We start from the raw sequence: 52,569 nt of genomic DNA, 5'->3' as shown, positions 1-52,569 counted from the left end.
AAGGAACCGATGTGTCCCGGCCCGGGACACCCCGGGACACCGCCTTCCGGTCCGCCTTTTCGGGCGGCGCCGGGGGCCAGTTTAGTGGACCGTGACGGGCGCCAGGTCGTTCTGCCGGGCCAGCACGAAGGCCATCGCCCGGTCCTTCACCAGCGCCAGCCGCTCGCCATCGGCGCGGTGCACGGCATAGAGCTCGTCCGCCCCGCCGATCTGCTCGCGCACCTCTTCCTGAACGTCCTCGGGCAGTTCCGCCGCCTTCACGGCCCGCACGTAGACGAGGCGCCCTTCGTCGAAGCCCTCGAAACGGGAAAGATCCTGTTTGGTATCCATCTGGCTTACCCCTTCCTGATATTGATCGTCTGAACCACCGTATCGGGCCGGCTCAGGGTGAGATCCACGTGCAGCAGGCCATTCTCGATGACCGCCTCTCCCACCTCAACGCCGTCGGCCAGCACAAAGCTCCGCTGAAACTGCCGCGCCGCGATCCCGCGGTGGAGAAAGATCCGCTCGCCCCCGTCATCCGCCTGCTTCCCGCGGATCATCAGCTGCCGGTCCTCGACCGTGATGCTGAGATCGCGCTCGGAAAACCCGGCGACGGCCAGCGTGATGCGATAGGAATTGTCCGAGGTCTGTTCGATGTTGAAGGGCGGATAGCCCTCCGCGCTCTTGGCCGTGCGTTCCAGCAGGCGCTCGAGCTGCTCGAAGCCCAGCATATGGGGGTACGAGCCCAATGTCAGTTTCGTCATCGACACGTCCTTTGAAAAGCGACCGTCATCGGCGGGCCCCGTTACGGCGACCCTTACAATTTGGAATATGGGAGCCCCGCGATGCCCCTGCAAGGTCTTTGCGAAAGCCCCCCTTGTTGCTATGTTCAGGAACACACTCGAGGACACTGCCGGCATGAATGCGCCCACCGACATTTCGATGAAGACCGAAGAGGTGCTTCGCTACGAGCTGGAGTTCTTCCGCAACGAGCATCGCGACCTCGACCAGGCCATCCGCGCCCTGCAGGAACGCGGCACCGCCGACGCCCTGACGATGCAGCGCCTGAAGAAGAAGAAGCTCTACCTCAAAGACCGGATCGCCCTGATCGAGGACCGTCTCACGCCCGACATCATCGCCTGAGGTTCAGGCGACAGGGCAGCCCGTCAGAGCCGGATTGTCGAGATGAGCCGCCCGTAGTCGGCCTCGCGTGCGTGGGTCGCACGCCGGAACGAATAGAAGCGTGTCGCATCTGAATAGGTGCAGTGCCGCGTCCATTCCGCCTCCACGCCAGCCTCACGTAACCGGTGCAACCCGTAGCCGGGCAGGTCGAAATGCAGGCGGTCCCCGTCGCCGTTCGCGAAGAACCGTGCATTGACCGGGTCGTCCGCGAGGAAGTCCTCGAAGAACTCCGGCCCGACCTCGTAGGCGCGCTGACTGATCGTGGGGCCGATCACGGCCTTGATGGTTGAGCGGCTCGCGCCCAGGCCTTCCATGGCGTCGATTGTCGCCTCCAGAACCCCGTCCCTCGCCCCGCGCCAGCCGGCATGGGCCGCGCCGATCACGCCGGCCTCTTCGTCCGCGAAGAGCACGGGCTGACAATCCGCCGTGAGCACGCCGATCACCTGACCGGGTGTCGCGGTCACCAGGGCGTCCGCCCGCGGCCGCGGCGGATGCAGCGGGCCCGTGACCGTGATGACGTCGGTCGAGTGCGTCTGGTGCGCTGTCGAGAGATGCTCGGCCCCGACGCCCATGGCATCGGCGACGCGGCCCCTGTTGATTGACACGATTTCGGACTGGTCGGAGCTGCCGGTGCCGCAATTGAGGCCGGCAAAAATGCCCGATGAGGCGCCCCCCTTGCGGGTGAAAAAGCCGTGGCGGACGGAGGACAGCAGGGTGGAGGTGATGATCTCCAGCGTCATGAAGAGACTCCGGGCGGCGGAGGTGCCGCGTGGGGATGAAGGGCAAGAATCTTGAACAGCGAACCCATTTCGTCCGGGTGCGTCAACCTGCGATGCGCGGCGATGTGACTTGCAAGCGCCTCACCTTGCAGGCCGCGGGCGAGCGCCTGGGCGCGCGCGGTGATGCCAAGGCGTTCGAGAAAAACGCCCTGCAGCGCCATCGGGGCATGCGCCGCGGGGGCGGCGGCCTCGGCGATCGCTTCGAAATCCACGTGCGCCGTCAGGTCCGCCACGCCGGGCTGGTCGAAGGGATCTGTCGTTTCGTGATCCCGGACGGCCTGGAAAGTATCACCCTTGCTGCGCCAGTCGCCGTAGTCGGCAATCAGTGCGGCCCCACCGAACTCGGCGATGCGCGCCCCGATGCTGGCGGCGACCGCCCTGGCCGGGGCGTTGGTCTCGACGATGTCGCCGTCGGCGGTATCGGGCAGGCGATGGGCAAGGGCCTGCAGGGGGATAGGCTCAGTCCGACCTGCGACGAGCTGGCCGTCGCGCACCCCGACCACGGTTTCGCGCCACCCGCGCCCCTCGCGCTGGAACTGGCGGATCGGAAGGGCGTCGAAGAATTCGTTGGCGACAAGGAAAAGCGGCGCATCGGGCAGGGTGTCAACCGTGTCGTGCCACTGTGGCTCAGCTTCGCCCAGCCGCCTCTCCTGCTCGGCTCGCAGCGCCGGAGAGCTCTCGACAAGATGCAGCGAGATCGCGTCGTGAAACTTGGGGATGGCGCGCGTGGCGCGCAGGACGTCCTGCATCAGGGTGCCACGCCCGGGGCCGAGTTCGGCCAGCGCGATACGGTTCGGCGCGCCCTGATCCAGCCAGGCCTGCGCGAGGGAGAGCCCGAGGAGTTCTCCGAACATCTGCGAGATCTCCGGCGCGGTGGTGAAGTCCCCGGCCGCGCCGAGGGGATCCTTTGTCACGTAGTAGCCGTGTTCGGGATGAGAGAGGCAGGCGGCCATGTAATCGGCCAGGGTGATCGGGCCGGTGGCCTCGATCTGCGCGATAAGAAGGCGGGCAAGCGGGGTCATGCGGGGCGATGGCCCGGCCGGCGCAGTGCCCAGAAGACCGCGATCAGCCCGGCAGCGATCATCGGCATGTTGAGAAGCTGGCCCATGGTCAGGCCGTAGCCGTCGACATGAATGGCCAGCCCGAGCGGGTTGCCGGGCGACTGGAACTGGGCGTCGGGTTGGCGGAAGAACTCGACGATGAAACGGCCGATCCCGTACCCGGCGAAGAAGGTGCCCGCCACGAGGGCCGGGTACTTCAGGGCGCCGCGCCGCACCAGAGCCAGCAGGACGAGCCCAAGCAACAACCCTTCCAGCCCGGCCTCGTAGAGCTGCGATGGGTGACGGGCGCAGAGGTCTCCGACCGGCTGGCCGCAGTCCTGGGCATAGGGCCCGGGAAAGATCACGCCCCAGGGCAGATCGGTGGGCCGGCCCCAAAGCTCGGCGTTGACGAAGTTCGCCAGCCGGCCGAGCAGCAGGCCCGGAGGCGTGGCCAGCGCCAGGAGATCGGCGGCGGAGGCGAGCGGAATGCGATTCCTGACGCAGAAGATCAGGCTGGCCACGATGACCCCGAGGAGGCCGCCGTGAAAGGACATGCCACCCTGCCAGACCATGGGAATCTGGAGCGGGTTCTGAAGGTAGTAGGCGGGCTGGTAGAAGAAGACGAAGCCGAGCCTGCCGCCGAGGATCACGCCGAGGATCACCCAGGTCAGCAGATCCTCGAGCTGTCGGGGGCTCATCGGCGGGGTCTGCGCCGGCCAGAGGGCAGGGCGCCGGAGGGCGGCGACGGCGAGCCGCCAGCCGATCAGGATCCCGGCGATATAGGCCAGCGCGTACCAGCGCAGGGCGATCTCGACCCCGAAAACGGAGAGGGAGAAGAGCTCGGGGGAAAGGTCGGGAAAGGGGATGGCGGCGCGCATGGCAATCTGGTGCCCTGTGTCCGGGCCGGGGTCAAGGTTGAGGCCGGGGGCCACGTGGCCCATATAGGTGGGTGAATGCAACGGCGGAGTGACCCATGCAGACACGCAACAAGGTTTTCGACGATCTATCGCAGCTCATGACCAACGCGATGGGTGTCGCGCAGGGGGCGCGGGGAGAGGCCGAGACGGCGATGAAATCGATGATCGACCGTTGGTTGGCCGACCGCGACTTCGTGACCCGCGAAGAATTCGACGCGGTTCGGGCCATGGCCCAGAAAGCGCGCGAGGAAAATGAGGCGCTGAAGGCGCGGCTCGACGCGCTGGAGAAGGGCGCCGAGTGAAGCCGCGCCGGCGGGGTGGATCCTGCCCCGCCCGCGCGAGAGTCCAGAGTGTCCCGGGCCGGGACATTTCTCCGTACCAATGAAATCAACGGGTTAAGCTCGCGCGTTAACCGGGACGTAACGCTTGTCCCTGCCAAGGCCGCCGCTGCCCCCGCTTCTTCTTGGCACAAATACTCCGGGGGAGTCGCGGCGTGCCGCGACGGGGGCAGCGCCCCCTGACCGCTCTGCCAGAGGTGCGCCTCAGCCGAGGCAGGTCTCCAGAATCTTGCCCTCGAAGACATCGACCAGCCCCACGTCGCTCAACCTCGGCCCCGGATTGCAGACGAGCGAGGCCCCGAAGAGCGCCTTGAAGACGAGGTAGGGGGGCTGCCAATCGACAAGCTCTTCCATCGCGGCACGGATCGCGGCGAAGCGCTGGGCGACCTCGGAAAGCGGCACATCGCTCACGAGCCCGGCGACGGGCAGGGCGAGCATTTCCGTCACTTCTCCGTTACGGGCGACGGCGAGCCCGCCTCCGGCCTCGCGCAGGGCATTGCCGGCGGCGGCCATGTCGGCGGGATCGCGCCCGAAGATCGTCAGGTTGTGACTGTCGTGCGAGACGGTGGTGGCGAAGGCGCCGCGCCAGGTGCTCCAGTTTTCCAGAAAGGCCACGCGCACGGGCGCGCCTGTGCCGTGCCGGTTCACGACCGCCATGCGGATCATGTCGTCGGGAAGCACCAGATTGCCGTCTGAGACCGCCACCTCGCGGCGGCCCCATTCCGGGAAGCGTGGTTTCGACAGGGTGGCGATGGTGGCGCGTGGGCCCTGCGCGGGCACCTCGAAATCAGCGGGCGCCAGCGGGGCGAGCTTCATGGTCTCGCGCAGGGCGGCGGGGGGCGGCGCGGACCAGGCCGGGGTCGTGAGCGTACCGCCCGAGGCGACAAGGCGGCCATTGGCGATGACATCTGCCGCGCGCACCTGCGCCATGTCCGAGAGCAGCACCAGATCGGCGCGGCGGCCGGGGGCAACAAGGCCAAGGTCAGGGCGCCCGATGCGCGTCGCTGCGTTCAGCGTCGCGGCGCGATAGGCCCAGAGCGGCGGCAGGCCGCAGTCCACCAGCATCCGGATCACCGCGTCGAGCCCGCCCTGGGCCAGAAGGTCATCGGGAAAGACGTCGTCGGTGCAGAGCGTCACGGTCTGCGGCAGTTCGCCGAGTGAGAGCAGCGCTTCGGCGAACTCGGGCAGCAGGTGCGCGTGCGAACCGCGCAACTCGATGGTGAAACCGGCCTCGAGCTTGGCCAGGAGGTCGCCGGCGCTTGTCAGCTCGTGATCGGTTTCGACCCCGGCAGCGGCAAAGGCGGCAAGGTCGCCGCCCGCAAGGCCGCGCCCGTGGCCGCAGACGCGCTTGCCGCTGGCAAGCCCCGCAGCGACGATTCCGGTGACGCGCGGATCGCCGTCGAGCAGCTGATGCATGGTCATGAGTTCGGCGGCGCCGTGGGTGTCGTCGCGGGCGAGCCAGCGCGCAACGGTCTCGGGGCCGAAATCGCCGCCCGAGACCTCGTAGCCGGGGGCCGAGGGCACGCAGGTCGGCACCAGCGGCAGCAGCCGCAGGGGCAGGTCGCGGGCGGCGGCGCAGGCGTGCTCAAGCCCGGCCTCGCCCGCGACATTGGCGAATTCATGCGGGTCCCAAAGCGCGGTTGTCACGCCGCGCGGCACCACGGCGCCCGCGTATTCGGCGGGCGTCACCATGGAGCTTTCCACGTGCATGTGCGTGTCGACGAAGCCAGGCACGATGGTCATGCCGCGGGCGTCGTGACGGGCGTGGGCGTCGCGCCGGGCGTCGCCGGGCGCGTGGACGCTGGCGATGAGCGGCCCGACAAGGCCGACATCGGCGCGGCGGGTGCGGCCTGTGACCATGTCCATGACCTCGCCGCCCTCGATCAGCAGATCGAAAGGGGCAAGGCCACGTGCGGCCTTCACGGCGCGGGCACGCAGCGCGGGGTCATTGAGATCACCGGGGAACGGCATGTCGGTCACCCCTCTTTCAGCGCGTCGAGGCAGAGACGCGCGGCAGTGTCGGAAACGCCGGTGGCAAGGCGCGTGGGCGTCTGCGGGTCGGCGGTGAAGCGAGTGGCGCCGTAGCTGTCGTCCGGGGTCGTTGAGACGGTCATGTGGTGCGGCGCGAAGGTCAGGGCACCGGGGTCTGCCACGGCCAGCGCGGCCAGCGGGTCGTAGATTGCCATGCCGGGGCGGCCACGCGACAGGCCGATGTCGAGGTAGCCGCCCAGAAGATCGGCGGTCAGCGGCTCGCATCTGGGCAGGTCGTCGGGGCCGAAGGTGACTTTCCGGCAGATCTCGAGGTCAACCACGTCGAGGGGCAGCCCGGATGCGGCGACGGCGGCCAGCGCCTCGGGGTCGGCGAGCGCGTTGAATTCGGCCTGCGCGGAGTGGTTGCCGCGCCCGGCGCTGCCGCCCATCCAGACCAGCCGGGTGATCCGTTGGGCAGCGCGCGGGGCACTCTCGATCAGCCGGGCGATGTTGGTCAGGGGCCCCAGGGCGAGGACGGTGCGTTCGCCTTCGTCCTGCAACCAGGCGGCGAGGGCTTCCACGGCATCGGTGGGGACCTCGGGGCCGACGACTTCGGGCAGGTAGGCGCCACGGCTTTGCATGCCACGGGGCCCGAGAATGCGTCCGGCGGTTTCCTGATCGCGCACGAGCGGGCGATCGGCGCCCGCGTGCAGGGGCGCCTCGAAGCCATAATATGCGGCGGCACCCTGTGCATTCGCCACGACGCGCGGCAGCGGCGCGTTGCCCGCGACGAGTGAAATGCCGTCGACCGAGACGCCCGCGTGACGCAGCAGAAGCAGCGCCCAGAGGTCGTCGAAGCCGTAGTCCGTGTCGACCCAGATGCTCATGCGGCAAGCGGGCGGGCGGTGGCTTCGGGCAGGTCGAAGGTCAGCGTCTCGCCGATCTCGACGCGGGGCAGGGCGATGTCGGCGTCGGCCTTGATCGGGCCGAGTGCGCTCTCGAGCACGTATTCCCGGTGCGCCCCGGCAAAGCTGGTGGCGACGACGCGGCCCTCGTGTGGGCCCGAGCCGACCGTCACGCCATCGGGCCGCCAGGCGAGAAGCGGGCTGGTCGTGGCAAAGCCCAGTGGCAGGGTGCCCTTGTCGCTGACCACCTTGCCGCCCTCGACGCGGAAGATGTTCTCGAAGCCCATGAATTCTGCCGCGAAGGCGGTCTCGGGACGGGCATAAAGATCAGCGGGCGTGCCGAGCTGTTCGATCCGGCCCTCCTTCATCAGGACGATGCGGTCGGCAAGCGCCAGCGCCTCGGCCTGATCGTGGGTGACGAAGACCATGGTGACGCCGGTTTCCTTCTGCACGCGCTGCAGCTCGGTCCGCATCTCGAGCCGCAGGCGCGCGTCGAGGTTCGACAGCGGCTCGTCCAGCAGCAGCACCTTGGGCTGCATGACAAGCGAGCGGGCCAGCGCGAGGCGCTGCTGCTGGCCGCCCGACATCTCGGCGGGCTTGCGCTTGTCGTAGCCGGTGAGGCCCACGGTGGCGAGGCCCTGCAGGGTGCGCTCGGTGATCTCGTTCGCCGAAAGCTTCTGCAGGCGCAGGCCGAAGGCCACGTTCTCGAAGGCGTTGAGATGGGGGAAGAGCGCGTAGCTCTGGAAGACGAGGCCGATGCCGCGCTTGTTGGCGGGCACGCGGGTCACGTCGCGCCCGTCGATGGTGATGCGGCCAGACGCGGGGGCAAGCAGCCCGGCGATGGCGCGCATGGTCGTGGTCTTGCCGCAGCCCGAGGGGCCGAGCAGGGCGATCAGTTCGCCCTCGCGAATGCCGAGGTTCAGCTCGGGGACGGCGACGCTCTGGCCGTAGGTCAGGGTCAGGTCTGTCAGTTGGACGTAGGTGTCAGACATAGCGAGAGAATCCCAGCAGACGTTCGGCGACGAAGACGATGGCAAGCGACATGAAGGCCAGCAGGGCCGAGAGCGCCGCGACGGAGGGATCGAAGGTGATCTCCATGTAGGCGAGCATGTCGATGGGCAGGGTGCGGACCCCGGGGCCCGACAGGAAGAGCGAGACCGGCACCTGGTTGAACGAGGTCACGAAGCCGAGGATGAAGGCGGCAAGCACGCCACCACGGATGTTCGGAAGCACGACCTTGGTGAAGGCCTGGAAGCGCGAGCAGCCCAGCAGGACGGCGGCCTCTTCCATGTCGCCGCGCAGGTTGTGCATGGAGGAAGAGACGACGCGCACGGCGTAGGGCAGCACCAGCGCCGTGTGCGCCATGAAAAGCGCCATGGTCACCGTCACGTCGAGCGGCACCACCACGTAGCGCAGCAGGGCAAGGCCCACGATGATGCCCGGCACGATGATCGGTGCCGCCACGATGGTGCGCACGGTTTCGGCGCCGGGCAGGTCGTAGCGGTTGAGCGCGTAGGCCGCCGGCACACCCAGTACCAGCGCCAGCAGCGTGCCGAAGATGGCGAGCCCCATGGACAGCATGAAGCTCGCGCGGAAGCTCTCGACGGTGAAGACCTTGGCGTACCAGCGCAGGGTCAGCCCCTGCGGCGGGAAGGCGAGGAACTCGGTATCCGAGGCGCCGGCCAGGATGATGATGAGGAATGGGCCGATCAGGAAGGTCAGCGTCAGCCCGAGGATGATCCAGTTCGCGGTGGTGCGCCCGATGGTGTTCATGGCTCAGCTCCGGGCCGTGGCGATCTTCTTCAGCAGAAGGTTCGCCGAGAAGGACATGACGATGAGGATCATGGCGATGACGCTGGCCGAGACGAAGTCGTTCGAGACGTTCACGCGCTGGTAGAGCAGCGTCTCCAGCATCAGCACCTTGGATCCGCCGAGGATCGCGGGGGTGATGTAGGCGGTGAGCGAGCCGGTGAAGACCAGCGTGCCGCCGATCACCAGGCCCTCTTTCGTGAGCGGCAGGATCACCTTGAAGAAGACCGAGATCCAGCTTGCCCCCAGCACGCGCGCCGCGGGGATCACGTCGCGGGGGATGTTCTCCATCGCCGAGACCAGCGAGATGATCATCAGCGGCAGGAACAGCTGCAACAGGCCGAGGTAGACGGCGGTTTCGGTGAAGAGCAGCCGCAGGGGCGACTCCGAAAGGCCAAGCCCGGTGATGGCGCCGTTGACGATACCGGTGCGGCCGAGGATCACGATCCAGGCGTAGGTCCGCGCCACGGGCGAGATCATCAGCGGCAGGACCACCATGCCGAAGATCGTCCCGCGGGCGCGTCCGCCGAGGTTCACGATGCAGAAGGCGGCGGCATAGCCGATCACCGCGGCGCTGCCCGCGACCAGCGCGCCGAGCTTGAGCGTCCGCAGGAAGACCGTGCGGTTCAGCGGCGCCGAGAAGAAATCGACGTAGCCCTGCAGCGAGAAGCCACCGCCGGTGCCGCGAAAGGCCTCGGACAGGAGGACCGCCACCGGGGCGAGAAAGAGCAGCGACGAGAAGATTGCCGCCGGAAGGGCCAGTGCCAGCCCTTCGCGCCTGTTGCGGAACATGAAAGCGATCCCCGCTTGAAAATCAGATGGTTGCACCCCCGGCGCGGCGAACCGCACCGGGGAAGACGGCGGGGGCACGCCGGACGGCCCCCGCACGCATGCTCGGAAGGGTTAGCGGATCACCTCGGCGTTCCACTGCTCGACCCAGGCCTCGCGGTTCTCGACGATCTCGGAGGCGGGCATGATGTTGAGCGAATTGATGACGTCGGCGCCGTAGGTCAGGTTGTCGGCGATCTCTTCGCTGACCTCGACCTCCTTGTTGGCGGGGCTGTCCACCAGCATCTCGGCGATCTTGGTCTGCACCTCGGTCGAGAGCCAGTAATCCATGAACTCGTAGGCGAGTTCCTCGTTGCCGTTGTCCTTGGTCATGACCATCACGTTCATGCCGCCGGCCTGGCCTTCCTCGGGCGTGGCCCAAGCGAAGGGCAGGCCCGCGTCCTTGAAGCTGCCCCAGGCGAACTTGCCCACGGGCGCCGCGATCACTTCCTGCTGGTTCATGAGCTGCACCAGCTCGGACGAGCGGGAATAGAAGGTGACGATGTCGTCGGAATGCTCGCCGATGGTCGAGATAACCTGGCCGTAGTCCTCGGTCTCGCCCATGGCCTTGCCCAGCATCATGAGCGTGAGCGGGCCTTGCGTGCCGGTGATGTTGGGCAGCGCCACCTGGCCGGCCAGCTCGTCACCCAGCAGGTCGCCCCAGCTGTCGATCTCGACAAGGTCCGAGCGGTAGACGATCGAGGAGGCATAGTAGGTGTAGCCCACCGCCATGCCGTCGCCGTTGGGGTCCTTGGCGCTGTCGTAGAGCTTGTCGAAGTTCGAGAGTTTCGAGCTGTCGATGGGGGCGAGCAGGTCCTTTTCGGCAAGGCTGAGCGCGTCCTGCGTCGAGATCACGGCCATGTCGATGACCGGGTCCGCGGCGTTGGCTTCGATCTTGGCCATGCGCTCGACGCTGTTGCCGGTCTCGACCACCACGTCGCAGCCGCACATTTCCTCGAAGGGCTCGTAGAGCGCCTCGGTGTATTCGTCCTGGGCGAAGGAATAGACCGAGATGGTCAGGGTCTTGTCCTGGGCCGTGGCGGCGGTGGCGAGCGCGCTGGCGGCACAGCCGAGCGCGAGAAGGGACAGGGTCGATTTCATGAGTTGGCTCCTTGTTGGTCAGTTTCTTGCTGTCGTGAGAGGGCGCGCGGGACCGCAGTCGAGGTGCGCAGCACCAGCCGCATGGGAACGGCCAGCGAGGGGTCGTCCGGGGCGTGACCGGCAATGCGGCGGGCTAGGACGTCGAGCGCGTGTTCGGCAATGGTCTGCACGTCCTGCGCGATGGTCGTCAGTTCCGGGTGCATGGCGGTGGCGAGCGGCAGGTCGTCGAAGCCGGTCAGGCTGACATCGCCCGGCACCGAGAGGCCGGCACGCGACAGCCGCGAATGGGCGCCAAGTGCGATCAGGTCCGAGGTGGCCATGACGGCGGTTGCCCCGCCTTCGATCAGGTGGGGTACGGCGTCGAGGCCCGCCTCGCCCCAGGCGACGTGGTGCCGGGCGTCGGGGCCAAGCCCCTCGATCATGCCGCGGATGCGGTCCTGCTGCACCTCGGACACCGCATCGCCCCCCAGAAGGACGACCTCGCGGTGGCCCAGGCCCGCGATATGCGTGCCGAGCTGCCGCCCGCCGCCGAGGTGGTCGGCGGAGACGGTGGTGCGCGGGTCCGAGGCGGTATTGATGACGACCGCGGGAATGCCGTCGGGCACCGGGGAGGTGCCCTTCTGCGGCACGATGACGATGCCGTCGACGCCGCGCCCGACAAGCTGGGTCAGCGCCTCGTCCTGGCGGGCGGCATCGCCGCGCGAATCCGCGATCAGGATGCCGAGCCCGCGACTTTCCGCGGCGATCGAGAGGTTCTGCGCGATGCGGGGGAAAAGCGGGTTCGTCAGGTCCGGCATCACCAGCCCGAGGATGCCGCTCTGCCCGGTCTTGAGCGCGCGGGCGGCACTGCTGGGGCGATAGCCCAGCTCGCTCGCAAGCGTCCGGATGCGGGTGGCCAGCTCCTCGGAGACGCGCCCCTTGCCCGAGAGGGCATTGGACACGGTGGCGGTCGACACCCCGATATCCCTGGCGATCTGCTTGAGGCTGGTCATCTGCGCTCCATCGTTGGTGAAACGATTAAGCGAGCGATTCTTCTTCGGTCAATCGTAAATTAATCGATTAACCATCTAGGGGGGAATCAGTAGGGATTCTGCTCAATCCTTGCGCAGGAGGTACGGAGTCGGGGATGTTGGCGACGGAAACGATCCGGAGTCCGGGCGTTGGCACGGATCGTCTGCCACTGGCGACGACCGGCATCTGGTTGCCCGGATCTGAATGAAGTGGTGAGCCGTGCAGGATTCGAACCTGCGACCCACTGATTAAAAGTCAGTTGCTCTACCAACTGAGCTAACGGCCCACTGTGGCGGCGTATCTAGGGAAGGCGTTCGGGGGGGTCAACCCATAAAATCGAGCGAAACGCGGGTGTTTCGCGGTGTCGCTCAAGACTGCTCTGGAAAGGGGCGGACGTGATCCGTATATGCGGCGCATGAACACGCGTGGGACAGACCGCCTGCCCTTCATGAAGATGCATGGGCTGGGGAACGATTTCGTCGTTCTCGACGCGCGTGCGCGTGCGGTGGAGATGACCCCGGCGCTGGCCTCTCGGCTGGCCGACCGCAACCGCGGGGTGGGATTCGACCAGCTTGCGGTGATCTCGGAGCGCGGGGACAGCGATGCGCACCTGACCTTCTACAACGCTGACGGCTCGCTGTCGGCGGCCTGCGGCAACGCCACGCGCTGCATCGGCCGGATGCTGTTGGACGAGACCGGCCGGACGGCGCTGGAGCTGACCACCGACCACGGCAGGCTTGCCGTGCGGGAGGCAGGCGGCGGGCTGACCTCGGTCAACATGGGACCGCCTCAGCTCAAGTGGGACGAGATCCCGCTGGCCGAGGAGATGGACACGCTGGAGCTGCCCATCGAGGGGGTGCCGACCGCGACCGGCATGGGCAATCCGCATTGCAGCTTCTTCGTCGAGGACGCCGAGGCGGTGCCGCTGGAAAGCTTCGGCCCCCGCTACGAGCATCATCCGCTGTTCCCCGAACGCACCAATGTGCAGGTGGTGAGCCTTGCCGGTCCCGACCGGCTTCGCATGCGCGTCTGGGAGCGCGGCGCGGGGATCACATTGGCCTCGGGGTCGTCCTCCTGTGCGGTTGCGGTGGCCGCGGCGCGGCGGGGGCTGACCGGGCGCGCGGTGACGGTCTGCCTTGATGGCGGCGAGCTGCAGGTCGACTGGCGCGAGGACGGTGTCTGGATGACCGGACCGACGGCGTATGTCTTTGACGGCGTGCTGACATCTGACTGGCTGGAGGGCGCATGACGGACGCGCCGAAATTCACGACGCTGGGCTGCCGGCTCAACGCCTACGAGACCGAGGCCATGAAGGCGCTTGCCGAAGAGGCGGGCGTCGACAATGCCGTCGTGGTCAATACCTGCGCGGTGACGCAGGAGGCCGTCCGCAAAGCGCGGCAAGAGATCCGGCGCCTGCGGCGCGAGAACCCCGACGCGCGGGTGATCGTGACCGGCTGTGCCGCGCAGATCGACCCCGAGGGCTTTTCCTCGATGGCAGAGGTCGACGCGGTCATCGGCAATACCGAGAAGATGTCGCCCGAGACCTGGAAGGGGCTGTCGGCCGATTTCATCGGCGAGACGGAGGCCGTGCAGGTCAACGATATCATGTCGGTGACCGAGACGGCGGGCCACCTGATCGACGGGTTCGGCACGCGGTCTCGCGCCTACGTGCAGGTGCAGAATGGCTGCGACCACCGCTGTACCTTCTGCATCATCCCCTATGGCCGCGGCAATTCGCGCTCGGTCCCGGCGGGCGTCGTCGTGGACCAGATCAAGCGGCTGGTCGGGCGCGGCTACAACGAGGTGGTGCTGACCGGCGTGGACCTGACAAGTTGGGGCGCCGACCTGCCGGGCGAGCCGCGGCTGGGCGATCTGGTCATGCGGATCCTGAAGCTGGTGCCGGACCTGCCGCGGCTGCGCATCAGCTCGATCGATTCGATCGAGGCGGACGCGAACCTGATGCTGGCCATCGCGACGGAAAAGCGGCTGATGCCGCACCTGCACCTGTCGCTCCAGCACGGCGACGATCTGATCCTGAAGCGGATGAAGCGGCGGCACCTGCGCGACGATGCCATCGCCTTTTGCGAGGAGGCCCGGAAGCTGCGGCCCGAGATGACCTTCGGCGCGGATATCATCGCCGGGTTCCCCACCGAGAGCGAGGCGCATTTCGAGAATTCGCTGAAGCTGGTGGAGGACTGCGACCTGACCTGGCTGCATGTCTTTCCCTATTCGGCCCGTCCCGGCACGCCTGCCGCGCGCATCCCGAACCGCGTCAACGGGGCGGTCATAAAGGAGCGCGCCGGGCGCCTGCGGGCGGCCGGGGCCGCCGCGGTCGAGAAGCATCTGGCCGGTCAGTCCGGCCGGTCGCATTCGGTGCTGATGGAGGCGCCTGACATGGGCCGGACCGAGCAGTTCACCGAGGTGCGCTTTGCCGCGCCACAGGCCGAAGGCGCCATCGTCGCGGCGCGGGTGACCGGGTACGAAGGCAGCCAGCTGACCGCCGTGCCCCTGTAGGAGCGCGAGGGGCGCTGCCCCTCTGGCGCGCGTGCCGCGCGCCATTCACCCCGGAGTATTTCTGCCAAGAAGAAGCCGGGCGCCTTGCGCCGGGTCCTGCGGGCCGGGAAGCTGGCGGCGCCACAGGCAAGGAGAGGACATGCACCCGAATCCCGTTTTCCGGAAGACCGGCGCCGCGCGGTCACTTGAGTTTGCGCGGGAGCGCGGTTTCGGCATCCTGGCGGTGTCGGGCGGCGGCGCGCCGCTTCTGTCGCATGTGCCCTTCCTTCTCTCGACGGATGGTGCGAGCGCGGAGCTGCACCTGGTGCGGTCGAACCCGATCTGCCGGGCCGTGGAAGAAGGTGTCGCGGCGCGGATCGCGGTGAGCGGGCCCGACGGCTATATTTCGCCCGACTGGTACGGAGACCCGGGGCAGGTGCCCACATGGAACTACGTGGCGGTACATCTGACAGGTGTGCTTCGCGCGCTGCCGCATGTGGAGATGGAGGGCATGCTCGCCCGGCAGTCGGCGCAGTTCGAGGAGCGGCTGCCGAAACCACCCTGGACCATGGACAAGATGGACCCGGAGGCGAAGGCGCGGATGCTGAGGATGATTCTGCCGTTCCGGTTCGAGATCGCCGAGGTCGAAAGCACCTGGAAGCTGAACCAGAACAAGGACGAGGCCGCGCGTCTTGGGGCCGCAGGCGCGGTGGGCGGAGGAATCGGGTCGGAGCTCGGGGCGCTGGCCGAGCTCATGCGCACGCCTCCGGACATGACGTGACACGGCGGCATGATGCCGTCCGGGCGGTACGGAATGTTTGCCTCGGGCGCGCGATTCCGTCATGACAGAACGATGACGAAGCCGCTTACCAATCCTCTCACGCAGATCGAGCACCGGGCTCTTTCGGTGCATCTGCTGACCGCGACCGGCGCGGTCTTTGCCATGCTCGCGCTGCTTGCAGCGGCGCAGGAGCAATGGTCGGTCATGTTCCTATGGCTGGTCGTGGCCTTCGCCGTCGATGGTGTCGACGGTCCGCTGGCCCGGAAGTACGACGTGAAACTCAATTCGCCCCGTTTCGACGGGGTGCTGCTCGACCTCATCATCGACTACCTGACCTATGTCTTCATTCCGGCCTTCGCGCTCTTCGGATCGGGGCTGCTGCCGGGCTGGACGGGATGGATGGCGATCATCGTGATCACCTTCGCCAGCGCGCTCTACTTCGCCGACAGCCGGATGAAGACCACGGACAATTCCTTCCAGGGGTTCCCGGGGTGCTGGAACATGCTGGTGATCGTGCTGTTCGCGGTGCGGCCCGATTTCTGGATCATCATGGCGCTGGTCGTCGTGCTGGCGGTCGCCATGTTCCTGCCGCTGAAGTTCATCCACCCGGTGCGGACGGCGCGCTGGCGGGCAGTGTCGCTGCCGGTCGCCTTTGTCTGGACCTTCTGCGCCGGCTGGGCCGCCTGGGTCGATTTCGATCCGCAGAGCTGGGCGCACTGGGGGCTGGTGGTGAGCTCGATCTACCTGATCTTCGCGGGGATCGCGCAGCAGCTAGTGCCGCAGAAGTCTCGCTGAGGCGGCCCTTGTGCAGAAGTTAAAAGACCGCCGCGCGGGATGCGCGGCGGTCTTTTCGTGTGCTGTGATGCCCGTCGGCGTCAGGCCTTGAGGCGGGCGCCGCGACGGAAAAGCCACCAGGCCCCGACGACCACCGCTGCAGTGGCGAGCAGCGAGATGGCGAAGCCGAGGAGCGGCGCGCTGTCGGAGACGCCGATGAGGCTCCAACGGGCGCCGTCGATCAGGTAGAAGACCGGGTTCACGTGGGTGATCTGGTAGAGCACCGGCGGCATGGCCTCGACCGAGTAGAAGGTGCCCGAGAGGAAGGCGAGCGGCATGACCACGAAGTTGGTGATGGCGGCCATCTGGTCGAACTTCTGGGCGTAGATGCCGGCAAGGATGCCGAGGCCCGACAGGAACGCGCCGCCGAGGACCACGTAGACGATCAGGGCCAGCGGGTGGGCGGGAACGATGCCCAGGGCGGCCCAGACACCGAGAGCGATGGCCGCTGCCACCACGACGCCGCGGGCGATGCCGCCTGCGAGGTAGCCTGCCACGAGCTCGCCCGGGGAGAGCGGGGGCATGAGCGTGTCGACGATATTGCCCTGCACCTTGGCGACCATGATCGAGCTCGAGGTGTTGGCGAAGGCGTTCTGGATCACGTTCATCATCAGGATGCCGGGCGCGATGAAGGTGGTGAAGGGCACGCCCATCACGTCGCCGCGCCGGGGGCCGATGGCGATGGTGAAGATCACGAGGAAGAGGCCCGCGGTCACCAGGGGCGCCAGCAGCGTCTGCGTCCAGACGTTCATGAAGCGTTTGACCTCGCGCAGGCTGAGCGTCCACAGCCCCATCCAGTTGATGCGGCCGAAGCGGCGGATGCCGTGGTCGAAGCTTTGCGTGTCGGTCATAGGTCCTCCTGGCGCGGTTCGGGCGCCTTGTAACTCGGGGCGTGATGATTAGTATAGGGGCACTCGAGTTTTCCGACAGGCGGCCTGATCGCGGGCCGCCTTTTCGATAGAGGTAATCCCCCATGTCCTGGACCGATGAACGTGTCGAGCTGCTGAAGAAGATGTGGTCCGAAGGCCAGTCCGCGAGCCAGATCGCGAAGGAGCTGGGCGGCGTGACGCGCAACGCGGTGATCGGCAAGGTGCATCGACTGGGCCTGTCGAACCGTGCCGGCGCTGCGCCTGCCCCGGCCGCCGCGCCCGCTGCTGCGGCCGCTGCGCCGGTGAAGGAAGCGAAACCTGTCAAGGAACCGCGTCCCGAGCCGGAAATCGCCGAGCCTGTTGCCCCCGCCGCTGCGGCCGAGCCCGAACCCGAGCCGGCGATCCCCGCCGCCGAGGAACGGCCTGCAGCCGCGCCGGTCAGCCGGACCGGCAAGACCATAGTGCCCGCTGGCCAGCCCCTGCCGCCGCAACCCTCGGCCAACGAGATCAGCCCCGAAGCGCTGGCGAAAGTGAGTGAAGTGGAAAAGAAGGCCAAGAAGCTGACGCTGATGGAGCTGACCGAGCGGACCTGCAAGTGGCCCGTCGGCGATCCTGCGACGCCGGACTTCTGGTTCTGTGGCCTGCCCGTGCAGCAGGGCAAGCCCTACTGCGAGGCGCATGTGGGCGTGGCCTTCCAGCCCATGAGTTCGCGCCGAGACCGTCGCCGCTGAGGCGCCGGGCAGATTAGACAGGATGAGGCTCCGCCAAAGGCGGGGCCTTTTTCGTTTGGGCGTGTGCTACTCGGCCTCGTCTGTCACGGGCACCCATATCTCGTAGGCCATGACGTCGGGGCCGTTGCGGTCGTCCGGCGGGTAGCGCTCGAAGACCGCGCCCTCCCGGATCTGGCGACCCGAGGCGGGGAGCCATTCGGAGAACATCCGGTCGAAGTCGCGGGTCATCCGCGCGATGGGGCCGAGCCTGCGCAGCACGGCATAGGTGCCCGCCGAGAGCGTCACGGCGTCGAGCCCCTCGGGGAGGGGGGTGGGTGGAGCCGGAACTTCCTTGCCCACGCAGTAGCGAAAGCCACCGGCGGGATCCATTTCAAACGAGACGCCGAACGTCGGCCCCTCGATCGCGCCGGGGATCCGGTGGCCGGCGTCGAAGAATTCCTGCCATTGTCGCGGTATCTCGGAGCGGCGCATCATGGTGTATCGGCGGGTCGTGCCGACGATCACGCGCTCGGGCGCGGAGAGGATTTCAGGGGCAAGCGGTTCGCTCATGGAGGGCGCATCCCTTCTGGGGTCTTCTGGCGCCTCGTGATACCGCATCGGTGACCGCGCGTCGTCCCTTTGCGCGCCAACGCGGCGTCGGATGGCGTTAACGTGACGTTTTTGCTCTGTTTCCACCTGGTGCAGCACGCTATCACGCGGTCTGAGGAACCCGCGGGCGCGCGAAGTTGCGCCGCAAGCCGAGGAGAGACACGCAATGAAGGTACTGGTGCCTGTCAAGCGCGTGATCGATTACAACGTGAAGGTTCGCGTGAAAGCGGACGGGAGCGGTGTCGATCTTGCGAACGTGAAGATGTCGATGAACCCCTTCGACGAGATTGCCGTGGAAGAGGCGATCCGGCTGAAGGAAGCCGGTAAGGCCGACGAGGTCGTGGCGGTATCGATCGGCGTGAAGCAGGCGCAGGAGACACTGCGCACGGCGCTGGCCATGGGCGCCGACCGGGCGATCCTCGTGGTGGCTGCGGATGACGTTCACCAGGACATCGAGCCTCTGGCCGTGGCCAAGATCCTTGCCAAGGTGGTCGAGGAAGAAGCCCCCGGGCTGGTCCTGATGGGCAAGCAGGCCATCGACAACGACATGAACGCGACCGGGCAGATGCTCTCGGCGCTCATGGGCTGGAGCCAGGCGACCTATGCCAACGCGCTCGAGGTCGAGGGCGACAGCGCCGTGGTGACCCGCGAGGTCGACGGCGGCCTGCAGACCGTGAAGGTGAAGATGCCGACCATCGTCACCACCGACCTGCGCCTGAACGAGCCGCGCTATGCCTCGCTGCCCAACATCATGAAGGCCAAGAAGAAGCCGCTCGATGAAAAGACCGCCGCCGACTACGGCGTCGACGTCGCGCCGCGCCTGGAGATCGTGAAGACCGGCGAACCGCCGGTGCGCGAGGCAGGCGAAATGGTCGGTTCGGTCGACGAGTTGGTGTCCAAGCTCAAAGAGAAGGGGATCGTGTGATGGCCGTTCTGCTGATTGCCGAGATCAACGACGGCGCCCTGTCGATGGACGCCACCGCCAAGGCCGTAAGCGCGGTATCCGCGCTGGGCGACGTGACACTGCTCGCCTGCGGTGCTTCCGCCAAGGAAGCCGCCGCTGAGGCGGCCACGATTGAGGGTGTCTCCAAGGTGCTGGTAGCCGAGGACGCGCTTTACGGCCATCGTCTGGCCGAGCCGGTGGCGGCGCTGATCGTCTCGCTTGCGGGCGACTACAGCCATATCGTGGCGCCGGCGACGACGGATGCGAAGAACATCCTGCCGCGCGTGGCAGCGCTGCTGGACGTGATGATCCTGACCGACGTGAGCGGTGTGGTCGACGCCGATACGTTCGAGCGCCCGATCTACGCGGGCAACGCCGTTCAGACGGTGAAGTCTTCGGACAGCGTGAAGGTTCTGACGGTGCGGACCTCGACCTTCGACGCGGCGGGCACAGGCGCCGCCGCCCCGGTCGAGGACATCGCCGCCGGCGAGAACCCGGGTCTGTCCGAATGGGTCGAGGACAAGGTCGCCGAGAGCGACCGTCCCGAGCTGACCTCGGCGGGGATCGTGGTCTCGGGCGGCCGCGGCATCGGCTCGGAAGAGAACTTCGAGATGATCGAGAAGCTGGCCGACAAGCTTGGCGCCGCCGTGGGCGCGTCGCGCGCCGCCGTCGATTCGGGCTTTGCGCCGAACGACTGGCAGGTGGGCCAGACCGGCAAGGTCGTGGCGCCGGATCTCTACATCGCCGTGGGCATCTCGGGTGCGATCCAGCACCTTGCCGGCATGAAGGACAGCAAGGTGATCGTGGCAATCAACAAGGACGAGGAGGCGCCGATCTTCCAGGTGGCCGACTACGGACTGGTCGCCGACCTCTTCGAGGCCGTCCCGGAACTTACCGACAAGCTCTGAGGCTTTAGGTCACGAAAGTCATGACGGCCCGCCAATTAGCGGGCCGTTGTCATTTCGGGGATCAGCGGCGCTGCTGTTGCGCCGAGGCAAGCAACGTGGCCGCGATGCTGGTGCTGCTGGCAAAACCCGCGTCGTTGGAGAGACTGGACATGGCGAGAAAGCGGCGTCGCAATTCGTTCATCTTGTCGGGTTCGAGGAAATCCTTGAGCGAGTCGACGCCGAACTGGCGTTCGGCCCGCGCCTGGAAGATGGAAAGCTGCTGGTCCACGTCAATCTGGGCCAGGCTGTCAGGCAGCCCCATGGCGGTCTGGAAGACGGCGCGCAACGGCTCGGAGCCCATCACGCGGAACCACATGGCGTTGTCGGAGCCGCCCCGGCCCACAAGCGTGTCGAGTTCGCGTTCGAGGGCGAGCGCGAGGCGCATGTTGTTGTCGCTTTCGCCGACGGCGATCTCGAACTGATGGTCAATGTAGCTTTGGGTTATGGCCTCGGCGAAGCCGGGCGGGTAGCTGGGCGGCGCGTCCGGTTCGCCGAGACCGAAGGCGCGCGACATCGCGAGGTAGCGCTTGTCGTCGAGCAGGTTCACGAGGGAATTGGGGTCCGCGGGGTCCTGTTCGAGCACCAGCCGGAGCGGGTTGTTGTCGGGCGTCTCGTTCGTGAGTCCGAAGAGATCCAGCGTAGCAAGGCGCACGGGCACGTTTGCCATGACGTCCGAGGCGGTTTCGAACCCGGCCTCGCGCTCCGACAGGACCTCGATGAACTTGGCGGCGGTGCCGGGTTCCTCGTAGGGATCACCAAAGGCGAAGGCGTCCGAGAAGGCGGCCCAGCGCTTGTCGTCGAGCGTGTTGGCGAAGCTGGCGTCGTCGTAGAGGTCCGATTCCAGCACGTCGCGCAGGAAGCTGGTGTCGTCGATGCGGTCCTCGAGTCCGAAGAGCCCCAGCGCGCTTTGAAGCAGGGCCCTGTCTTCGAGCAAGTCGTCGGCGGAGGTCAGCGAATCGATCCGGTCCTCGAAGAGCGCGGCAAAGCCCACGGCGCTTTTCGACAGTTCGGCCTTTTGTTGAAAGTCGAAGGCCTGCGCGAGTTCCACCAGCCGCGGATCGCCCAGCCGGTTCACGAAGCTCGTCTCGTCCGAGAGATCGGATTCGAGCACCTGCTGCAGGAAGTAGGTGTTGCCCTCCATATCCTCGAGATTGAACTGGCGCAGCGTCGCGCGCAGAAGGCTGCCGTTCGACAGCAGGTCATCGGGCGTGGCCACATCGGCCAGCTGGCTCTGTGCAGCCTCGGCGGTGGCCACATGCGCCAGGCTCGGCCCCGCCTCGCCGGCGAAGTTGAAGGTCCGGGCAAGGTCGAGATATCGCTTGTCGCTCAGCCGGTTGGCCAGCGAGGTCGGGTCCGTCAGGTCGGATTCGAGCACGCGCCGGATGAAGGCGCGGTTGTCGAGGTCTTCGCCCAGACCGAAGGCCCCGAGCGCCACCTTGAGCACCTGGCGGTCCTTCATGAGATCGTCGACGCTTTCGATGCCCTTGATCTTGTCGGCAAAACCGGCCGTCTCGCGCGCGACAAGGCCGCCGCGTGCGAAACTCGCCTGCTGGGTGTCCAGCGTGCGGTTCAGGTAGCTCCAGCCGGCAAAGCCCGAAGCGGGCAGGACAGGCACGTAGGTCATTTCGGGTCCCCATAGTGGGATGGCGCCGCGCGGGCACCGCCTGACGATGTCTTACCGCGCCGCTCTTAATCGTGCCTTAAGTCGGCCGGCAGCAGGTCGCGCAGCAGTGGCAGCAGCTCTGCCGCGGCGCGTTCATGGGCCGCGGGCCCGGGCAGGACCGCAGCCGCCGGGGCGGAGAAGCCGGGTAGCGGCTGATCAGTGCCGGAGAAGACGCCCCGGGGCGCCGCGATCTCGACCTGGCCAGCGAGGTGCGGGCGCAGGGCTTCGAGCATTTCGCGCGTGACGAGCAGCGGTTCGCAGTCCCCGATCTCCTCGGCGCGTTCGGGCGGCAGGCGATCCGAGATCCAGAGCAGCAGGACCGGTCCGGGGATCAGCGCGCAGAGCGCGGTCATGCGGGCGATCCAGGCGCTCTTGAGTTCGCGGAACACGGCGGCGCTGCGCTTTTCGCAGATGGCATGTAGCCGGCTGAGCATGTGGCGCGTGAAGTGGAACTCGGTGAAATCGACTTCGGGATAGAGGAGGGCGAGCGTCGGCGAAGCGCTGAGGAAGCGATCGTTGCGGCGCGGATGAACGCTGTAGTAGCGATTCGAGAGGTTGTGCGCGCCCATGGCCTGGATCACGACGGCCTTGGCGCCCGCGAGTATCTGGGACAAGCCGGGGTCGTGCAGGAAGCTGTCGATGCCGGCGTTGACCACGCCGAGGTTGACGCAGTCCAGGCCGAGTTCGCGGTCGAGCAGGTCGGGCCAAGGGGCGGATATGAATCGGCCGTAGGTTTCGGTGCTTCCGATGCAGATGACGTGGTCTCGTTGCAGATCGCGGCAGGGGCCGCGGAACTGAAGGCGGCTACCTTCGTAGCCGCATGGACTGTAATCGAGGCAGTCCTTCCCCGTTGGGACATGTTGCATGTCACCCCCAAGATATTTTCTCACCCGCGACCAGAATCGGCCATATCCCTTGCGGTTTTGCTAAGAGCGCTGCTGGTTGGCGGGCGCCGGCCATCCTGCTTGCGGCGGTGCGGCACGCGCGCCTATGGTGGCGCCGCGACTGGCATAAGGGACATGGGCATGGACATCGGATCTGTAGGGATCATCGGCGCGGGACAGATGGGCAACGGCATCGCCCATGTGATGGCGCTGGCGGGCTATGACGTGGTCCTGAACGATGTCAGCCAGGAGGCGCTCGACGGCGCCCTTGGCCGTATCGAGAAGAACCTCGACCGCCAGGTCTCGAAGGGCAAACTCGAACAGGAGATGCGCGACGCGGCTGTGGCCCGCATTTCCACCACGCTCGAACTCGACCCCGTCGGGCAGTGCGATCTCGTGATCGAGGCCGCGACCGAGCGCGAGGAGGTCAAGCAGAAGATCTTCGACGCGCTGGTGCCCAAGCTGAAACCCGAGACGATCCTGACCTCGAATACCTCGTCGATCTCGATCACACGGCTGGCATCGCGCACGGACCGCCCCGAAAGGTTCATGGGCTTCCATTTCATGAACCCGGTGCCGGTGATGAGCCTTGTCGAGCTGATCCGCGGGATCGCGACCGATCAGGAAACCTACGAGGCCTGCCTTGCCGTGGTCGAGAAACTTGGCAAGACCGCCGCCAGTGCCGAGGATTTCCCGGCCTTCATCGTGAACCGCATCCTGGTTCCGATGATCAACGAGGCGGTCTATACGCTCTACGAGGGTGTGGGCAACGTCAGCAGCATCGACGAGGCCATGAAGCTCGGCGCCAACCATCCCATGGGCCCGCTGGAGCTTGCCGATTTCATCGGGCTCGACACCTGCCTGGCCATCATGAACGTGCTGCACGACGGGCTCGCGGATACTAAGTACCGGCCCTGTCCGCTTCTGACGAAATACGTCGAAGCCGGCTGGCTGGGCCGCAAGGCCGGTCGGGGGTTCTACGACTATCGTGGCGACACGCCCGTCCCCACGCGCTGACGCGCCGCTTCTTTTCGCCACAAATACCTCGGGGTCTGGGGGCAGAGCCCCCGGCGGGTCGGCCCGCGCAGCGGGGCGAAACCGTGTTGGGGGCGGCGGGGCCGGTTACCCCGCCCTGCCGAGCCCCAGGGTCATTTCACGCAGCCAGGCCACGAATTCGCGCTGACCGCCGGGGAAGGCGCGGATCGCGTCGGGGGCGATGGGCTCTCCGACCACCGGGGCCTGCGGGCGGTTGCAGGCGTGAACGACCTCGTGGATCAGCAGGCCCTGCCGGACGGTGGGCGAGACGCGGTTGGCGATCTGATAGGCGCGCGAGTTCTGGCCGGGGAAATAGACTGGCACTACCGTGGCGCCCGAACGCTGGATCATCTTTGCGGTGAATGGGTTCCAGCCGGCCTCGACCGCGGGGCCCCACCAGCTTTCGGAGGAGGCGACGACGCCCGAAGGGAAGAGTACGATCACGCCGCCGTCCTTGAGGTGCCCCATGGCGCGGGCGCGCATCTCGAGGCTCTGCTCGCGGGCGTCCTCCTCGTGGGGGAAGGGCACCGGGATCATGAATTCCTCGACCTCCTTCACGCCGGTCAGAAGCGAGCGGGTCAGGATCTTGTAGTCGGTGCGCACACGGCCGATGAGTTCGGCCAGGACCATGCCGTCGACAAGCCCGTGCGGGTGGTTCGCGACGATGATGACCGGCCCCTTTTCCGGGATCCGGGCGACCTGTTCCTCGGGGGTGGCCAGCTCGATCCCCATGATCGAGAGTGCCTGTTTCCAGAAGGCGTGCCCCTCGGCGGGGCCCATGCGCTCGAAGCGGCGCACCATGCGCAGCAGGGGCAGCTTGCCGGTCAGCCATTCGAGCGTGCGAATGGTGTTGGCCTTCCACGGGTTCGTGAAGGTATTGGCGTAGCTGAGCTTGCGCTTGTCATAGGGGGCCGGATTGGGACGGGTCACCCCCTGGCGTCGCGCGACTGTGGCTTGATAGCTCTCCACCATGCGCCCGTCTCTGTCCCGTTTCATGCGCCGCGGAGCTCTTCCGCGGGCCTCAGCATTCCTCTCCGAAGCGGTCCCCCACCAGGGCTTCGACCGCGTCTGCCAGGGCCTCCGCTTGCGGACCCCGCGTCTGAACCTCAATAGAGGTTCCTTTGGACGCTGCCAACATCAAAAGGCCCATGATGCTGTCGCCGCTCGCGGAGATGCCGTCACGCCATACCTCGGCCGTGGCATCGAAACGCTCCACCACTTCGACCAGTTTTGCCGAGGCGCGCGCGTGCAGGCCCTTCTCGTTGACGATCTTGAGAACGCGGCTCGCGGAGCCTGTCATGGGCAAGGAGTCCTTCCTGGGTGGGCAGGGCGCGGATCAGCAGCTTTCCGCGGTGATGTCCTGGCTGTCAATATACTTGCGGCCGGCTTCGAGCGCGCCGCGGACGGCCTCGGGGACCGGTTTGCCGCGGCTCTTCACCAGCTTGATGAGCATCGGGAGGTTGGCGCCGTAGAGGATCCGGCGGTTGGCGGGAGTGCAGGCGGCGAGGCTCAGGTTCGAGGGCGAGCCGCCGAACATGTCGGTCACGATCACGACCCCGTCGCCGGTATCGACCGCATTTGCGGCGGCGCAGATCTCGTCCTGCTTGGAGGTGCGGTTGCAGTCGGCCTCGATGGCGACGGCACGCATGCCGGTCTGCGCACCGACCACGTGTTCGACCGCCGAAAGATATTCCCGGGCGAGTCCGCCATGCGCCACGATGACGATGCCGATCACTTAGGACACCTTTCCGAGCTTGTCCGCCTCGCGGCTGGTGGTGGCGGTCAGGCCGCGCCGTTCCAGTTCGCGATGACGAATAGACACGTGCCAGCCGGACTGTGCAAGGGCGCGGGCGACGCTTTCGGTGATCGCGACGGAACGGTGTTGCCCGCCGGTACATCCGAAGCCCACCGAGAAGTGGGCCTTGCCCTCACGGACATGCGCGGGAAGCACGAAGGTGAGCAGGTCCACGACGCGGTCGAGGAAGGGCGCGCTGCTGGGGTCGGCGGCGACGTAGTCGGCAACAGCGGGATCGAGACCGGTGAAGGGCCGGAGTTCCGGCTCCCAGTGGGGGTTGTTCAGGAAGCGCACGTCGAGCGCCATGTCCACACCTGTGGGCAGGCCGCGCTTGTAGGAGAAGGAATGCAGCGAGATCGCCATGCGCTGTCCCGTGTCGCCGGCGAACCAGCTGCGGATCTCGGCGCCGAGATCGTGCACGGTCATCTCGGTGGTGTCGATGAGGATATCGGCACGGGCGCGCACGTCATCAAGGAGGGCGCGTTCGCGGGCGATCCCCTCGGCCGGGCTGTCACCCGGCGCCAACGGGTGGCGGCGGCGGGTTTCGGAATAGCGGCGGGCGAGGATCTCGGGCGCGCAGTCGATGTAGAGCAGGTCGCAGCGCAGGGGCGGGTAGGCGGCAAGGTTGGCGTGCAGTTCGGCGAGCGCCGCGGCCGAGAAATCGCGGTTGCGCACGTCGATGCCGAGCGCGAGCGGGCGCGCCTCGGCCTCTGCGCCCTCGATCAGCCGGGGGACGAGGCTGAGGGGGATGTTGTCGATCGTCTCGAAACCGGCGTCCTCGAGCGCGTTGATCGCAGTGGAGCGCCCGGCGCCCGAGGGGCCGGTGACAAGCACGATGCGCTGTAATGTTTCGTCCGGGTCGGCCATCTCATGCCTCTCTTCCATGCAGAAGATATTGCTGAAGCGCAGCCGCGAAATAGGGGGCCTCGGGATTGTGAAATAGAGGGAATTTGTGTCCGATCACTTCGGTGTGGCGTTCGGGTGGCAGGCGTTTGGTTTCGGGCGTGTCGAGGTCGACCACCGCGGCGAGGGGCGTCGGCCCGGCTGCGGGAGTGCGCAGTATGCCGATGCAGCGCGCCTCGATCAGGCCCGAGATGGCGTCGGGGGCATGCAGGATCGGCGTGCCGTCCTCGTCGCGGATCGCTGTGCGGTCGTCCGAGACGAGCTGCGCCCCGAGGGCGATAAGCTGCAGTGCCAGCGAAGATTTTCCGCTTCCCGAAGCGCCCTGGATGAGAAGGCCGCGCCCGGAGAGCGCCACGGCACTGGCGTGAAGGATGAGAGGCCTGTCGCCCACCGGCTCAGACCGGCAGACCCACCACGAAGCGCGCGCCCAGCGGCTCGGAGGTGGCATCTGCTTCGGTCGGCCGGATGTTCTCGGCCCAGATCACGCCTCCGTGCGCCTCGACGATCTGCTTGGAGATGGCGAGGCCGAGGCCGGAGTTGTTGCCGAAATCGCTTTGCGGGCGCGAGGTGTAGAACCTCTTGAAGATCTTGCCGAGCGCCTCTTCGGGAATGCCGGGGCCGGTGTCCTCGACAACTACCAGCACACGGTTGTCCCGGCGGCGGACCCAGACCCGGATCGCGTCGCCGTCCTCGCAGAAGGAGATGGCATTGGTGATCAGGTTCACGAAGACCTGCGCCAGCCGCGCCTCGAGCCCCGAGATGCGGATCTGATCCTTCGGCAGGTCGGTGATGAACTCGATTCCCTTGCCCTTGGCGTCCTCGCCGAGGAACTCCCCGATGTTGGAGAGCATGTCGAGCAGGTTGAATTCCTGCTCCTCTTCCTTGACCAGCTCGGAGTCGAGCCGCGAGGCGTTTGAAATGTCGCTGACCAGACGATCGAGCCGGCGCACGTCGTGTTCGATCACGTCGAGCAGCTTTTCGCGGTGTTCCTCTTTGCGGACCATGCGCAGGCTGCCGACGGCAGACCGCAGGCTCGCGAGCGGGTTCTTGATCTCATGGGCTACGTCGGCGGCAAACTGTTCGTTGCTGTCGATGCGGTCGTAAAGCGCGCTGACCATCCCGCGAAGTGCGCCGGAGAGCCGGCCGATCTCGTCGGGCCGGGCGGTGAGGTCGGGGATGCGAATGCGCCCCGTGGACATCTTGGAGCGGTTGCGCTGCCGGCCGATCTCGGCCGCGTCGGCAAGGTCGGAGATCGGGTTGGCAATGGTGGAAGCGAGAACGAGGCTAAGGCCGATGGAAACCAGCGTCCCGATCACGAACATCTGCAAGACGCGTTCGCGTTCGGCGGTGACCGCGGCGTCGATCTCCTGCGCTGTGGAAACGACGGCGACGTGGCCGACGATGGAACCGTCCCGGACAATCGGCGAGATCGCGGTAAATTCGGTTGCGCCGCCGTCGCCCATCCCGGCCTCGACATAGGTGGCGGCGGGCTCGGTCTGCGTGATCAACTGGCGAAGACGATCTTCGAGCGGCAAGTCGGGCGTGGCGTCGAAGTAGTCGAACAAGCCACGGGCCCAGCCCCAGACGGCGTCGAGAGCCTTGGCGATGAAGGTCGGAGACCGTTCTTCCTCTCGTGTCTCGAGCGCCGGTGAGACCTGCCCCGATTGCTCTGCCACCAGCAGGAGGGCGTCGTCGAAAACAAGGACCTCGTTGGTTGCGGAGAGATCAAGGCCCTCAAGGATGCGCGCAGCGTCGTTGTCGGCCGTCGAACTGTTCGGCGTGGCCATCTCGCCCGGCGGGCGCGCTTCGAACACATCGGCGATGAGCTCTACCTGCGCCTGGAGCGAATTGGCATGCTGGATGGCCAGGGTATCGCGCGAGGAGTTGAGCCACAGGATCCCGAGAACGAGGATGTTCAGCGCGATCAGGTTGAATGTGATGATCTTGCGGGTCAGCGGCGAGCGGTTGAGAGAGAGCAGCCCGCGGCGCGCACGGGTATCGCGCATTTCCTGCTCGACCGTGGAGTCGGGGGCAACCCAGTCATCCCCCAGCACGACATCGCCATCGCGCCGTTCGGCATCCTTCTTGCCGGAGAGCCGTTCGGCCAATGCCATCGCCTACTCTTCGTTGTAGCGGTATCCGATACCGTAGAGCGTTTCGATCGCCGAGAATTCCGGATCGACAGTGCGCATCTTCTTGCGCAGGCGCTTGATGTGACTGTCGATCGTGCGGTCGTCGACATAGACCTGATCGTCGTAGGCGACGTCCATGAGCTGGTCGCGCGACTTCACGAAGCCGGGCCGCTGGGCGAGCGCCTGCAGCAGCAGGAATTCCGTTACAGTCAGCGAGACATCCATGCCCTTCCAGGTCACGGAGTGGCGCAGCGGATCCATGGAGAGCGAACCGCGCACCATGAGCTTGGCTTCCTCGCTTTCGCCGGTCGCGTCGCCGGCGACGGCCTCCTGGCGGCGGAGCAGCGCGCGGATGCGCTCAACAAGAAGACGCTGGCTGAACGGCTTCTTCACGTAGTCGTCGGCGCCCATGCGCAGGCCCAGGACCTCGTCGATCTCGTCATCCTTGGAGGTGAGGAAGATCACCGGCATCTTGGATTTCTGGCGGACGCGCTGAAGCAGATCCATGCCGTCCATTCGGGGCATCTTGATGTCGAAGACGGCCATGTCGGGCATCTGCTTGTTGAACGCATCGAGTGCTGCCTGACCGTCATGATAGGTTTCGACTTCGAAACCCTCGGCCTCGAGGGTCATCGAAACGGAGGTCAGGATGTTTCGATCATCGTCCACAAGGGCGATCTTGGACATGGTTTGTTCCTTAGTAGCTGCTCTGTTGCCAAGCTTTTTCAACAGTATGCGGGACTTCCGGCCTTGCAACAATCCCAAACAGCGAATCAGCACCACGGGCAAGGGGCATGACATTACAAAATCGTGGAGGTTTGACTAATTTGCACACCCGGTGTCGGCGGGTTGCCGCGATGGTATCGCTAAAGGTGATTTGGTTGCGCTAACTCCATACCAACGTCCTGTTCATGTCGGAAAGCACCGTGGTAGATCCATTGGGTGCGGAGATTTCGACCGTGCGAAGGGCATGGAGGATGCCCGGGAAGGACACGCGCGGCAGGGCCGCGGCGACAGGAGCAAAGCAGATGACATTTGGACGGGTGAACCCGGAATTCCGGCTCGAAGATCAGGGAATCGAGGGGCTTGGCAATGTCTATTACAACCTCATGGAGCCGGCGCTGATCGAGGCGGCCCTCAAGCGTGGCGAGGGAACGCTTGGCAAGGGCGGAGCCTTTCTCGTCACCACCGGCAAGTTCACCGGACGTTCGCCGTCGGACAAGTTCGTGGTCCGCTCCCCGGCCGTCGAAGACACGATCTGGTGGGAAAACAACCAGCCGATGGAGCCCTCCGGGTTCGATGCGCTTCATGCCGATATGCTCGAGCACATGAAGGGTGGCGACTATTACGTGCAGGACCTTGTCGGCGGCGCCGACCCCGCCAACGCGATCGACGTGCGCGTGATCTCGGAACTGGCCTGGCACAGCCTTTTCATCCGCCACATGCTGCGGCGTCCCGATCGCGAGGACCTCGACAGCTTCGAGGCGGATTTCACCATCATCAACTGTCCGACCTTCAAGGCGGATCCCGCAAAGCACGGCTGCAAGAGCGAGACGGTGATCGCACTGAACTTCGAGAAGAAGCTCATCCTGATCGCCAACACCGAGTACGCCGGCGAGAACAAGAAATCCGTCTTCACGCTGCTGAACTACATCCTGCCCGGCAAGAACATCATGGCGATGCACTGCTCGGCCAACCACGCGCCGGGCAACCCGGTCGACACCGCGATCTTCTTCGGGTTGTCGGGCACGGGCAAGACGACGCTTTCGGCCGATCCCGACCGCGTTCTGATTGGCGACGACGAACACGGCTGGTCGGACCGGGGCACATTCAACTTCGAGGGTGGCTGCTACGCCAAGACCATCAAGCTGTCGCCCGAGGCTGAGCCCGAGATCTACGCTACGACCGAGATGTTCGGCACCGTGGTTGAGAACATGGTCTTCGATCCCGAAACCTTCGATCTCGACTTCGAGGATGACAGCCTCACGGCGAACATGCGCTGCGCCTACCCGCTGAACTACATATCGAACGCGTCGAAGACGGCGCTGGGCGGGCACCCCAAGAACATCATCATGCTGACCTGCGATGCGTTTGGTGTTCTTCCCCCGATCGCGCGGCTGACCCCGGCGCAGGCGATGTATCACTTCCTGTCGGGCTTCACCGCCAAGGTGGCCGGCACGGAGCGCGGTGTGACCGAGCCCGAACCCACCTTCTCGACCTGTTTCGGGGCGCCGTTCATGCCGCGCCGTCCCGAGGTCTACGGCAACCTCCTGCGCGACAAGATCGCCAAGCACGGCGCGACCTGCTGGCTGGTGAACACCGGCTGGACCGGCGGTGCCTATGGCGCCGGGTCGCGGATGCCGATCAAGGCGACCCGGGCGCTGCTGCACGCGGCGCTGGACGGATCGCTGGCCGATGTCGAGTTCCGCAAGGATCCCAACTTCGGGTTCGAGGTGCCGGTCTCGGTCGAGGGGGTGCCCGAGCTGCTGCTCGATCCGCGCAAGACCTGGGACGACAAGGCCGCCTACGACGCCCAGGCCGAGAAGCTGGTGCAGATGTTCGCAGACAACTTCGAGCAGTACGTCCCCTACATCGATGACGACGTGAAGGCCGTCGCCATCGGATGAGACGGCTGGCGCTGATCGCCGCGCTTTGGGCCGTCCCGGGTTTTGCCCAGGACGGCCCTTCCTCCGTCGTGGCCCCCGCAGGTCTGCTCGAGTACGGCGTGATCTGCGACGTGGACATCGAGGGGCAGCAACCTGCCCCCGATACCGAGAGCGGAAGCCTCAACATCATCGGGGAGGCCGAAGAGGTCGACGTCGTCACGCGGCTAGTCCCGGCGGAGCTGGGTCTGACCTTCGGTGTCCGCCTTGGTATGCAGGAAGGTGCGGTACCACTGGCGGGCCGTGTCGTCGTCGAGCACCCGCCGCTGGGGGCCTCGGGCGTCACCCGAGAAAGCTGGGCGGCCGAGCTTCTGCCGGGCGGTGCGCTGGTCAGCCTCTACTCCTTCGAGGCCGCGCATGAACTGGTCACAGGGCGCTGGATCTTCCGCTTCGAGGCGGGTGACGAGGTTCTGTCGGAGCAGCATTTCGATGTGGTCGATGCTGCCGCGGTGCCTGCAGTGATGGACGCCTGCTTCGATGGCGTCCCCATAAGTTGACGCAATAAATGGGTGAGTCGCCCACTTGTGGATGGTCTTGCAAGGCTGTCCACAACTTATTGCGTGTGTCGCGAATATTTCGCTTTACACTTATGCGAGGGGGTGGGCACCATATCTCGTGAGGGGCGGATGATCCGTCACCACCCTCAGAGCAGGCACCTAGTGTTTGGGGCGCTGCGCGCTTCGGACGCTATCACAACAAAGAGGTGGCGCCATGGCCCTGTCCGAGCAGTTTCTGACCGACGACCTTCATCCCATCGACATGGTGGAGCATCTGGCCGAGACCCAGGACTGGGATTTCGACCGTATCGGCGATGATCAGATCGCGATGGCCGTGGAAGGCCAGTGGCGCACCTATTCCGTGACGCTTGCCTGGTCGCCCATGGATGAAACCCTGCGGCTGATCTGCACCTTCGAAATGGAGCCGCCCGAGGAGCGTCTTCCGGCGCTCTGGGAAGGGTTGAATTCCGTGAACGACCAGTGCTGGGCCGGGGCCTTCAGCTACTGGGACGAGCCGAAGCTCATGGTGTTCAAGTACGGGCTGGTGCTTGCTGGCGGCCAGATGGCGTGCGCCGAGCAGATCAATACCATGATTTCGACGGCGATTCTGGCTTCCGAGCGCTACTATCCGGCATTCCAGCTTATGGTCTACACCGACCGCTCGCCGTCGGATGCCCTGCAGGTCGCCATTGCAGAGGCCTACGGGCACGCCTGACCCTGACCTCTCCCGTGCCCGCTCTTGCATCGCCCGCCGCGGCGCGGCAACAAGGGCGGATGGCGGGGTCCACCGGTCCCCGCCTGATAGTTTTGGCGAGCAGGGGGCGTTGATGCAGGAAACCGATATTGCACGTCGGGGGCTGGTCTTGCTGGGTTGCGGCAAGATGGGATCCGCGATGCTTGAGGGATGGCTGGCGCGAGGTCTTCCGCCCTCCTCGGTCCATGTCATCGACCCCTCCCCGTCGGAATGGCTTCAGGGCACGGGCGTGAACCTCAACGGCGAAACGCCAGCCGATCCCGCCCTGGTTCTGGTCGCCGTGAAGCCCCAAATGATGAGTGATGCGCTGCCGCAGCTTCAGCCTGCCGCGGGCGGTCCGACGCTGTTCGTGTCGGTAGCCGCCGGGGTATCGCTCCAGCGCTACGAGGTGATGCTGGGCGCGGCCACGCCGATCATCCGCGCGATGCCCAACACGCCCGCTGCCGTGGGCAAGGGCATCACCGCCATCGCGGGCAACGCGCAGGTGACGGAAACGCATCTCCAGACCGCCGAGGACCTGCTGTCCGCCGTGGGAGAGGTCGTGAGGCTCGAGGATGAGACGCAGATGGACGCGGTGACGGGCGTCAGCGGGTCGGGGCCGGCCTATGTCTTTCACATGATCGAGGCGATGGCCGCCGCAGGCGAGGCCGAGGGGCTTGCCCCGGATCTGGCGCTTGCCCTGGCGCGGGCCACCGTGGCGGGCGCGGGTGCATTGGCGCAGGAAAGCGGCGAGGACCCGGGCCAGCTGCGCAAGAACGTGACCTCCCCCAATGGCACCACGCAGGCGGGGCTTGAGGTGCTGATGCGGGACGAGGGCGGCCTGCGGCAGCTGGTCGGCGAGACGGTTCATGCCGCCGCTGAACGGTCGCGCGAGCTTGGCCGTGGCTGAAATCGGCTTCGACGATTTCATGGCCGTCGACATCCGGGCGGGCACGGTCCTGCGGGCCGAGTCCTTTCCCGAGGCGCGCAAGCCGGCGATCAAGCTCTGGATCGATTTCGGGGACGAGATCGGCGAGAAGAAAAGCTCGGCCCAGATCACGGCGCATTATGCGCCGGAAGAGCTTGTCGGGACGCAGGTCATGGCGGTCGTCAACTTCCCGCCCCGCCAGATCGGACCCTTCATGTCCGAGGTTCTGGTGCTGGGTGTGCATGATGCCGAGGGCGGCGTGGTGCTGGTGACGCCGGACAAGGGTGTGCCCGACGGCGGGAGGTTGTCATGAGCCGTATCCTTATCACCCGCAGCATGCCGGAGCGTGTCGTTGCCGCCGCGCGCGAACTGGGCGAGGTGACATACCGCGACGAGACAAAGCCGATGGCGCGGGACGGGATGGTCGCCGCGCTGGGCGATTTCGACGGTATCCTGACGACGCTAGGCGACGGCTGGTCCGCGGAGGTTTTCGAAGCCGCGGGCGCGGCGCGTTGCAAGTTGCTTGCGAACTTTGGTGTGGGTTTCAACCACATCGACGTGGAGGCGGCCCGGAAGGCCGGGGTGGTTGTGACGAACACGCCCGGCACGGTGACGGACGGGACCGCCGATCTTGCGTTGACGCTGATCCTGATGACCGCGCGGCGCGCGGGCGAGGGGGAGCGGCTGGTGCGTGCGGGCGCGTGGGGCGGCTGGCACCCGGTGCAGATGCTGGGGCTGCATGTGACGGGCAAGCGGCTGGGCGTGATCGGTATGGGGCGGATCGGTCAGGCCATCGCGCGGCGCTGCCATTTCGGCTTCGGCATGGAGATCGGCTATGTCGCACGGTCGGACAAGACCCTCGATTATCCCGCGACGCGACATGAAAGCCTCGGGGCGCTGGCGTCGGCCTCGGACATCGTCGTGACCGCGGTGCCGGGCGGGGCCGAGACGCATCACATGGTCGGCACCCCGGTTTTCGAAGCGATGCCGGATCACGGGATATTCGTGAACATCGCGCGAGGCGACGTGGTGGACGAGGCGGCGCTGATCGCGGCGCTTGAGGCCCGTCGTATCGCGGGCGCGGGTCTCGACGTCTACGAGTTCGAGCCCGAGGTGCCCGAGGCGTTGAGGGCCCTCGAGAACGTGGTGTTGTTGCCGCACCTCGGGACTGCGGCGCTCGAGGTGCGCGAGGCCATGGGACTTATGGCGGTCGACAACCTTCGTGCCGTTCTGGCCGGCGAGGTGGCGCCGAACAGCGTCTGAGGTTCAGACCTCGGGCGCGTTGCGCGGCGGGATCGTTCCGAAATCCCCCGGCTTGTGGTCCGGGTGCCATTCGGGATCGTTCTTCTTGATCCGGCGGGACACGATGTAGGCCGAGGGCCATGCTGTCGCGATGCCGATGACGGCGGCCATGGCGATTGCCCACCACGTGTACCAGCCGAGACTGAAGAAGACGATGACGAGCGCGCCAGCAATCGAGCCGCCGCTGATCATGCTGAGATAGAGGGCCAGGCGGTCCATGGGATCTCTCCTTTTCCTGCACGTGTGAAACGGCTGACGCAGGGGTACTGTTCCCTTGGTTCTTGACCCGTGTGTCCTAAATGGGTCAGGTCCCGGGCGACCAAGGGAGAGCGCATGTTTCAGCCATCCATCACCGGCCATGGCGTCTTCACGCCCGAGCAGACCATTTCGAACGACGAGCTTGTCGCCTCGTTCAACGCCTATGCGGCGAAGTGGAACGAGGCCCACGCCGACGAGATCGCGCGGGGCGAGCTGGAGGCCAAGACGGAGTCGAGTGCAGGCTTCATCCTCTCGGCCAGCGGGATCGAAAGCCGCCATGTCCTCGAAAAGGAGGGTGTGCTGGATCCGGATCGCATGTTCCCCCGGCTGCGCGAACGCTCCGACGACGAACCCGGCGTGATGGCCGAGATCGCATTGGACGCGGCCGGCAAGGCATTGCAGATGGCGGGGCGCGATGGGAGCGAGATCGACCTTGTGATCTGCGCGGCGTCGAACCACGAGCGCCCCTATCCGGCGGTCGCCATCGAGATCCAGAAGCTGCTGGGCGCGGGGGGCTTTGCCTTCGACATGAACGTGGCCTGTTCCTCGGCCACCTTCGGCATCCAGTCGGCGGCGGACATGATCCGGAGCGGCAGCGTGCGCCGGGCGCTGGTGGTGAGCCCCGAGATCACCTCGGGGCACCTCGAATGGCGCGACCGGGACTGCCACTTCATCTTCGGCGATGTGGCCACGGCCGTGGTGCTGGAGCGTGCCGAAGAGGCCATGGGCGCGCGTTTCGACGTGATATCGACCCGCTGCGCGACCGAGTTCTCGAACAACATCCGCAACAACAACGGCTTCCTTCGGCGCACACGCGACCAGATGGAGGACCGCCGGGACATGCAGTTCATGCAGAACGGTCGAAAGGTCTTCAAGGAAGTGCTGCCGATGGTGTCGCAGCACATCGCGGGGCACCTTGCGGACGAGGGCTGGAGCGCCGGCGATATCCGGCGGCTTTGGCTGCACCAGGCCAACAAGGCGATGAACGATTTCATCGGGAAGAAGGTGCTGGGGCGCGAGCCCGAGGCGGGAGAACAGCCCAACATCCTGCAGGACTATGCCAACACGTCCTCGGCTGGTTCGATCATCGCCTTTTCGAAATATTCCGACGACCTCGAACCGGGGGATCGGGGCGTGATCTGTTCGTTCGGTGCAGGGTATTCGGTCGGCTCGGTGCTGGTCACACGCGCCTGATGCGTTAGGTGGGGTGGCCTGCCGAGGCGATCGGCAGGGGTCCCGCTTGATTGGCGATAAATTCCGTCAGGTATTGCAGCGCCTCCGGCGCGATGCTAGGCGATTGCCGCAAAGGTCCCGCCAGATCCGGCCTCGTGCCGGCAGCCAGTGGCCTGCCAACTTGTAACGAGATGTCTCGTTTCACCCAGACCGGCAGGAGCCCAACCATGACATTGGCCAGATGCGCCCTTTCCGCTGCGCTTGCGCTTTCCCTCGTTGCCCCCTCCGTCCAGGCGCAGGAAGAAACCGGACCCCGGCTGTCCATCGAACTGAACGCCACCGAACAGGTCGACGAGTCCTGCCGGATGAGCTTCCTGATCCGGAACGGACACGACGCGGATGTCGAAAGCGCGGTCTTCGAGGCGGTGCTGTTCGATGCTGAAGGCCGGGTCGACCGTCTGACCCTGTTCGATTTCGGCACGTTGCCCGCGGGCCGTCCGCGCGTCCGCCAGTTCCTGCTGTCGAACCTCGATTGCGGGTCGCTGGGCCAGGTGCTGATCAACGGCGCCGAAACCTGCCAAGCGGGTGAGCTTGGCGAAGCGGCCTGCACCGAGGGCCTCGAACTCAACAGTCGTGCGGGCGTGGAGCTGATCGGATGATTGCGGGTATTGCCACTGAAATTCAGGACCTTCTGGTCCGCATCTTCGACCTGGGCGGCCCTGTCGTCCTCATCATGGTCGCTCTGTCGATCCTCACGCTAGCTGTGGTGATCTACAAGCTCTGGCAGTTCGCAAAGGCCGGTGTCGGGCGCCACAAGGCGCTGCGCCACGCGGTCGAGGCCTGGGACGCGGGCGACCGGGCCACGGCGCTGTCGCGGCTCGAAACCTCGCGCAGCTACCTGCGCCCGGTGGTGGCGATGGCCATGTCGGGGCAGGAGGATCGCGGGCGGCTTGAGGCCGAGGCGGAGCATCGCTTCGCACGGCTGGAAAAGGGCTTCCGCCTGCTCGATTCCGTGGCGCAGCTGGCGCCGCTGCTGGGGCTGTTCGGGACGGTTCTGGGCATGATCTCGGCCTTCCAGGCGTTGCAGGAGGCAGGGTCTCAGGTCGATCCCTCCATCCTTGCCGGGGGCATCTGGGTCGCACTGCTGACCACGGCGGCAGGTCTTGCCGTTGCCATGCCCACTGCCGTGGTGCTGAGCTGGTTCGAGGCGCGGATGGATGCCGAGCGCGTGCTCGCTCAGAGCGCGCTCTACACGATCCTTGCACCCGAAGGCGCCAAGGCCCGCCGCGACGTGGGCTACGTGCAGCCTTCCGGCGCGGCCGCCCATGCGTAGCACCCGCCGTCGCCGCAAGCTCTCCATGACGTCGCTGATCGACGTCATCTTCCTGCTGTTGCTGTTCTTCATGCTGACCTCGACATTCACCCGCTTTGCCGAGCTCGATCTGGCGGCGGCCTCTGGCGGAGGCGGCGCGTCGGAGACGCGGCCCGTCTTCCTGCGGCTCGCCACCGAGCGGCTGAGCTTGAACGGGCGGGACCTGACGGTCGAGGAACTGCCGGAACGGCTTGGCGAGCAGGTGGGCGAGGAGGGCGTGCCTGTGCTGGTCTCGCTCAACGGAGAGGTGACAGCACAGCGCCTGACCGACGTACTGGCGGCGTTGCGCGGGGTCGAGGGGCTTCGCGTCACCGTCCTGGGAGGGTCGTGATGCGGGCACGTCGTCAGAAGACAGAGCGCGAGCCAACCATCGCGCTGATCAACATCGTCTTCCTGATGCTGATCTTCTTCCTCGTGGCGGGCACGCTGGCCCGGCCGCTGGATCCGGACCTGAGCCTTGTGAAGACAAGCGATCTCGACCAGGCACCGCCAGCGGATGCGCTGGTGATCCACGAGGACGGCAGCCTGAGTTTCCGTGGTGAGGATATCGCCGATATCGAGAGCTTCATGCCGGTTCTTGACGAGGCGATGGGCGAGGAGGCCCGCGCCAAGGTGCGGATCGTGCCGGATCGCGATGCGCCGGCCGCGCGGCTCGTCGCAGTCGGACGTGCCCTGCAGGATGCGGGGGCCGAGCGCGTTGTGATCGTCACCGAAAGGGGACTGGAATGATCGCGAGATCCCGCCCGGTCAAGTTGGCCGCCTTCATCGTTGCGGTCAGCGCCCATGCCGCTGTCGCGCTGGCCATCATGTCCCGCGAGGAAGTGGAAGTCGAAGGGGCGGCGGGCGGCTCCGATGTGCGGCTCGGGACGTCGTTTGCCGACATGGTTGCCGGAACGATGACGGCGGAAGAACCTGTCGAGACAGTGGAGCCGGAGGCGCCGGAGCCCGTCGCCGAGGCTGAAGAGCCAGAGCCCACGCAGGCAGAGCGCGCCGAGACGGCAGAGCCCGAGCAGGTTCAGGAGGCACCGTCAGAGCCCGCCGAGCAGGCCCCCGTGGCGGACCGTCCAGACGCAGAGCAGGCCGAGGAATCGGCGCCTGCGCTGGCGCTGACTGCCGGGGAGGCCGAGCAGGTCGGGGCAGCCGAGGCCGAAGAGGCCGAGATTAGCGAGACGCTGCCCTCGGCCCCGGAAGCTGCGGAGCCCGTCGAGCGGGCCGAGCCAGTCACGCCGCAAGCCGAACCCGTTGAGCCGGTTGAAAGTGCTCCGGCCGAAGAGGCTACACCGGAAGAGACGGAGACCGCCGAGGCCGAGACGCCGGAGGAAACGGTGACGGGTGAGGAGCCCGAAAGTGCGGCGGTTTCGCGGTCCTTGCGCCCGCAGCGGCGTACGCCCGAGTTCGAGGAGGCCCACCGGCCCGAACCCGAGCCGGAGCCGCGGCGCCAGCCGGATCCCGAACCCCGTCAGCAGGCGACGCAGAGCCAGCGCGGCAACGCCCAGCAGAACGCAACCGCCGGCTCGGCGCAGGGTCGCGAGCAAGGCACGTCGCAAAGCAGCGGGCAGGGTGGCCAGTCGCAGGCCCAGGGCAACGCGGCGGCGAGCAACTATCCCGGTCAAGTGATGCGTCGCCTGTCGCGGGTACCGCGTCCGCGGGTCGCTTCGCGTGGCACCGCAGTGGTGTCCTTCACCATCTCGTCGGGCGGCGGGCTGGCTGGCGTGTCGCTGGCGCGCAGTTCGGGCTCTTCGGCGCTCGATCGTGCCGCGGTGCGCATGGTGCAGCGCGCGGCGCCCTTCCCGGCGCCGCCGCAGGGCGCCCGGCGCAGCTACTCCATCAACATCCAGGGGCGGTGAGTGCGGGCCCGCCTTGGCGGGCCTGCCAAGCGCCTCAGCGGGCGACGACCACGGGCCGCCCCTCGTGCCGCAGCACCTGGAAGGGCGTGTCGAAGACCTCGCGCAGGGTCTCGGGTGTCAGCAGCGCCGCGCTTTCCTCGTGGGCGAAGACACGTCCGTCCTTCATGGCGACGATCCGGTCGGCCCAGCCTGCCGCTGCGTTGATGTCGTGCAGCACGATGACGATGCTGCGGCCCTGTTCGCCGCGCGACAGGCCGTGCAGGCGCGCCATCAGGTCGCGTGCGTGGCGCGGGTCGAGCGCGTTGAGCGGCTCGTCCAGCAGCATCCAGGGCGTATCCTGTGCGTAGGCCATGGCAATGAAGGCGCGCTGGCGCTGTCCGCCGGAAAGCGTCTCGAGCGACCGGTCGGCGAGATCGTCGAGGGCGAATGCGGCCAGCGCCGCCCGCGTCTTGTCGTTGTCCTCGGTGGTGGGGCGCCCCCGGTGGTGTGGCCAGCGGCCGAAACCAACCAATTCCGCCACCTTCAGGCGGCTGACGACTGTCGGCGATTGCTGGAGCAGCGCGACGGTGCGGGCCCTCTCGCGAGAGCTCGCGGCGTAGGGATCGAGGCCGTCGATGGTGACGCTGCCCTCCGAGGGTTGGTTCAGGCCCGAGACGCAATGCAGCAGCGACGACTTGCCCGCGCCGTTCGGGCCGATCAGGGCGGTGATGCCGCCACGCGGGATGGTCAGGTCGATGCCGTGCAGGATGTCGGTCTGTCCTGCACGATAGGCGAGGGCGCGTGTCTCGATCATCTGGGGCCCTTTCGCAGCACGAGGAAGAGGAAGAGAAGACCGCCAAACAGCTCGACCACGACCGACAGCGCGGACTGCCGCTGCAGCAGCCGCTCGAAGACGAACTGCCCTGCGACCAGGATCAGTGCGCCGATGATCGCCGCAGAGGGCAGCAGGATCGCGTGCCTGTGCGTGTCGGTGAGCTGGCGGGCGAGGCTTGCGGCCAGCAGGCCGAGGAAGGTGATCGGACCGACAAGCGCTGTCGAGACGGAGATAAGGGCTGCGGCGAGCATGAGCGCGACCAGAACCACGCGGTCATGTCGGAGCCCGAGGCCCCGGGCCGTGTCGCGCCCCAGTCCTGCCACGTCGAGCGCCGGCGCCATGCGCAGGGAGGCGAGCAGGGCAAGGCAGAGGATTACCGCGGAGACCGCGAGCTGGGCTTCGTCCACGCGCCCGAAGGTGGCGAACATGGCCTGTTGAACCACCGCAAAATCAGAGGGCTCGAGCAGGCGTTGGAGCATCTCTGCCATCCCACGCAGCAGCAGGCCGAGGATCACCCCTGTCAGGATCAGGCGGGTCACGTCACCGGAGACACTGCGCAGAAGCCCACCGAACAGCAATGCGGCGGCGCCCATGAGAAGGCATGTCTCGAGCGCGAAACGCAGCGCGCCGGGCACCTGCGCGAGGCCGACGCCTCCGAGGAGCATGACCAGCAACGTCTGAAGCAGCACGAAGAGAGAATCGAAGCCCACGATCTCGGGGGTGAGCAGCCGGTTCATGGCGACCGTCTGAAAGAGGATCGTCGCCGTGCCGGTCGCGGCGCCCACGCAGATCAGGGCGCCCAGCTTGGCCGCGCGCAATTCCAGGATGAAGCCGTAGGGTGCACGCAGGTGCCAGGCGAGGAAGCCGCCGCAGAGCAGCAGCAGGGCCAGCCCCAGCCATATCATGCGACGTTCAGCCATGTGCGCGCCTTCCTGGGCGGGCATTCAGAAGCCAGAGGAACACGGCCGCGCCGAAGACCGAGAAGATCGTGGCGGCCGGGATCTCGAAGGGATAGCGCACGATGCGGCCGATCACGTCGGCGCCGAGCACAAGCGCCCCGCCCCCAAGTGCGATGAGCGGCAGGTTTGCGCGCAGATTGTCGCCCTTCCAGCGTGAGACGAGGTTCGGTGCCACCAGGCCGACAAACGGGAAATTGCCGACGGTCACCATGACCAGCGCGGTGATGGCGGCGACGATCACGAGGCCAAGGACCCGCGTCTGCCCGTAGTCCAGCCCGAGGCTGCGGGCCTGCGCGGCGCCCAGTCCCAGCAGGGTGATGCGGTCGGCAAGCACGTAGAGCACCACTGCCAGCGCGGCGATACCCCATAGCCACTCGTATCGCCCCTGCATGACGCCCGAGAATTCTCCCAGCCTCCAGGCCCCGAGGAACTGCATGAGGTCAGTGGCCCAGGCGATCCAGGTGCAGACGGCGCCGATGATGGCGGCATAGATCATGCCGACGATGGGCAGGAGCATGGGGTCGGCCCGCGGGACCCGTGCGGCGAGGGCGAGGAAACCGGCCATGCCGACAAGTCCGGCCGCCGCCGCGACACCCATCTTGAGCGCGATGGCCGCGCCCGGAGCAATCAGGGTGACGGCCAGCATGCCGAGCATCGCGGATTCAGGGGTGCCGGTCAGCGAGGGTTCGACCAGCCGGTTCTGCACCACGAGCTGCACCACGACGCCGGCCAATGCCAGTCCGGCGCCAGCAAGAAGCGCGGCGAGTGTCCTGGGCAGACGGCTGACCAGCAGAAGCCAGCCGCCATCCCCTTCGAACAGCGATGCCGCACCGATGCCGAGGCTGAGTCCGATCAGCCCCGCCAGGGCGGCCGCGATCAGCAGCCGGGTCATCACGGGTCGTCAGCTGCCGGCGTCTTCGAAAGCGGCGATGAGCTCGTCGAGCGTATCCATCATGGCCTGCGCCCCGCCGCCCGCGATATAGAGCGGCGCCGGGTCCATCAGGACCAAGTGGTCGTTCTGGGCGGCGCTCGTGCGGTCGACGAGCGGGTTGTCGAGCGTCGCCAACGCAGCCTCGCCCGCGTCGCCGATGGCCGCCGCCCGATCGATGACCAGAAGCCAGTCGGGGTCGGTCTCGGCGATGAATTCAAAGGAAACGGCCTGGCCGTGGGTCTCGGCATCGAGCCCCGGATGGGCCTCGGGCAGACCGGTGGCATCGTGGATCCAGCCAAAGCGGCTGCCCGAGCCGTAGGCCGAGATCTTGCCGCCGTTTGTGAGAAGCATTAGCGCGTCTCCCTTGCCCTCGACCGCGGCGGCGGCCTCTTCGATCTTTGCATTGAATTCTTCGGTCAGGGCGGCGGCTTCGTCCTCGAGGCCGAAGAGCGTCCCGAAGGCATCGATGCGCGCGCGGGCCTGACCGGCCATGTCCTCGCCCCAGACGCTCATGTCGATGACGGGGGCGATGTCGGAGAGCGCCTCGGCCTGGCTCGAAGAACGGCCGCCGACGATGATGACGTCGGGCTGCATGACGGCGAGCGTTTCGAAATCGGGTTCGAAGAGCGTGCCCACGTTCTCCGCCTCGCTCGTCGCCTCGGTGAGGCGGTCCATGTAGAGCGGTGCGGGCACACCCGCGATCTCCTGGCCGAGCGCGTTGATCGTGTCGATGGAGGTCACGTCGAAGACAACGACGGTCTCTGGCTCGGACTCGAGTGTTGCGGGGCCGGTCGCTGTTTCAATGGTGACTGTCTCGGCCGCGGCAGGCAGGGCCGAGGCCGCTGCAAAGAGGCCGGCCAGGATGAAATGGCGCATGGATCGCTCCTTCGAAATGGCACGGGCCGGCACGGATCACGGGCCGCTCCGCAAAATCACGATTGGTGCTAGCGGATTGCGGTGGAGAGGGGCAAGCGGTATTCTGACAAAAATGATCAGCAAAAGGTGAGTTCATGGCCATCACGGAAACCGGTGTCTTCGAAACGTCCAACGCCTCGCGTTACATGCAGCAACTCTGCAAGCACTTCGCCCACAAGGTTGAGGTCGAGTACGACGAAAAGCAGGCGCGCGCGGCGCTGCCCGTCGGACCGGCGACTATGAATGCGGATGACAGCGTTCTGCGCGTGAACATCAGTGCCGAGGACGAGGAAGGGCTGGCCCGTGCCCGTCACATCATTGACGACCACCTCAAGCGCTTCGCTCACCGCGAAGATTTCGAGGGCATGAACTGGCAGGCCGCCTGAGCTTTGGTGGGACTGCGACAAGCGGGGCATTGCATTTTCCTGAAAGACTGACAAATAGTGTCGGGAAAGCCGGTTCTGTGTGGGCCGGCTGACGACCGTACCAAGGCCAGAGACCATGATGCCCCAGCTCCAGACCAGCGCCGATCTGCAGCAATACCCGTCCCCTGCTTCGCCGGTCCAGGACGAGCAGGCGACTGCCCTTCTGAACCATCTCCGGATCGTCGGTCTGCAGTGCCGGGCGCGGGCCCGCACGGATCTCTTCCATGCATGTGCAGCACTTTCGGGCGATTCCAACGTGGCCCGCAGCGCCTACGCCGAAGTGCTGATGCGCTGCCTGTCGCAGGCCCTTGGTCGTCAGGCGATCCTGCACCGTCCGGGCGAAGCGGAAGTGTCTTTCGACGAGGCCTGGTTGGTGCGGCTGGCCAAGGCCCTGAACGGCGGCGATACTGCGAGCGCGACGTTCCTTCTGAACTCGCGCGTACCGGTGCATGCACGGCGGAATCTGGTCTTTCTGCTGCAGGGGATCACCGACCAATTTTCTCTGGATTAGAATTATTCTAAAAAGTTCTTGTCACCGTCGGTGAAGTGCTTAAATGGTTCGGCAGGCCAGCCAGCCAGCCGAACGCAAGCCAGCGCGCTTAGTACTTTTTACGAAGGAGGGTGACATGACCCAGACTGCACAATCGCTTTCGACGGACGCGCAGACGCAGATCTGCGACGCCCTGAACCAGTGCGTGGCCGAAACCGCAGTGACCACGATGCTGGCCCAGAATTTCCACTGGAACGTGACCGGCATGGCCTTTGGCCCGCTGCACGACCTGTTCCAGAAGATCTACGAGGATCACTTCGAAGGGCAAGATGACCTTGCCGAGCGCGTTCGCGCCGTGGGTGGTCACGCGGAGGGCACGCTGGCCGGGATGGTCAAGCGTTCCAAGGTGACCGAGGTCGAAGATGCGCCGGCGGACAAGGAAATGATCCGCATCCTCAAGGAAGCGCAGGAAACCGTGGCCGGTACGCTAGCCGGTGCCGGTGAACTCGCCGCGTCGCACGGCGACACGCTCACCGAGGACCTGTGCATCGAGCGCGGCCGCATCCACGAGAAGTTCGCCTGGATTCTCCGCTCGCACCTGGAGTGATGACAGGCGCCGTAGCCGGCGCCTGATCCGAAAGACGACATCGTTCGCAGAAGACTGCTTTGCCTCGGCGGGGAAACCCGCCGGGGCAAGCTACTTTCAGGGGCTCAGAACAGCTTCGTCAGCGTCAGCTTGAAGTTCCGCCCTGGTGCGGGGCGCGAGTCCGAGGACAGGTGCCCGATGTACTGCTCGTCGGTGACGTTCTCGACGCCGAAGCGCACCTGCGATCCGTCGAGCCAGCCCCGCGCATCGGGTTTCCATGTGGCACGCAGGTTGTGCAGCGTCACGTCATCCAGGTCCTCGCCGGTCGAATCGCGGCGGTCGGCGCTGTGCACGACCTCCCAGCTCAGGTCGAGTTCTTCGCCGAACCGACGGCCCGCGGTAAACTGAAGCCGGTCAGTGGGTGTGTTGCGCCACGTCGTCTCGGCGCCGTTTCCGGCGAATTCCGTTCCCTCGCCATAGTGCCCGTTGAGGTCGAAGTAGACCCCGTTTGCAAGCCCGTAGGAGGCCTCGAGTTCGAAGCCTTCGGTTTCGACGTGGTCCACGCCGGAGTAGCTTGTCACGTCCCAGAGCGTCGTGTCGTAGTAGTTGCCGCGCACCGTCAGGCTGTCGGCTGCGGCGAAGAGATCGGTTCCGGTGTAGGAGGCGCCGACTTCGAAGGTCTGCGACTTCTCGGTTTGGTTCATGTCGGTTGTCGTGACCGTGCTGGACAGATCGTCGATGATCGCCAGACCCTCGGTATAGGCCGCGCTTCCGAAGACCGAGACGCCGTTGTCGAAATCGTAACCGAGGGCGAGCCCGCCCATGAGTGCGTCGTTCTCGAATTTGCCGTAGTCGGACGCGCTTTCTATGGTCGATGTCTCGTAGCGAATCGCCGGGGTGATGGTGAAGCCGCCGATAGACATCTCGTCGATGGCAAACAGTGCGAACCGGCGATCCTCGCCCCCCGGGGCGCTGGCTTCTTCGTTGTCGGCGCGTTCGCGGCGGATCAGTTCGACGCCCGTGAGTAGGTCATGCTCGAGCGCACCGCTGGAAAAGAGCGAGCGGTTCTTCACGGTGAGCTTGGTGGTCTGGTAGCGCTGGTCCGCGTTTGCCAGATCCGCTGCATCGGGGTTGTTCGATGAGCCGGGGATGTACTCTTGTTCGATGTCCTGATCCGAGTAGGAGAGGTTCGCAGTCAGGTCGACCAGATCGTTGCCAAGCGGATTATAGCCATATTCCAGTACCGCTTGGCGGGTTTCGGTTCGTCTATCAACGTTTCCGAACGCAAAGTAGTACGGGCTACGGATCTGATCGTACGGCACATCCTTTTCGTCGGTGACGCTATGCGTGTAGCTGAACATCACCGAGTGCTGGTCCGCTTCGCCGAATATGAAACGACCTTTGGCGAGCGTTGAGGGAGCCTCCGTGGCGCTGTCTGCTATCGTGTTTCCGTCGCCATCCACCATGTTGTCTTGCTGGCGCCAGGCGTAGTTGAGCAGGAACTCGGCGCGCTCGGTCGGTTGCCAGGCCAGGGTGGTCGAACTAACGGCGCCATCACCGTTGCTTGAGAATTCGAAGGTCTGCGACCCGGCCAGGCCGATTTCGCCGTTGGTGAAGTCCGAGGCATCCTTGGTTTCCAGCTTCACCACGCCGCCGACGATGCCCGAGCCGTAGGCAAAGCTGCCGATGGTGCCGCGCAGCACCTCGGCTTCCTTGTAGAGAAGCGGGTCTGTGAAAAGTTGTGTGCCGATGCGGTAAAGCTCTTCGGATCCGACGCTGGCGCCGTCGACCTGAATGGCGACCTTCTGGTCGTTGCCGTAACTCGTGGTGGCCCCGTAGCCGCGGATCGTGATGGCCGAGCCCTGGGGCGTGTTGCCCCCGTTGATGAGCTCCACCGAGGGCACGGAATCGATGAGCTGGGCGATGGTGCTGGCCTGCCGGTCGCTGATCTCTTCCGAGTCGACGACCGTGCGCGACACGGCGCCGCCGTATGACAGGTCGCGTTTGCCGGCGGTGAAGACCAGCGTGCCGAGAAAGCCGCCGCCCTCTTCCTGCGCCGCGGCGGGCGCGGCCAGCGTCAGGCAGACAAGCGCGGTCGTGCCGCGCAGGTAGTGCGATCGGATCATGTGATGTCCCCTTGGATTTTACCCTGGCTGTGCCGGGGCTCGCGAAGGGGCTGGCGCGGCGGCGTCTTGCTGAGTCAGGTTTTCATGTTTTGACGAGTTGCAGCGGATAGGGAGATTGACTAAAACAGTCAAGTAAATTGCGGAGCCACGTCGCCAAAGCTTGCGATGCAGCCTGAGACCGCCCCTCAACGGAAAGGCGCCCATGGCACACGCAGAGCAGAGACCGACCCCCGAGGAGATCCGCGCCGCGCAGGATGATTCGCCGAACCTCCGGGCCCGTGATCTGGCCGACCGGCTGGGTATTTCCGAGGCCGAACCGGTCGCGGCTCGCGTTGGTGACGGTGCGACGCGCCTCCGCGCCCATCCCGACCACCTGATGCCCGCGGCCGAGACGCTGGGAGAGGTGATGGCTCTGACGCGCGTGCCTGCCTGCGTTCACGAGAAGGTCGGCCGCTACGCGAACTACCATCCGGGCCCGCATGCCTCGATGGTGCTCAACGAAGAAATCGACCTGCGGATCTTTCCCAAGCACTGGGTGCACGCCTACGCGGTGGAAGCCGAGGGCGAGAATGGCCCGCGTCGGTCGCTGCAGGTCTTCGATGCGGCAGGCGACGCGGTGCACAAGATCCACATGCGCGAAACCTCGGATCATGCGGCGTGGGCGCAGGTGGTGAGCGACCTCGCGCACGACGATCAATCCGAAGGCCAGGCCGTGGAGCCGCGCCAACCGCCAGAGGCGCCGAAGTCGGTGCCCGAAAAAGCGGATGTTCTGCGCGCGGAGTGGCGGAAGCTGACGGACACCCACCAGTTTCTGCGCCTTTGTTCCAAGCTGAAGATGAACCGGCTCGGCGCCTACCGGATCGCCGGGGCGCCCTTCGTGCGCCAGCTTGAGCCCGACGCGGCGGACCTGATGCTCGAGGCCGTGCGCGATGCGGGCATCGGGGTCATGGTCTTCGTTGGCAACCGCGGCTGCATCCAGATTCATTCCGGACCGCTTCAAACGGTGAAGGCCATGGGCCCTTGGCAGAACATCATGGATCCCGGTTTCAACCTGCATCTGCGCCGCGACAAGCTGGCCGAGCTCTGGGCTGTGGAAAAGCCCACGCAGCGCGGGCCCGCCATTTCGGTCGAGGCTTTCGACGTGGATGGGGCGATCATCTTCCAGGTCTTCGGGATCGGGAAGGAGGGCATGGACAGCCGCCCCGAATGGGGCCGCATCGTCGAAGCTCTGCCCGGGCTTCCAGCCGTCGCGCCCGTTGGCGCGTGATCCCGACAGGCTCAGGAGGACCACATGACCTTCCTTTCCCACAGGACCCACAGTGCCCAGGGCTTCAAGCTGTTCTCCGTCCTCTTGCTGGCGGCGATCCTCGCGCTCTTCGGATGGAGCGTGGCGGACCGGCAGGCGCGGGCGGCCAACCCTCCGGCTGCGGTGCTTTCGCTTGGCGGCGCCATCACCGAGATCGTCTACGCTCTCGGGCAGGGCGATCGGCTGATTGCACGCGATACCACGTCGACCTACCCACCCGAGGCAGAGGCGCTGCCGGATGTGGGCTACGTCCGGGCCCTTTCGCCCGAGGGTGTGTTGTCGGTGGGGCCTGATCTCATCCTCTCCGAAGAGGGGGCGGGCCCGCCAGAAGCGGTGGAGGTCATCCGGGAGGCCTCGGTGCCCTTCGTGACGGTCCCCGAAAGATACTCGGCCGAGGGTGTGCTGAAGAAGATCGAAGTTGTCGGCGCCGCGCTTGAAGTTCCGGACCGCGCCGCCGTACTTTCCGAAGCGGTTGGTGACGCACTCGAAGGCGCAATGGCCCGAGCCGAGGCGCGCGCCGGCGACAGGAAGCGGGTGCTGTTCATCCTCTCCACGCAGGGCGGGCGGATCACTGCGGCGGGAGCAGGCACAGGGGCCGATGCCCTGATCTCCATGGCCGGCGGCGTGAACGCGCTTTCCGATGTCGAGGGGTACAAGCCGGTCAGCGACGAGGCCCTGGTACGCGCGGCGCCTGACGTGATCCTGATGATGGATCGGGGTGGCGATCATGGCATTACCGACGATGCGCTTTTCTCTATGCCGCCCCTGCGCCTGACGCCTGCCGGGGAAAGCCGGTCGGTGGTCCGCATGGACGGGTTGCTGCTGCTCGGGTTTGGCCCGCGCACCGCCGAAGCCGTCGACGGACTGAGCGCCGCGCTTTACGGCGAAGGCTCCTGAGGAGATGGCTGAGCTGAGCGGGGTTGTTCCACCTGTTCGGAACAGGCTTGGGCGGGCGCGCGCGCTACACTGGGGGCTCGCACTGGCCCTGTTGGGTTGCTGTTTTCTGAGCCTTCAGATCGGCGCGGCGGATGTGTCTCTGACTGCCCTGCTGGGCAAGGTTGCGCGGGGCGAGGCGCTTGGCGCGATGGAGCGGATCGTGCTTCTAGAGATCCGCCTGCCGCGGCTGGCGATGGGCGCCATGGTGGGGGCGGCACTGGCCGTTTCCGGCGCCGTCATGCAGGGGCTCTTCCGGAACCCGCTGGCCGATCCCGGGATCGTGGGTGTTGCCTCGGGCGCGGGCCTCGGGGCAATCCTCGCCATCGTTCTTGGGGCGATGTTGCCGGGATGGTTTCTCGCGCTGGCTGGCAACCAGCTTGTCCCCTGGGCGGCCTTCGTCGGCGGCTGGGGGACCACCCTCTTGCTTTATCGGGTCTCGACGCGCGGCGGGCGCACTTCGGTTGCCACCATGCTGCTGGCGGGGATCGCGCTTGGCGCGCTCGCCGGGGCGCTGTCGGGCATCCTTGTCTACATGGCCGATGACCAACAGCTGCGCGATCTGACCTTCTGGGGGCTCGGGTCGCTGGCCGGGGCAAGCTGGGCCAAGGTGCTGGCGGCCGGTCCGCTGATTGCGGTGGCGCTTTGCGTGGCGATGTTCCTTGGGCGCGCGCTGAACGGGCTGGCGCTGGGCGAGGCGACGGCACACCACATCGGGATCGACGTGCAGCGGATGAAGACGGTGGCAATCCTCGCCGTAGCCTGTGCCACCGGTGCTGCGGTCGCTGTCTCGGGCGGCATCGGCTTTATCGGCATCGTCGTCCCGCACCTTCTTCGGCTTGCGTCAGGACCGGATCACCGGATGTTGCTTCCCAACGCGGCGCTGCTTGGCGCCGCACTGCTGATCCTCGCGGACGTCATCGCCCGAACCATCATTGCGCCCGGGGAACTGCCCATCGGAATTGTCACGGCCGTGCTCGGCGCGCCGATCTTCCTCTGGATCCTGCTGCGCCGACGCGGTTTCGTGGAGGTCTGAGATGCTGAGCGCCACCGGTATCGAGGTCCGCTACGGCGATCACCTTGCCCTGAGAGGCATCGACTTCCGGGCCCGGGCTGGTGAAGTGAGTGCCATCGTCGGGCCGAACGGGTCGGGGAAAACCTCGCTGCTTGGCGCCATCACGGCCACAGTGCCCTATCGCGGTGCGGTGATGCTCAACGGGCGCGACATCGCGGGGCAGCGTCCCTGGGAGCTCGCCGCGCAGCGTGCCGTGCTGCCACAGGCGGCACGCCTCGCCTTTCCCTTCACGGTGCTCGAGGTCGTGCGCCTGGGGCTGCAGGCCGGCACCTCCGGTGCCCGCGACGAGGTGCCGATGCTGGCGCTCTCGCGGGTCGGGATGACGGAGCATGCGGGGCGGTCGTTCCAGGACCTGTCGGGCGGCGAGGCGCAGCGCGTCATGCTGGCGCGCGTGCTGGCGCAGGTCTGGGCGCCCGTCGCGGACGGGCAGCCGCGGTGGCTCTTGCTGGACGAGCCTGTTGCAAGCCTCGACATCGCGCATCAGTTGCAGGTCATGGACCTCGCGCGCGATTTTGCGCGTGCGGGCGGCGGTGTCGTGGCCGTGATGCACGACCTCAATCTCACGGCGCTATACTCCGACGCGGTCACGGTTCTGTCGCGGGGGAGGTGCCTTGCGTCCGGGCATCCTCGGGATGTCATGACCGATGATACCCTCTCCGAGGCTTACGGGTGTTCTCTGAGGGTGTCCGTGCCACCGGCCGAGGGGTTGCCTTACATACTGCCCCAGTCGGCGGCGCAATGGTGATCAGCCTGACGCCATTTTTCACCCGCTTTGGTTCGCAAGTTAATCTGATTGTTTTTGTCGGCATTGACAAGCCTGAGTATATTGGTCAGTTTTAAGGAAGTCCAAGCCACCCGGCAGGGAAGCCCGGATCAGTGAGATGACCAATTTACGAGGGTGACATGACTCATTCCCTGGCCGGACGGGACCGAGATCGGGCGCAGGCGCGGATGTGCTGGCGTGAAGTACTGCAGGGCGGCTTGCGGGGCGAGATCGCCGAAGGCTGGACCGTCGAGATGTTGGCGGACCTTGAGCGCGACGTCCGGAGGCCGCTGGCATGACCATGGCAACCCGCGTTCCCCCGACCCGCGATCCGGCGCAGACCGAGGAAGTCGCGACCTACGACGCCCGTGCCCTGATCCCGGACGGCGTTCAGGCGCATATCGTGCTCGACGGGCAGGTCTATACTCTGCGTATCACGCGTGCGGGCAAGCTGATCCTGACGAAATAGGTCGCGCCGACCTACTGAGACCCGCCCCAGCCAGACGCGCGCGGATCCGCGCGCCATGAGCGAGGAAGAAGAGATATGGCCAAGACCCCGAGCCCCTGCATCGATGTCTGCAAGTTCAAACGCGAGGGGCACTGCATCGGCTGTTCGATGACCAAGCCCCAGAAGAAGATGTTCAAGTCGCTGAAGAAGGACGACCAGCGCGAGGCGTTCATCGAGATGCTGATGGCTCAGCAGGAGGTCATGGGGCGCTACCGCCACTGGGCGGTTGCCTACGACAAGAAGTGTCGCAAGAAGAATGCGAAGCTGCGCGTTCTCGAAGGCGGGCGGGCCGCCTGAGCATTTTCCAAGCGCGGCCACCTTTTCCGTGACGTTGGCGGTAAAGTGCGAATTATCTGCCTTGGCATGGTCGAGAAAACGTCCTAGCTGCCGTTAAATGCGACTTTTCAAACGTCTTCGTGCCTCCAAACCGAAATTCTCGGCGCCCCTTGAACCCGAGACCCCCTTCTTTGCGATCGGGGATATTCACGGGTGCGATGCGCTGTTCTCCAAGCTGATCGCGCGGCTCGAAGAGATCGGCCATCCCACCGCCCTCCTGGTCGGCGTCGGCGACTACGTGGACCGTGGCGACGACAGTGCCGCTCTGCTGCGGCGCCTGCACGCCATGCAGGTGGAATTCGGGCCGGAGGTGATGATCTGCCTGAAGGGCAACCACGAAGAGATGATGCTCGGCTTTCTCGATGAGCCTGCCGAAAAGGGGGCGCGCTGGATCCGGCACGGAGGATTGCAGACGCTCGCCAGCTTCCGCTGCTCGCCCCCCTCCGAAAGCGCGCCTGCCGAGGAGTGGGAGGCGGCCCGGGACCGTTTCCGCGAGGCGCTGGGCGAGGAGCTTGAGACCTGGCTTCGCAACTTGCCTCTTATGTGGCTGTCCGGGAACGTGGTGGTGACCCATGCCGGAGCTGACCCGGGCATCCCGATCGACGACCAAGATGACCAGGTGCTGCTCTGGGGGCATCCGGAGTTCGAGGCGACACCCCGCAGCGACGGGACCTGGGTGGTGCACGGGCACACCATCACCGACGATGCCCGCCCGGAGGCGGGGCGCATTCCGACCGATACCGGGGCCTATGCCACGGGGCGGCTGACGGCCGCGCTGGTGGAGCCGGGCTCGGTCAAGTTCTACCACACCTGAGCCGGTGAACGGGACAGTGCGCTGGAGACGAAACGGGTGTCCCGGCCCGGGACATCTGGCCACCTGTACGATTTCAATGGCTTACAGAGACGAATTTACCATTTCTTCATGAACGGCGCGGATCGATCGGCCCATACTGCCGCCGGGCGCGCCGACAGACGGCGCCGCCATTCTCGGCGCCGGTTCTCACCGGGTCCACACCATGAAAAAGGGCGCCCGAAGGCGCCCCTATCACTGGTCAACCACAGGGAGGATCACTTGCCGGTGCGGTCTGTGACGGCGGCAGCGGTCTTGTAGATGATCGCGAGGTCGCGGCGGAAGGAGACGGTGGAGAGGTAGCGCACGTCCATGGCC

Annotated in this window: 62 protein-coding genes and 1 tRNA gene; 33 read left to right on the top strand and 30 right to left on the bottom strand. The window is 66.3% G+C overall.

Annotation, left to right across the window (positions count from 1 at the left end; all coding sequences use genetic code 11):
• Nucleotides 1–81: 81 nt before the first annotated feature.
• Nucleotides 82–330, bottom strand: coding sequence for a DUF1150 family protein (locus tag C8N44_RS15375; protein WP_107977660.1), 249 nt, complete (start codon nucleotides 328–330; stop codon nucleotides 82–84).
• Nucleotides 331–335: 5 nt separating this feature from the next.
• The gene (locus C8N44_RS15370) at nucleotides 336–746 is read right to left on the bottom strand and encodes an Hsp20 family protein (RefSeq protein ID WP_107977659.1); all 411 of its coding nucleotides are present in this window, start codon (nucleotides 744–746) and stop codon (nucleotides 336–338) included.
• 154 nt (nucleotides 747–900) lie between these two features.
• Here C8N44_RS15370 and C8N44_RS15365 point away from each other — a divergent pair, with 154 nt between their 5' ends.
• A complete protein-coding gene (locus C8N44_RS15365; protein WP_107977705.1) occupies nucleotides 901–1,125 on the top strand; it encodes a YdcH family protein in 225 nt (74 codons plus the stop codon).
• A gap of 23 nt (nucleotides 1,126–1,148) precedes the next feature.
• Here C8N44_RS15365 and pgeF read toward each other — a convergent pair whose 3' ends face one another.
• Genes pgeF through lgt form a run of 3 tightly spaced genes read right to left on the bottom strand, consistent with a single transcriptional unit; the run spans nucleotide 1,149 to nucleotide 3,861 of the window.
• Nucleotides 1,149–1,904: a peptidoglycan editing factor PgeF gene (gene pgeF, locus C8N44_RS15360; protein WP_107977658.1), complete on the bottom strand. Its 756-nt coding sequence runs from the start codon at nucleotides 1,902–1,904 to the stop codon at nucleotides 1,149–1,151.
• The gene (locus C8N44_RS15355; RefSeq protein ID WP_107977657.1) at nucleotides 1,901–2,965 is read right to left on the bottom strand and encodes a class I SAM-dependent methyltransferase; all 1,065 of its coding nucleotides are present in this window, start codon (nucleotides 2,963–2,965) and stop codon (nucleotides 1,901–1,903) included. Before C8N44_RS15355 ends, pgeF begins: the two co-directional genes overlap by 4 nt.
• On the bottom strand, nucleotides 2,962–3,861 hold the full coding sequence (lgt, locus tag C8N44_RS15350) for a prolipoprotein diacylglyceryl transferase (protein WP_107977656.1): 900 nt from the start codon (nucleotides 3,859–3,861) through the stop codon (nucleotides 2,962–2,964). The genes C8N44_RS15355 and lgt overlap by 4 nt, the downstream gene beginning before the upstream one ends.
• A gap of 95 nt (nucleotides 3,862–3,956) precedes the next feature.
• Here lgt and C8N44_RS15345 point away from each other — a divergent pair, with 95 nt between their 5' ends.
• On the top strand, nucleotides 3,957–4,202 hold the full coding sequence (locus tag C8N44_RS15345; protein WP_107977655.1) for an accessory factor UbiK family protein: 246 nt from the start codon (nucleotides 3,957–3,959) through the stop codon (nucleotides 4,200–4,202).
• A gap of 240 nt (nucleotides 4,203–4,442) precedes the next feature.
• On the opposite strand, the gene C8N44_RS15340 is transcribed toward C8N44_RS15345, so the two are convergent.
• From C8N44_RS15340 to C8N44_RS15305, 8 genes are all read right to left on the bottom strand, one after another.
• On the bottom strand, nucleotides 4,443–6,209 hold the full coding sequence (locus C8N44_RS15340; RefSeq protein WP_107977704.1) for an adenine deaminase: 1,767 nt from the start codon (nucleotides 6,207–6,209) through the stop codon (nucleotides 4,443–4,445).
• Between the two features lie 5 nt (nucleotides 6,210–6,214).
• On the bottom strand, nucleotides 6,215–7,096 hold the full coding sequence (locus C8N44_RS15335) for a nucleoside hydrolase (RefSeq protein ID WP_107977654.1): 882 nt from the start codon (nucleotides 7,094–7,096) through the stop codon (nucleotides 6,215–6,217).
• A complete protein-coding gene (locus C8N44_RS15330) occupies nucleotides 7,093–8,106 on the bottom strand; it encodes an ABC transporter ATP-binding protein (RefSeq protein ID WP_107977653.1) in 1,014 nt (337 codons plus the stop codon). The genes C8N44_RS15335 and C8N44_RS15330 overlap by 4 nt, the downstream gene beginning before the upstream one ends.
• A complete protein-coding gene (locus C8N44_RS15325; RefSeq protein WP_107977652.1) occupies nucleotides 8,099–8,887 on the bottom strand; it encodes an ABC transporter permease in 789 nt (262 codons plus the stop codon). Before C8N44_RS15325 ends, C8N44_RS15330 begins: the two co-directional genes overlap by 8 nt.
• Nucleotides 8,888–8,890: 3 nt before the next feature.
• The gene (locus C8N44_RS15320; protein WP_107977651.1) at nucleotides 8,891–9,715 is read right to left on the bottom strand and encodes an ABC transporter permease; all 825 of its coding nucleotides are present in this window, start codon (nucleotides 9,713–9,715) and stop codon (nucleotides 8,891–8,893) included.
• Between the two features lie 111 nt (nucleotides 9,716–9,826).
• On the bottom strand, nucleotides 9,827–10,852 hold the full coding sequence (locus C8N44_RS15315; protein WP_107977650.1) for an ABC transporter substrate-binding protein: 1,026 nt from the start codon (nucleotides 10,850–10,852) through the stop codon (nucleotides 9,827–9,829).
• Entirely contained in the window at nucleotides 10,849–11,844 is a 996-nt protein-coding gene (locus tag C8N44_RS15310; RefSeq protein WP_107977649.1) for a LacI family DNA-binding transcriptional regulator, read from the bottom strand. The genes C8N44_RS15315 and C8N44_RS15310 overlap by 4 nt, the downstream gene beginning before the upstream one ends.
• A gap of 229 nt (nucleotides 11,845–12,073) precedes the next feature.
• Nucleotides 12,074–12,149: transfer RNA gene (locus C8N44_RS15305), tRNA-Lys, on the bottom strand.
• 120 nt (nucleotides 12,150–12,269) lie between these two features.
• Between C8N44_RS15305 and dapF the strand changes: the two genes are divergently transcribed.
• The 4 genes from dapF to C8N44_RS15285 all read left to right on the top strand — a co-directional run bounded on the left by dapF (nucleotide 12,270) and on the right by C8N44_RS15285 (nucleotide 15,932).
• Nucleotides 12,270–13,112: a diaminopimelate epimerase gene (dapF, locus tag C8N44_RS15300; RefSeq protein WP_107977648.1), complete on the top strand. Its 843-nt coding sequence runs from the start codon at nucleotides 12,270–12,272 to the stop codon at nucleotides 13,110–13,112.
• Nucleotides 13,109–14,377 carry a tRNA (N(6)-L-threonylcarbamoyladenosine(37)-C(2))-methylthiotransferase MtaB gene (gene mtaB, locus C8N44_RS15295; protein ID WP_107977647.1) on the top strand — a complete coding sequence of 423 codons (1,269 nt, stop codon included), beginning with the start codon at nucleotides 13,109–13,111 and terminating at the stop codon, nucleotides 14,375–14,377. The genes dapF and mtaB overlap by 4 nt, the downstream gene beginning before the upstream one ends.
• A 139-nt stretch (nucleotides 14,378–14,516) precedes the next feature.
• Nucleotides 14,517–15,137, top strand: a complete 621-nt coding sequence (locus C8N44_RS15290) for an FMN-binding negative transcriptional regulator (protein ID WP_107977646.1) — start codon at nucleotides 14,517–14,519, stop codon at nucleotides 15,135–15,137.
• Between the two features lie 72 nt (nucleotides 15,138–15,209).
• Nucleotides 15,210–15,932, top strand: coding sequence for a CDP-alcohol phosphatidyltransferase family protein (locus tag C8N44_RS15285; protein WP_244641025.1), 723 nt, complete (start codon nucleotides 15,210–15,212; stop codon nucleotides 15,930–15,932).
• Between the two features lie 80 nt (nucleotides 15,933–16,012).
• Here C8N44_RS15285 and C8N44_RS15280 read toward each other — a convergent pair whose 3' ends face one another.
• Entirely contained in the window at nucleotides 16,013–16,822 is an 810-nt protein-coding gene (locus tag C8N44_RS15280; protein ID WP_107977644.1) for an ABC transporter permease, read from the bottom strand.
• 122 nt (nucleotides 16,823–16,944) lie between these two features.
• On the opposite strand from C8N44_RS15280, the gene C8N44_RS15275 reads away from it, so the two are divergent.
• Complete coding sequence (locus tag C8N44_RS15275) at nucleotides 16,945–17,571, top strand: GcrA family cell cycle regulator (RefSeq protein ID WP_107977643.1); 627 nt, start codon at nucleotides 16,945–16,947, stop codon at nucleotides 17,569–17,571.
• Between the two features lie 66 nt (nucleotides 17,572–17,637).
• On the opposite strand, the gene C8N44_RS15270 is transcribed toward C8N44_RS15275, so the two are convergent.
• A complete protein-coding gene (locus C8N44_RS15270; protein WP_158274066.1) occupies nucleotides 17,638–18,120 on the bottom strand; it encodes a GyrI-like domain-containing protein in 483 nt (160 codons plus the stop codon).
• A 205-nt stretch (nucleotides 18,121–18,325) separates the two neighbouring features.
• Here C8N44_RS15270 and C8N44_RS15265 point away from each other — a divergent pair, with 205 nt between their 5' ends.
• Together C8N44_RS15265 and C8N44_RS15260 are read left to right on the top strand one after the other, a co-directional pair.
• A complete protein-coding gene (locus C8N44_RS15265) occupies nucleotides 18,326–19,084 on the top strand; it encodes an electron transfer flavoprotein subunit beta/FixA family protein (protein ID WP_107977641.1) in 759 nt (252 codons plus the stop codon).
• On the top strand, nucleotides 19,084–20,010 hold the full coding sequence (locus C8N44_RS15260; RefSeq protein ID WP_107977640.1) for an electron transfer flavoprotein subunit alpha/FixB family protein: 927 nt from the start codon (nucleotides 19,084–19,086) through the stop codon (nucleotides 20,008–20,010). Before C8N44_RS15265 ends, C8N44_RS15260 begins: the two co-directional genes overlap by 1 nt.
• 61 nt (nucleotides 20,011–20,071) lie before the next feature.
• On the opposite strand, the gene C8N44_RS15255 is transcribed toward C8N44_RS15260, so the two are convergent.
• Together C8N44_RS15255 and C8N44_RS15250 are read right to left on the bottom strand one after the other, a co-directional pair.
• On the bottom strand, nucleotides 20,072–21,673 hold the full coding sequence (locus C8N44_RS15255) for a DUF1217 domain-containing protein (RefSeq protein ID WP_107977639.1): 1,602 nt from the start codon (nucleotides 21,671–21,673) through the stop codon (nucleotides 20,072–20,074).
• Nucleotides 21,674–21,738: 65 nt separating this feature from the next.
• On the bottom strand, nucleotides 21,739–22,578 hold the full coding sequence (locus tag C8N44_RS15250; RefSeq protein WP_107977638.1) for a DUF6473 family protein: 840 nt from the start codon (nucleotides 22,576–22,578) through the stop codon (nucleotides 21,739–21,741).
• Between the two features lie 159 nt (nucleotides 22,579–22,737).
• Here C8N44_RS15250 and C8N44_RS15245 point away from each other — a divergent pair, with 159 nt between their 5' ends.
• A complete protein-coding gene (locus C8N44_RS15245; RefSeq protein ID WP_107977637.1) occupies nucleotides 22,738–23,613 on the top strand; it encodes a 3-hydroxybutyryl-CoA dehydrogenase in 876 nt (291 codons plus the stop codon).
• Nucleotides 23,614–23,718: 105 nt separating this feature from the next.
• Here the strand turns inward: C8N44_RS15245 and C8N44_RS15240 are convergent, their stop codons facing one another.
• From C8N44_RS15240 to C8N44_RS15210, 7 genes are read right to left on the bottom strand one after another with little or no spacing between them, the layout of a single operon-like run.
• Entirely contained in the window at nucleotides 23,719–24,603 is an 885-nt protein-coding gene (locus C8N44_RS15240) for a lysophospholipid acyltransferase family protein (protein WP_107977636.1), read from the bottom strand.
• A gap of 49 nt (nucleotides 24,604–24,652) precedes the next feature.
• Complete coding sequence (locus C8N44_RS15235) at nucleotides 24,653–24,931, bottom strand: HPr family phosphocarrier protein (protein ID WP_107977635.1); 279 nt, start codon at nucleotides 24,929–24,931, stop codon at nucleotides 24,653–24,655.
• A 36-nt stretch (nucleotides 24,932–24,967) separates the two neighbouring features.
• A complete protein-coding gene (locus tag C8N44_RS15230; RefSeq protein WP_107977634.1) occupies nucleotides 24,968–25,366 on the bottom strand; it encodes a PTS sugar transporter subunit IIA in 399 nt (132 codons plus the stop codon).
• Nucleotides 25,367–26,293 (bottom strand): RNase adapter RapZ, encoded by a 927-nt coding sequence (gene rapZ, locus C8N44_RS15225; RefSeq protein WP_107977633.1) that lies wholly within the window; start codon nucleotides 26,291–26,293, stop codon nucleotides 25,367–25,369.
• Between the two features lies 1 nt (nucleotide 26,294).
• Nucleotides 26,295–26,720 (bottom strand): HPr kinase/phosphorylase, encoded by a 426-nt coding sequence (locus C8N44_RS15220; RefSeq protein ID WP_244641024.1) that lies wholly within the window; start codon nucleotides 26,718–26,720, stop codon nucleotides 26,295–26,297.
• Between the two features lie 4 nt (nucleotides 26,721–26,724).
• Nucleotides 26,725–28,443, bottom strand: coding sequence for a sensor histidine kinase (locus tag C8N44_RS15215; protein WP_107977631.1), 1,719 nt, complete (start codon nucleotides 28,441–28,443; stop codon nucleotides 26,725–26,727).
• 3 nt (nucleotides 28,444–28,446) lie between these two features.
• Nucleotides 28,447–29,148, bottom strand: a complete 702-nt coding sequence (locus C8N44_RS15210; RefSeq protein ID WP_107977630.1) for a response regulator transcription factor — start codon at nucleotides 29,146–29,148, stop codon at nucleotides 28,447–28,449.
• A 341-nt stretch (nucleotides 29,149–29,489) separates the two neighbouring features.
• Between C8N44_RS15210 and C8N44_RS15205 the strand changes: the two genes are divergently transcribed.
• From C8N44_RS15205 to C8N44_RS15180, 6 genes are all read left to right on the top strand, one after another.
• Nucleotides 29,490–31,088, top strand: coding sequence for a phosphoenolpyruvate carboxykinase (locus C8N44_RS15205; protein ID WP_107977629.1), 1,599 nt, complete (start codon nucleotides 29,490–29,492; stop codon nucleotides 31,086–31,088).
• Nucleotides 31,085–31,621, top strand: coding sequence for a DUF3859 domain-containing protein (locus C8N44_RS15200; protein ID WP_107977628.1), 537 nt, complete (start codon nucleotides 31,085–31,087; stop codon nucleotides 31,619–31,621). Before C8N44_RS15205 ends, C8N44_RS15200 begins: the two co-directional genes overlap by 4 nt.
• A gap of 214 nt (nucleotides 31,622–31,835) precedes the next feature.
• The gene (locus tag C8N44_RS15195) at nucleotides 31,836–32,336 is read left to right on the top strand and encodes a type III secretion system chaperone family protein (RefSeq protein ID WP_107977627.1); all 501 of its coding nucleotides are present in this window, start codon (nucleotides 31,836–31,838) and stop codon (nucleotides 32,334–32,336) included.
• 112 nt (nucleotides 32,337–32,448) lie between these two features.
• The gene (proC, locus tag C8N44_RS15190; RefSeq protein ID WP_107977626.1) at nucleotides 32,449–33,264 is read left to right on the top strand and encodes a pyrroline-5-carboxylate reductase; all 816 of its coding nucleotides are present in this window, start codon (nucleotides 32,449–32,451) and stop codon (nucleotides 33,262–33,264) included.
• The gene (locus C8N44_RS15185) at nucleotides 33,257–33,595 is read left to right on the top strand and encodes a tRNA-binding protein (RefSeq protein ID WP_107977703.1); all 339 of its coding nucleotides are present in this window, start codon (nucleotides 33,257–33,259) and stop codon (nucleotides 33,593–33,595) included. The genes proC and C8N44_RS15185 overlap by 8 nt, the downstream gene beginning before the upstream one ends.
• Nucleotides 33,592–34,545, top strand: a complete 954-nt coding sequence (locus tag C8N44_RS15180; RefSeq protein ID WP_107977625.1) for a 2-hydroxyacid dehydrogenase — start codon at nucleotides 33,592–33,594, stop codon at nucleotides 34,543–34,545. The genes C8N44_RS15185 and C8N44_RS15180 overlap by 4 nt, the downstream gene beginning before the upstream one ends.
• 3 nt (nucleotides 34,546–34,548) lie before the next feature.
• Here the strand turns inward: C8N44_RS15180 and C8N44_RS15175 are convergent, their stop codons facing one another.
• Nucleotides 34,549–34,803, bottom strand: a complete 255-nt coding sequence (locus C8N44_RS15175; protein ID WP_107977624.1) for a hypothetical protein — start codon at nucleotides 34,801–34,803, stop codon at nucleotides 34,549–34,551.
• Between the two features lie 114 nt (nucleotides 34,804–34,917).
• Here C8N44_RS15175 and C8N44_RS15170 point away from each other — a divergent pair, with 114 nt between their 5' ends.
• The 6 genes from C8N44_RS15170 (at nucleotide 34,918) to C8N44_RS15145 (ending at nucleotide 39,234) form a co-directional block, all read left to right on the top strand.
• Complete coding sequence (locus tag C8N44_RS15170; RefSeq protein WP_107977623.1) at nucleotides 34,918–36,036, top strand: beta-ketoacyl-ACP synthase III; 1,119 nt, start codon at nucleotides 34,918–34,920, stop codon at nucleotides 36,034–36,036.
• A gap of 206 nt (nucleotides 36,037–36,242) precedes the next feature.
• Nucleotides 36,243–36,674: a hypothetical protein gene (locus C8N44_RS15165; RefSeq protein ID WP_107977622.1), complete on the top strand. Its 432-nt coding sequence runs from the start codon at nucleotides 36,243–36,245 to the stop codon at nucleotides 36,672–36,674.
• Entirely contained in the window at nucleotides 36,671–37,348 is a 678-nt protein-coding gene (locus C8N44_RS15160) for a MotA/TolQ/ExbB proton channel family protein (protein ID WP_107977621.1), read from the top strand. Before C8N44_RS15165 ends, C8N44_RS15160 begins: the two co-directional genes overlap by 4 nt.
• Entirely contained in the window at nucleotides 37,341–37,718 is a 378-nt protein-coding gene (locus tag C8N44_RS15155; RefSeq protein ID WP_170121094.1) for an ExbD/TolR family protein, read from the top strand. The genes C8N44_RS15160 and C8N44_RS15155 overlap by 8 nt, the downstream gene beginning before the upstream one ends.
• Nucleotides 37,718–38,116, top strand: a complete 399-nt coding sequence (locus tag C8N44_RS15150; protein WP_107977619.1) for an ExbD/TolR family protein — start codon at nucleotides 37,718–37,720, stop codon at nucleotides 38,114–38,116. Before C8N44_RS15155 ends, C8N44_RS15150 begins: the two co-directional genes overlap by 1 nt.
• Entirely contained in the window at nucleotides 38,113–39,234 is a 1,122-nt protein-coding gene (locus C8N44_RS15145) for an energy transducer TonB family protein (RefSeq protein WP_107977618.1), read from the top strand. The genes C8N44_RS15150 and C8N44_RS15145 overlap by 4 nt, the downstream gene beginning before the upstream one ends.
• Nucleotides 39,235–39,268: 34 nt before the next feature.
• On the opposite strand, the gene C8N44_RS15140 is transcribed toward C8N44_RS15145, so the two are convergent.
• The 4 genes from C8N44_RS15140 to C8N44_RS15125 are packed head-to-tail and all read right to left on the bottom strand — an operon-like array spanning nucleotide 39,269 to nucleotide 42,814.
• Nucleotides 39,269–40,027: an ATP-binding cassette domain-containing protein gene (locus tag C8N44_RS15140; RefSeq protein ID WP_107977617.1), complete on the bottom strand. Its 759-nt coding sequence runs from the start codon at nucleotides 40,025–40,027 to the stop codon at nucleotides 39,269–39,271.
• Nucleotides 40,024–40,968: an iron chelate uptake ABC transporter family permease subunit gene (locus C8N44_RS15135; protein ID WP_107977616.1), complete on the bottom strand. Its 945-nt coding sequence runs from the start codon at nucleotides 40,966–40,968 to the stop codon at nucleotides 40,024–40,026. Before C8N44_RS15135 ends, C8N44_RS15140 begins: the two co-directional genes overlap by 4 nt.
• Nucleotides 40,961–41,899 carry an iron chelate uptake ABC transporter family permease subunit gene (locus C8N44_RS15130; protein WP_107977615.1) on the bottom strand — a complete coding sequence of 313 codons (939 nt, stop codon included), beginning with the start codon at nucleotides 41,897–41,899 and terminating at the stop codon, nucleotides 40,961–40,963. Before C8N44_RS15130 ends, C8N44_RS15135 begins: the two co-directional genes overlap by 8 nt.
• Before the next feature lie 9 nt (nucleotides 41,900–41,908).
• Complete coding sequence (locus tag C8N44_RS15125; RefSeq protein WP_107977614.1) at nucleotides 41,909–42,814, bottom strand: siderophore ABC transporter substrate-binding protein; 906 nt, start codon at nucleotides 42,812–42,814, stop codon at nucleotides 41,909–41,911.
• A gap of 134 nt (nucleotides 42,815–42,948) precedes the next feature.
• On the opposite strand from C8N44_RS15125, the gene C8N44_RS15120 reads away from it, so the two are divergent.
• From C8N44_RS15120 to C8N44_RS15110, 3 genes are all read left to right on the top strand, one after another.
• On the top strand, nucleotides 42,949–43,239 hold the full coding sequence (locus C8N44_RS15120) for a DUF2218 domain-containing protein (protein WP_107977613.1): 291 nt from the start codon (nucleotides 42,949–42,951) through the stop codon (nucleotides 43,237–43,239).
• A gap of 118 nt (nucleotides 43,240–43,357) precedes the next feature.
• Complete coding sequence (locus C8N44_RS15115) at nucleotides 43,358–43,789, top strand: hypothetical protein (RefSeq protein ID WP_158274065.1); 432 nt, start codon at nucleotides 43,358–43,360, stop codon at nucleotides 43,787–43,789.
• A 115-nt stretch (nucleotides 43,790–43,904) separates the two neighbouring features.
• Nucleotides 43,905–44,375, top strand: a complete 471-nt coding sequence (locus C8N44_RS15110) for a Dps family protein (protein WP_107977611.1) — start codon at nucleotides 43,905–43,907, stop codon at nucleotides 44,373–44,375.
• Nucleotides 44,376–44,479: 104 nt separating this feature from the next.
• On the opposite strand, the gene C8N44_RS15105 is transcribed toward C8N44_RS15110, so the two are convergent.
• Nucleotides 44,480–46,480, bottom strand: a complete 2,001-nt coding sequence (locus C8N44_RS15105; RefSeq protein ID WP_170121093.1) for a TonB-dependent receptor plug domain-containing protein — start codon at nucleotides 46,478–46,480, stop codon at nucleotides 44,480–44,482.
• A 202-nt stretch (nucleotides 46,481–46,682) separates the two neighbouring features.
• Here C8N44_RS15105 and C8N44_RS15100 point away from each other — a divergent pair, with 202 nt between their 5' ends.
• The 8 genes from C8N44_RS15100 (at nucleotide 46,683) to C8N44_RS15070 (ending at nucleotide 52,215) form a co-directional block, all read left to right on the top strand.
• Nucleotides 46,683–47,747, top strand: coding sequence for a hemin-degrading factor (locus C8N44_RS15100; protein WP_107977610.1), 1,065 nt, complete (start codon nucleotides 46,683–46,685; stop codon nucleotides 47,745–47,747).
• 24 nt (nucleotides 47,748–47,771) lie between these two features.
• Nucleotides 47,772–48,683, top strand: coding sequence for a heme/hemin ABC transporter substrate-binding protein (locus C8N44_RS15095; protein ID WP_107977609.1), 912 nt, complete (start codon nucleotides 47,772–47,774; stop codon nucleotides 48,681–48,683).
• Between the two features lie 4 nt (nucleotides 48,684–48,687).
• Complete coding sequence (locus tag C8N44_RS15090) at nucleotides 48,688–49,755, top strand: FecCD family ABC transporter permease (RefSeq protein WP_107977608.1); 1,068 nt, start codon at nucleotides 48,688–48,690, stop codon at nucleotides 49,753–49,755.
• A gap of 1 nt (nucleotide 49,756) precedes the next feature.
• A complete protein-coding gene (locus tag C8N44_RS15085) occupies nucleotides 49,757–50,539 on the top strand; it encodes a heme ABC transporter ATP-binding protein (RefSeq protein WP_107977607.1) in 783 nt (260 codons plus the stop codon).
• A gap of 158 nt (nucleotides 50,540–50,697) precedes the next feature.
• Nucleotides 50,698–50,856: a hypothetical protein gene (locus tag C8N44_RS23415; RefSeq protein WP_158274064.1), complete on the top strand. Its 159-nt coding sequence runs from the start codon at nucleotides 50,698–50,700 to the stop codon at nucleotides 50,854–50,856.
• On the top strand, nucleotides 50,853–51,026 hold the full coding sequence (hemP, locus tag C8N44_RS15080) for a hemin uptake protein HemP (protein ID WP_170121092.1): 174 nt from the start codon (nucleotides 50,853–50,855) through the stop codon (nucleotides 51,024–51,026). The genes C8N44_RS23415 and hemP overlap by 4 nt, the downstream gene beginning before the upstream one ends.
• A gap of 75 nt (nucleotides 51,027–51,101) precedes the next feature.
• Complete coding sequence (locus C8N44_RS15075) at nucleotides 51,102–51,362, top strand: DUF1289 domain-containing protein (RefSeq protein ID WP_107977606.1); 261 nt, start codon at nucleotides 51,102–51,104, stop codon at nucleotides 51,360–51,362.
• Between the two features lie 97 nt (nucleotides 51,363–51,459).
• On the top strand, nucleotides 51,460–52,215 hold the full coding sequence (locus C8N44_RS15070) for a metallophosphoesterase family protein (protein ID WP_107977605.1): 756 nt from the start codon (nucleotides 51,460–51,462) through the stop codon (nucleotides 52,213–52,215).
• Nucleotides 52,216–52,569 lie beyond the last annotated feature (354 nt).

It is taken from the genome of Allosediminivita pacifica (genome assembly GCF_003054175.1).
Taxonomy (GTDB): Bacteria; Pseudomonadota; Alphaproteobacteria; order Rhodobacterales; family Rhodobacteraceae; genus Allosediminivita; species Allosediminivita pacifica.
Note: the sequence above shows the minus strand (reverse complement) of the source record. Positions and strands in the feature narration are given on the sequence as shown.

Coding starts and splice junctions, on each gene's coding strand:
- C8N44_RS23415 (WP_158274064.1), top strand. CDS start 50,698: ATGACTCATTCCCTGGCCGGACGGGACCGAGATCGGGCGCAGGCGCGG.
- C8N44_RS15310 (WP_107977649.1), bottom strand. CDS start 11,844: ATGACCAGCCTCAAGCAGATCGCCAGGGATATCGGGGTGTCGACCGCC.
- dapF (WP_107977648.1), top strand. CDS start 12,270: ATGCGGCGCATGAACACGCGTGGGACAGACCGCCTGCCCTTCATGAAG.
- C8N44_RS15275 (WP_107977643.1), top strand. CDS start 16,945: ATGTCCTGGACCGATGAACGTGTCGAGCTGCTGAAGAAGATGTGGTCC.
- C8N44_RS15085 (WP_107977607.1), top strand. CDS start 49,757: ATGCTGAGCGCCACCGGTATCGAGGTCCGCTACGGCGATCACCTTGCC.
- lgt (WP_107977656.1), bottom strand. CDS start 3,861: ATGCGCGCCGCCATCCCCTTTCCCGACCTTTCCCCCGAGCTCTTCTCC.
- C8N44_RS15370 (WP_107977659.1), bottom strand. CDS start 746: ATGACGAAACTGACATTGGGCTCGTACCCCCATATGCTGGGCTTCGAG.
- C8N44_RS15330 (WP_107977653.1), bottom strand. CDS start 8,106: ATGTCTGACACCTACGTCCAACTGACAGACCTGACCCTGACCTACGGC.
- pgeF (WP_107977658.1), bottom strand. CDS start 1,904: ATGACGCTGGAGATCATCACCTCCACCCTGCTGTCCTCCGTCCGCCAC.
- C8N44_RS15115 (WP_158274065.1), top strand. CDS start 43,358: ATGCCCCAGCTCCAGACCAGCGCCGATCTGCAGCAATACCCGTCCCCT.
- C8N44_RS15170 (WP_107977623.1), top strand. CDS start 34,918: ATGTTTCAGCCATCCATCACCGGCCATGGCGTCTTCACGCCCGAGCAG.
- proC (WP_107977626.1), top strand. CDS start 32,449: ATGCAGGAAACCGATATTGCACGTCGGGGGCTGGTCTTGCTGGGTTGC.
- C8N44_RS15200 (WP_107977628.1), top strand. CDS start 31,085: ATGAGACGGCTGGCGCTGATCGCCGCGCTTTGGGCCGTCCCGGGTTTT.
- C8N44_RS15205 (WP_107977629.1), top strand. CDS start 29,490: ATGACATTTGGACGGGTGAACCCGGAATTCCGGCTCGAAGATCAGGGA.
- C8N44_RS15285 (WP_244641025.1), top strand. CDS start 15,210: ATGACGAAGCCGCTTACCAATCCTCTCACGCAGATCGAGCACCGGGCT.
- C8N44_RS15075 (WP_107977606.1), top strand. CDS start 51,102: ATGGCCAAGACCCCGAGCCCCTGCATCGATGTCTGCAAGTTCAAACGC.
- C8N44_RS15290 (WP_107977646.1), top strand. CDS start 14,517: ATGCACCCGAATCCCGTTTTCCGGAAGACCGGCGCCGCGCGGTCACTT.
- C8N44_RS15210 (WP_107977630.1), bottom strand. CDS start 29,148: ATGTCCAAGATCGCCCTTGTGGACGATGATCGAAACATCCTGACCTCC.
- C8N44_RS15365 (WP_107977705.1), top strand. CDS start 901: ATGAATGCGCCCACCGACATTTCGATGAAGACCGAAGAGGTGCTTCGC.
- C8N44_RS15320 (WP_107977651.1), bottom strand. CDS start 9,715: ATGTTCCGCAACAGGCGCGAAGGGCTGGCACTGGCCCTTCCGGCGGCA.
- C8N44_RS15150 (WP_107977619.1), top strand. CDS start 37,718: ATGCGGGCACGTCGTCAGAAGACAGAGCGCGAGCCAACCATCGCGCTG.
- C8N44_RS15260 (WP_107977640.1), top strand. CDS start 19,084: ATGGCCGTTCTGCTGATTGCCGAGATCAACGACGGCGCCCTGTCGATG.
- C8N44_RS15120 (WP_107977613.1), top strand. CDS start 42,949: ATGGCCATCACGGAAACCGGTGTCTTCGAAACGTCCAACGCCTCGCGT.
- C8N44_RS15100 (WP_107977610.1), top strand. CDS start 46,683: ATGGCACACGCAGAGCAGAGACCGACCCCCGAGGAGATCCGCGCCGCG.
- C8N44_RS15090 (WP_107977608.1), top strand. CDS start 48,688: ATGGCTGAGCTGAGCGGGGTTGTTCCACCTGTTCGGAACAGGCTTGGG.
- C8N44_RS15175 (WP_107977624.1), bottom strand. CDS start 34,803: ATGGACCGCCTGGCCCTCTATCTCAGCATGATCAGCGGCGGCTCGATT.
- C8N44_RS15235 (WP_107977635.1), bottom strand. CDS start 24,931: ATGACAGGCTCCGCGAGCCGCGTTCTCAAGATCGTCAACGAGAAGGGC.
- mtaB (WP_107977647.1), top strand. CDS start 13,109: ATGACGGACGCGCCGAAATTCACGACGCTGGGCTGCCGGCTCAACGCC.
- C8N44_RS15255 (WP_107977639.1), bottom strand. CDS start 21,673: ATGACCTACGTGCCTGTCCTGCCCGCTTCGGGCTTTGCCGGCTGGAGC.
- C8N44_RS15110 (WP_107977611.1), top strand. CDS start 43,905: ATGACCCAGACTGCACAATCGCTTTCGACGGACGCGCAGACGCAGATC.
- C8N44_RS15140 (WP_107977617.1), bottom strand. CDS start 40,027: ATGATCGAGACACGCGCCCTCGCCTATCGTGCAGGACAGACCGACATC.
- C8N44_RS15375 (WP_107977660.1), bottom strand. CDS start 330: ATGGATACCAAACAGGATCTTTCCCGTTTCGAGGGCTTCGACGAAGGG.
- C8N44_RS15265 (WP_107977641.1), top strand. CDS start 18,326: ATGAAGGTACTGGTGCCTGTCAAGCGCGTGATCGATTACAACGTGAAG.
- C8N44_RS15095 (WP_107977609.1), top strand. CDS start 47,772: ATGACCTTCCTTTCCCACAGGACCCACAGTGCCCAGGGCTTCAAGCTG.
- C8N44_RS15340 (WP_107977704.1), bottom strand. CDS start 6,209: ATGCCGTTCCCCGGTGATCTCAATGACCCCGCGCTGCGTGCCCGCGCC.
- C8N44_RS15195 (WP_107977627.1), top strand. CDS start 31,836: ATGGCCCTGTCCGAGCAGTTTCTGACCGACGACCTTCATCCCATCGAC.
- C8N44_RS15070 (WP_107977605.1), top strand. CDS start 51,460: ATGCGACTTTTCAAACGTCTTCGTGCCTCCAAACCGAAATTCTCGGCG.
- C8N44_RS15315 (WP_107977650.1), bottom strand. CDS start 10,852: ATGAAATCGACCCTGTCCCTTCTCGCGCTCGGCTGTGCCGCCAGCGCG.
- C8N44_RS15160 (WP_107977621.1), top strand. CDS start 36,671: ATGATTGCGGGTATTGCCACTGAAATTCAGGACCTTCTGGTCCGCATC.
- C8N44_RS15245 (WP_107977637.1), top strand. CDS start 22,738: ATGGACATCGGATCTGTAGGGATCATCGGCGCGGGACAGATGGGCAAC.
- C8N44_RS15145 (WP_107977618.1), top strand. CDS start 38,113: ATGATCGCGAGATCCCGCCCGGTCAAGTTGGCCGCCTTCATCGTTGCG.
- C8N44_RS15135 (WP_107977616.1), bottom strand. CDS start 40,968: ATGGCTGAACGTCGCATGATATGGCTGGGGCTGGCCCTGCTGCTGCTC.
- C8N44_RS15355 (WP_107977657.1), bottom strand. CDS start 2,965: ATGACCCCGCTTGCCCGCCTTCTTATCGCGCAGATCGAGGCCACCGGC.
- C8N44_RS15125 (WP_107977614.1), bottom strand. CDS start 42,814: ATGCGCCATTTCATCCTGGCCGGCCTCTTTGCAGCGGCCTCGGCCCTG.
- C8N44_RS15280 (WP_107977644.1), bottom strand. CDS start 16,822: ATGACCGACACGCAAAGCTTCGACCACGGCATCCGCCGCTTCGGCCGC.
- C8N44_RS15345 (WP_107977655.1), top strand. CDS start 3,957: ATGCAGACACGCAACAAGGTTTTCGACGATCTATCGCAGCTCATGACC.
- C8N44_RS15130 (WP_107977615.1), bottom strand. CDS start 41,899: ATGACCCGGCTGCTGATCGCGGCCGCCCTGGCGGGGCTGATCGGACTC.
- C8N44_RS15250 (WP_107977638.1), bottom strand. CDS start 22,578: ATGCAACATGTCCCAACGGGGAAGGACTGCCTCGATTACAGTCCATGC.
- C8N44_RS15155 (WP_170121094.1), top strand. CDS start 37,341: ATGCGTAGCACCCGCCGTCGCCGCAAGCTCTCCATGACGTCGCTGATC.
- C8N44_RS15325 (WP_107977652.1), bottom strand. CDS start 8,887: ATGAACACCATCGGGCGCACCACCGCGAACTGGATCATCCTCGGGCTG.
- C8N44_RS15270 (WP_158274066.1), bottom strand. CDS start 18,120: ATGAGCGAACCGCTTGCCCCTGAAATCCTCTCCGCGCCCGAGCGCGTG.
- C8N44_RS15165 (WP_107977622.1), top strand. CDS start 36,243: ATGACATTGGCCAGATGCGCCCTTTCCGCTGCGCTTGCGCTTTCCCTC.
- hemP (WP_170121092.1), top strand. CDS start 50,853: ATGACCATGGCAACCCGCGTTCCCCCGACCCGCGATCCGGCGCAGACC.
- C8N44_RS15215 (WP_107977631.1), bottom strand. CDS start 28,443: ATGGCATTGGCCGAACGGCTCTCCGGCAAGAAGGATGCCGAACGGCGC.
- C8N44_RS15335 (WP_107977654.1), bottom strand. CDS start 7,096: ATGAGCATCTGGGTCGACACGGACTACGGCTTCGACGACCTCTGGGCG.
- C8N44_RS15240 (WP_107977636.1), bottom strand. CDS start 24,603: ATGGTGGAGAGCTATCAAGCCACAGTCGCGCGACGCCAGGGGGTGACC.
- rapZ (WP_107977633.1), bottom strand. CDS start 26,293: ATGGCCGACCCGGACGAAACATTACAGCGCATCGTGCTTGTCACCGGC.
- C8N44_RS15180 (WP_107977625.1), top strand. CDS start 33,592: ATGAGCCGTATCCTTATCACCCGCAGCATGCCGGAGCGTGTCGTTGCC.
- C8N44_RS15105 (WP_170121093.1), bottom strand. CDS start 46,480: ATGATCCGATCGCACTACCTGCGCGGCACGACCGCGCTTGTCTGCCTG.